The sequence below is a fragment of the Kribbella sp. CA-294648 genome (genome assembly GCF_050943845.1).
In the GTDB taxonomy this organism is placed as follows: Bacteria; Actinomycetota; Actinomycetes; order Propionibacteriales; family Kribbellaceae; genus Kribbella.
This window is the reverse complement of the sequence record NZ_CP191981.1, coordinates 3,164,038-3,221,708: the sequence shown is the minus strand read 5'-3', so window position 1 is coordinate 3,221,708 and position 57,671 is coordinate 3,164,038. Positions and strand designations below refer to the sequence as shown.

The following is a 57,671-nucleotide window of genomic DNA, read 5'->3' as shown; positions in this document are numbered from 1 at the left end:
CGAGTTCAGCGGCAGGGCCTGGTTCTTGTTCTCGAGCAGGACGATTTGCTTGCGTGCAGCCTCGCGGGCGAGCTCACGATGGGCCGGGCTGTCGATGCTGTCCGGGCCGATCTTCTCGTACGGGTTGCGCCCGGCCGGGTCGAACTCGCCCAGCCGGAAGCGGATCGACAGCAGATGCCCGACTGCCTTGTCGATGTCCGCCTCGGCGAGCAGGCCCTTCGTCAGCGCCTCCTTCACGGCGGCGACGGTCGGCCCGCCGTTCTTGTCGTTCTCGGTGAAGCTGTCCAGCCCCGCCTTGATCGCCGCGGCCGCGGCCTCGGCCGGCGTCGCGTAGTACTGCTGAGAACCGCTGAGGTTGCCGGCACCGGAGGCGTCGCCGACGATCATGAGCTCCTCGGTGGACCAGGAGCGCACGTTCTCGTTGAGCTCGGGCGCGACGTGGGTGGGCCTGCCGTTCAGCAGGTTGTACGACGCCATGACGCCAGTGGCAGCCTTCGCGGTGAGGGCCGGCTGAAACGCCTTGTACTCGTACTCGTGCAGCACGCGCGGCCGCACACTCGCCGATACCCGACTGCGGTCAGCCTCGACGTTGTAGGCAGCGAAGTGCTTCAGCGTCGGAGCGGTCTTGAGGTAGCGCGGGTCGTCGCCCTGAAGCCCATGCCCGTACGCCGTCGCGATCTCGCTCGTCAGCAGCGGGTCCTCGGCGTACCCCTCCTCGTTGCGCCCCCACCGCGGGTCGCGCAACTGGTTGACCACGGGCGCCCACATGTTCAGCCCGTTCTTCGCCGGGTCGAGCTTGTAGAAGCCTCGCGCCTCGTCACCCACGGCCGAACCGACCCGCTTGATCAGGTTCGGGTCCCAGGTGCTGCCGAGCCCGACGGCCTGCGGGAAGACGGTCGCCTTACCGAGCCACGCGACGCCGTGCAGCGCCTCCGTACCGGTCTTGAAGGAGGCGATGCCCAGTCGCGGGATCGCGGGCTGGTACTGGTGCAGCAGCGAGATCTTCTCGTCCAGCGTCAACCGGCTGGTCAGGTCGTTCACCCGGGTTTTCAGCGGCAGATCAGGATTCCGGAACTCCGGAAGGGCCTCGGCCCGGGCAGGCTGCCCCACGAGAAACACAGGCACGAGCAGGAGAGCCACCAGGGCACTCCCGACTCGATGGCGATAGGTCATGGCGGTTCCCCTCGGCGATGAATCGAAGCGCTTCGACTATCGGGTGAAGAACCGCCCCCGTCAAGACCCCAGCGTCTTGGATCTGCCACTGATTGTGACCCGGCAGACGGGGCTGGTAGCGATGCGTGGCGAGCGCTTGACAGGCGTTACAGCCAGTGAGGCAATGGCATCGAGCTTGGGGGATTCGTTTCGGCTGTGGGGGGAGACCACATGTCTGATCTATCCAAACGCGCCCGTTTTTCGATGGCGGCCGGCATCTTGTCGGCGGGGGCGCTGGGAATCGGGTTGCTGCTCGGGGGCGGACCGGCAGCGATGGCCGTCGACCGGCCGGGGAACAACGGCACCATCAAGATCGAAGGGGAGCCGCTGAGTGAACAGCCGAACAACGAGCCGCACGTGGACTGCGTGTTCAACGTCGAGTTCCGCGGCTACGGCGAGGGCGACTTCAACGCCACCGTCTCCTTCGCGCTGCAGGCGCCCACACTGACCGGCAACCTGACCGTAATCGGGAACACCAACCCGTTCATCGGCGCCGACCCACCGGGCGGCGCGCCGGACCTGGACGCCAGCGAGCAGTACACGCTGCAGTTCAGCGGCGGCCCACACCCGATCCAGGGCTACCACGTCAAGGTGACGATCCACGCTCCCGACTCCCTCGGTAACGACACCAAGTACAAGGTCTTCTGGGTCAAACCCTGCGAGGGCCCAACCACACCCCCAACCGAAACCCCGACGGTAACGCCTTCTGGCTACTGAACGAGCTGACCCCAACCGAGGCCCGGCACCGGTACGCCGGGCCTCCCGGTCCGCCGCAGCCCAGGAACGAGCACCCAGTTCGGCCATCCTCCCGACCACCCCTCCATCCAGCACGACGACCACCGCCGCCCCACCCTCAGCGTGCGGCCGCCTCGACATCGGCTCGGGCGCCTCTGGTCTCGTCGTCTGGCTCCGCCTTCTTCTTCCCGGCAGCAGGCAAGATCACCAGCAGCACGACTGCTCCGAGGAGTGCGGTGACCGCGATCCAGCCGGCGCCGACGTGCATCGCGTGGACGAACGCTTCGTCAGCAGCCTGAGCAAGAACTGGTCGGTCGATGGCGGTGGCGACGTGGCGGGCTTGTTCGGCGGAGACTCGCGCCTGATCCTGCACCGGACCGGGCACACCCGCGAGGGAAGGTTCGATCGCACGACGGTAGGCGATCGACATGATCGTGCCACCTACCGCGATTCCGATCACGCTGCCGGTTTGTCGCACCGTGTTGGTGACAGCCGATCCGGCACCGGCCTGTTCCAACGGCAGGTCGCTGATCAGTGCGGCCGTGACGGGGCCGATCACTATGCCGATCGAAAGACCCTGGATCAGCAGCAGGATCTCGATCCAGACGAGCGGAGTCTGCAGGCCGAGGAACCCGTACCCGCCCATGGCCAGCGCAGCCACGGTGAGCGCCGGCACGGCGACAGGCCGCAGCGACATGCGACGTACCAGGCGCGATCCGAGCGGCGCCCCCGCAAGCGCACCGACTGCGGTCGGGATATTGGCCAACCCCGCCTTGGTCGGCGAAAACCCGAGCGCGCCCTGCAGGTAGAACGCGTTGTAGAACGTGATGGCAGCCACCGCAAAGAACAGTAACCCGAGCGCCGCATTGCCACCACCGAATGCGCGTTGCGCAAGCAGCCGCGGATCAAAACTGGGCACCGTGACCCGCAGTTCAACCAGGACGAAAACGCCGAGCAGCACTAGCCCGACAACGATCGACCCCCAGACATCGGCACGACTCCACGCAGCCACCTGCCCGGCTCGGATCAGCCCGTAGGCCAACGCCACCAGCCCACCGATCGACAGCAACATTCCAGCGGGATCAAGTGGCCGCCGCGTGGAACTCCTGAAATTCGGAACCAGCACCACAAGCCCAACCAACGCCAGCGCCACGACCGGAACATTGATCAGAAAAACCGACCCCCACCAGAAATGATCAAGCAAAAACCCCGCCAACACCGGCCCCGCCGCCATGCCAACACCCGCCGACGTCGAGAAAACACCAACCGCGGCAGCCCGCGCGGGCCCGGTGAAGGTCCACATCAGAATGGCCAACATCGCAGGCGTGAGCAGCGCACTACCCACCCCCATCGCAGCCCGAGCCGCAATGAGCTGCCCCGCGCCACCCGCGTACGCCGCCCACAGGGACGCCCCACCAAATACCACCAACCCACCAGCAAACACAGTCCGATGCCCAACCCGATCCCCCACCGCCCCCGCACTGAACATCAAGGTAGCGAAGGCCAACGTGTACGCCCCAGTCGCCCATTGCAGCTCCCCAGGACTAGCCCCCAACCCACGAACCGGGTCAGCAAGCGTCGTCAACGCAGTACTCAGAACAGTGTTATCTACCCAAATCAACACCGAACACAACATAAGAACCCAAAGAACCAACCGCCGTCGAACCTTCGACAACGCCACAGGCACACTCATTGAACACCCTCGACTCGATCGGCACGAACCTGACCGACCGGACCATATAAGCAATCCCCACGACGCTGTCAAACCTCATCGAACTATTGCGGCAAAACGCCATATATGCCCTATGCCGGATTTGCAGACCGAACAATTTCGTGCCCCGGAGGATTTGCGAACCAACGAATTCCATGACTTCCGAAGATTTGCCACCAAGCAGATTCCATGCCCACCACCGCGCCCTGCACCCCGCCGCGCTCTCGCAATCGCGCCCCGACGTAGGCAGACAGCTCGTCGACGTGCTCCTCGTTGTAGGCCCACAAGATATGACCGCCGCAGCGGGGTCTGCAGCCACAGAGGCCGCTGGAAGGCCAGGCCGAGGGATCACGAGAGCACAGCCCCCGCATCGTGGACAGACCACAAGCATCCGACCCGCGAACCGAGCCGACCAGACCCCTAAGTCATAGTGACGAGGATCTTGGTGACGGGTGGCTGCCCACGCTTCATCGACGCGGGTCGGTGATGAGTAGTGGCGAGCTGGCCGAGAGCTGAGTGATTACATCGGCTGTGGTCGTGGCCTTCATGAGAGCTAGCTCGTCGGCAGTGATGCCGACCACCGTCAGGAACCCTACGGCGCCGTGCGGGGTATCGATCGGTGCCAGTTGCGGATCGTCGGCGAATGCAAGGGCCGTCAGGCGAGTGTCTGGTGTTCCAGTGATAGGTCCGCCGGGGTCCATTCGGTGGCCCGGGGCGAACGGTTGTCCAGTGCTGAAGACATAGGCGCCAAGCTGCCTGAGCAAACGGAGGGCCCACTCTGGTGGCTGATCATCATCTGCCGGCACCCTCAGCGTCAGTTCGAACCCCCAACCGCTAGTCAGCAGGTCGTCGCTGTCTTTCGCGAAGAGCTCGGTAAGCCCGAAAGTGATGAGTAGCCAGTGGCTGTCGACGACGTAGGCGCTGAGCCCGTAAATCCCGTCCTGGCCAGGCAGCGTCTCGGTACCCCAGTGCAATGGCTCCTGCGTGGGCACAACCTTGGCGACCGCGGCCTCGATAGCATCCCAGCCTGGGGCTTCCCTATCGCCATCGTCCATATTCCAGGTCCCATCCATGTGCCGAAGAAGTCTTGCCCTGGGCAAGGTCAAGGTGGCCGATCGAGGCATTCTCACCCAGCACGATACGAGCGAGCGAGTCCGCACGTCCTGTGCCGCCGGAAACTGGTCAAGGGCATCAACGAGACCTGAAGGGTGCCGTTGCGGGTGACCAACCGGGGCGACCACTACTTATTTCACCTCGTGTGGAACCTATGCAGCGCCCCTCCGGACGACGGCACACTTGAGACACCGTCGCCGACACCCGCGCTGTCCTACCCACCCGCCTGCGACCCGTATGACACGTACCGGTACGCCGAGGCCCAGGCCGCTGGCGATCCCCCACCTAACACTCCCCCGCAGCCGACTCAGCGGCTTGGCTGCGGTCGGTAGAAGGCGGCGTGAGCGTGGGCACCCGCGCAACGGAGGAGCGGTCGTTGAGGACGGGTGGGTGGGAGCGGGCGGAGCTGGGAGCGACGGGCGGAGGCCGCGTGGGCGTCGTACGAGGTGCTGGTGGGGCGGGTGGGACTCGAACCCACGACCCAGGGATTATGAGTCCCTTGCTCTAACCGGCTGAGCTACCGCCCCGAGCGGCGGTGCCGCGTGGTGATGGTATCGGATTCCAGGGGTGCGTCAGGGGGATGACGGAGGGTTTTGCTTCCGTGATGCGGGATGATGGGGGTCAGGTCCGATGAAGGGATGTTCGATGGGCTGGTTCATTTTTCTGGTGCTGATCGTGGGTGCCGTGGCGGCTTACAAGTTCCGGGTGCCGTTGATCGCGAAGCTGACCGGGCAGCCGCAGCACCGGATTCAGCGGGCGATCGACAAGCGGAAAGAGGACAAGCGGCGCTGAAACCAGCTCCGCACGCAGGAGTATGTGCCCGCGCTGAAGGTTGCCGCGTGCGCTGTGGGTGGCCGCAAAGGCGAGAAGGCCGATTCCTGGTGGAATCGGCCTTCTGTGGTTGCTCCCGCGACTGGACTCGAACCAGTAACCTGCCGGTTAACAGCCGGCTGCTCTGCCAATTGAGCTACGCGGGATCGAAGTCCCTCGGTGTCTCCGAACCCCGAAGACCTGAGTAGGTTAGCAGGCCCCGGACCAACTGCAAAAACGGGATTTGGGATCGCTTCCAGGTCAGATTCCGAACTCGTCGCGGACCGCTGCCAGGGCTGCTTCGGCGCGGTCGACGAGGCCGGGTTCGGTGGGCTCCAATCCCTTGTCCAGAACGAAGTTCCAGCTCACCGGGGCGTCCGGTTCGGACGGGTTGCGGCGGCCGACGACGCGGACGCCCTTCTTGCCGGACAGAGGGACGTGGCACTGGACGAGGACGCTGGCGTCGATGCGTTCGCGCAGCAGCTGGCCGAAGCGGCCCGGGTCGTCGACCTTGAGTTCGGTGGCGCGCAGCGGCGTACCGAAGGGTGTGGTCTCGTAGACGCGCAGGATCGACTCCTCGGAGTCCCAGCCGGCTCGCTCGATCTTCTCCCAGCCGACCCGGCGCACCGCGCCCTCGGTCGCCGTCGGGAGGTAGAGCGCCGCACGGCTGCCCGCGACCCAGTTGCCGTCGAGGAGCTGGACCGCGGCCAGGATGGGTTCCTTGCCGCCCGCGGAGTGGCGGGAGGCGATGGCGACCGCCTCGGTGAGTTCGCGCGGCCACGACGTACGGCGAAGTTTCAGCACAGGGCCATGATCTCAGCCCGCTCCAACCGTCAGGCCGCATAGTCCCGCAATCCGATCGCGCAACGGCGCCGGAGCTCGCGGAGAGCCTGGTCCTCGAGGGTGCGCACTTGGTCTGGATCGAGGCCGAGTACTGCGGCGGCCTCGTCGACCGAGGCGGCGGCAGGGCCGATCAGGCCGAAGCGGAGTTTGAGCACGGCTCGCTGCAGGTCCTCGAGGAACTCCAGCTGGTAGTGGAGGTCACGTCGTAGGGCGGCTCGCAGGACGATCTCGTCGTCGTCGATGTATTGGTCGGTCTCCTCCAGGTCGAGGGCCTCGGGGCGGATCTTCCAGGCGCGGGCGCGCTCGACCCGGGCGACGGTGAGGCAGGCGGCTGCGGCGACCTCGGCGGTGGTCGGCTCCCGGCCGAGGCGTTGGGTGAGGTCACGTTGCACGGCGGCCACCCGGCCGGCGTCGGTGTAGGCCTGGGCGGGCATCCGGACGAGGCGAGAGCGGTCGGAGATGGCGCGGCCGATCGCCTGGCGGATCCACCAGATCGCGTACGTCGAGAAGCGGTGGCCGAGCTGGTGATCGAACCGCTCGACTGCACGCATCAACCCGAGATTGCCCTCCTGAATGAGGTCGAGCAGCGAAATCCCCTTGCCGGTGTACCGCTTGGCAAGCGAGACCACGAGACGCAGGTTGCCTTCGATCATGCGGCGGCGGGCCTGCTCCCCCAGCACGACGATGGCTTCCAGGTCGGCGATCAGTTCCGCTGATCTGGAAACATCGGCAGTGGTGAGGCGGTCGGCGGCTAGTAGGCCGGCTTCTATCCAAGTGGCTTGGGTGGTTACCTCCTCGGTGGTGAGGAGTTCGTGGCGGCCGATGTCGCGGAGGTAGGCGATCAGGGCGTGGACGTCGGCCGGGTCGCAGTCCAGGTCTGGCATGGCAGTCTCCCTCTGTTACTAGGGATGATGCCGCGATCACGGTTGGTGACCGGCCGGTAATCAGCGCGCTGTGGATAAGCAGGCTCAGATTGCGCCGCTGATCGCCTGTTCGCGCAGTTCTGCCCGGTAGCGTTCCAGCGCGATCAGTTCGCCGAACATCCGGTTGTAGTCGTCGGCCCGGTCGATCGGGTTGGTCCGCTGGAGCTTCGACTTGAGGTCCGCGATCCGGCGCAGGCAGGTGAGTTCCTGGAGCCGGGCCAGGTGCGCCCGCGCGTAGATCTCGTCGGGTTCGCGATCCAGCCGCACCGGATCGACGGCCAGCGCGCTCACCACGGCCGCGGCGGGATCGATCCCCATTGCCTCCCGTACGGCGACAACCCACGCCTCCCCGGGCGCCGCATTCGCCGGCCCACCCGTCTTCTCCATCGCACCCCGCACGGCCGCGAGCCACGGATGCGTGAAGTCCTGGTCGTCCAGCTCGTCAAACGCCGCACCCATCAGATGCGGGTACTGCATCGCGATCTTCAGAACATCCCACTCGATCACGAACCGCTGATCCCGCGGCGACGGCAGGTCGACCCGCGGCGGCGGAGCGGGAGCCTCACTCGTCGCCTGCACCGGACCACGGTCAGGAGCCGCAGGAGCCGGAGCGGGACGGGAAGCAGCCCGGTGTACTTCGGTCCGCACCTGGTCCACCTCCATCCCCAGATGCCCGGCCAGCTCGCGCGTGAAGGCATCCACCTTCGACCGGTCCCGGATGCTCACCACCAGCCGAGCCGCGTCCCGCAGCGCGTCGATCCGGGTATCCGCCCGATCCAGGTCGTACTTCGACAACACGTTGGACAGCACGAACCGGTACAGCGGAACCCGCCGGCCGATCAGCTCGCGCACCGCCGCATCGCCCTTCTGGAGACGCAGATCGCACGGGTCGAGCCCGTCCGGCTCCACCGCGACATAGGTCTGCGACGCGAACGCCTGGTCGCCCTCAAAAGCCTTCAACGCAGCCCGCTGACCGGCGCTGTCACCATCAAAGGTGAAGATCACCTCACCGCGGAACTGGTCGTGATCCAGCAGCAGTTGCCGCAGGACCCGCGCATGGTCGTCACCGAACGACGTGCCACAGGTGGCGACAGCAGTCTGTACTCCGGCCAGGTGGCAAGCCATCACGTCCGTGTAGCCCTCGACGACCACAGCCTGTTTACCCTTGGCGATCTCCCGCCGAGCCAGATCCACGCCGTACAGGACCTTGGACTTCTTGTAGATCGCGGTCTCGCCGGTGTTGAGGTACTTGGCCTCGATCTTGTCGTCGTCGAAAAGCCGACGCGCGCCGAAGCCGATCACGTCACCACCGGCGTCGCGGATCGGCCACATCAGCCGGCCACGGAAGCGGTCGTAGAGTCCGCGCTGTCCGTCCGAACACAGGCCGGCCGCGAGCATCTCGGTGTTGCTGAAACCACGGCCGCGCAGATGTGCCACCAGCGCCTCACCACCGCGCGGAGCGAACCCGACGCCGAAGTGCGCCGCAGCGTCGCGATCGAAGCCGCGCTTGTCCAGGAACTGCCGCCCGAGCATCGCCTCGGGCGCACCGAAGAGCTGCTCAGCATAGAACTCCGCCGCGACCTTGTGGGCCTCGACCAGCCGCGGTCGCTGGTTGCTCTGCGAACGCTGGATCGGCGCGCCGGACTCGTCGTACCGGAGCTGGATGCCGACCTTGGCGGCCAGCGTCTCGACGGCCTCGTGGAAGGTGATCTGATCGATCTTCTGGATGAAGTCGATGACGTCGCCGCCCTCTTGGCAGCCGAAGCAGTAGAAGAAACCGCGCGCCGGGGTGACGTTGAACGACGGCGACTTCTCGTCATGGAACGGGCACAGTCCCTTGAGCGAGCCGCCGCCGGCGTTCTTCAGCGTCACGTACGAGCCGACCACTTCGTCGATCCGAGCACGCTCGCGCACGAGCGCGATGTCCTCTTCCTTGATCCTGCCGGCCACGCGGTGAGTCTACGGCTAGATTTCGGAGAGCTCGACCGACGTGTCCGCGAGGCGTTCCGGGTCGACCGTCTTCTTCGAGCGGATCAGCTGCTTGACCGGGTCGATGACGTCCCAGCCGCTGTTCACCTGCATGCCGGCGAGCACGTGGTTGTCCTCGGCCAGCCAGAACGCCATGTACGCACCGGAGGCCGGGTCGCCCCGCAGCACGACCTGGTACGACGTACCGCGCGGCACGTCGCCCACGTACTCCATGGTGAGGTCGAACTGGTCGCTGAAGAAGTACGGCAACGCGTCCTGCGATACGTCCTGGCCGAGCATCGCCTTGGCGGCAGCCTTGCCGCTGTCCATCGCGTTCTGCCAGTGCTCGACGCGGATCGAGTGGCCGAGCACCGGGTGGTCCCAGCGCACCACGTCGCCGGCGGCGTACACGCCCGGTACGGAGGTCTGCAGGTCCGGGCCGGTGAGGATGCCCGACCCCTGGTCGCGGCCGGCCACCTCGATCCCGGCTGCCTCGGCAAGCTCGGTGTTGGGCTGTACGCCGACGCCCACGACCACCAGGTCCGCAGGCAGCACCTCGCCGCCCGTGAGCCGGACACCGGTGACCTTGTCGTCGCCCTCCAGAGCCTCGACGCCGGTGTCGAACCGCAACTCGACGCCATGGCTGCGGTGCAGTTCGGCGTACAGGTTGCCGATCTGCTCACCCAGTACGGCGGCCAGCGCGGTCGACTGCGGCTCGACGACGGTGACCTCGCAGCCACGCTGGCGCGCTGCCGAGGCTGACTCGAGGCCGATCCACCCGGCGCCGACGACGACCACTCGGGGCTTGGCGGCGTACGCATCGGTCAGCGCCTTCGACTCCGCCGCAGTACGGAGGTAGTGCACCCCGGCCAGGTCAGCACCCGGTACGTCGAGCTTGCGGACGCGGCTGCCAGTGGCGATGAGCAGCTTGTCGTACTCGACCTCGGAGCCGTCGGCCAGTGTGACCTTGCGCGCCGCAGTGTCGATCGCGGTGGCTTCGGTGCCCAGACGCAGCTCGATGTTCTTCTCGTCGTACCAAGCCTGGTCGTGGAGCTGGGACACCTCGGGCTCGTCCTTGCCGAGCAGCACGGCCTTGGACAGCGGCGGGCGTTCGTAGGGCAGCTCCGGCTCGTCGCCGATCAGCACGATCTGCCCGGTCCAGCCCTCCCTGCGCAAGAAGTCCGCGGTCCGGGCGCCGGCCAGGCTCGCTCCGATGATGACAATGCGTTCGGGCTCAGTCATGCACCGACAGTAATACTTGACGCATCACGGCGGCATAGTCCGCGTGGTACGCCCCGAGTCGCGCGGGACATAGGATGACCGGGCCGGAACCGGCGGGTGACTGGAGGCGGGATGCGGGTGCGGGCGGGGGCCGCTCTGGAGGAGCGGATCATCGAGCTGATCCACGAGCGCGGGCTGGCGCCTGGGGAGTCGATGCCGACCGAGCCGCAGCTGATGGAGGTGCTCGGCGCGAGCCGTAACAGCGTGCGGGAGGCAATCCGCGCCCTGCAGGCGTTGGGGATCGTGGACATCCGGCACGGGTACGGGACCTTTGTCGGGCAGGCGTCGCTGAACGGGCTGACCACGTCGCTGGCCTTCCGGGTGCGGTCGAGCGCCGGGCACGGGATCCGCGCGATCCATGATCTGGTCGAGGTACGGGAGCTACTGGAGACCGGGCTGATCGGCGAGGTGGCGAAGGCGCGCACGAGCGAGGCGATGCTGTCGGCACTGGACGCCCTGGTGACGGCGATGGCGCACGATCCTGGCGCGGACCGGGCCTTCCACGCGCTGCTGTACGAGAACTGCGGCAACGAGTTGGTGCTGCAGTTGATCGGGCTGTTCTGGGACACGTACCACGAGGTCGAGCACCTGCTCGGCGAGCCGGCCGACCGGACGGGCGACCTGGTCACCAACCACCGCCGCATCGTCGACGCGCTCCGCGCCCACGACGCCGACGCGGCCCGCGACGCGATGCGCCTGCACTTCCGCGACGTCCGCGACCGGATCAGCGCCGCTGAGCGGTGAGCCTGGTGTGCCAGCTCAACGCCGAGGGATCCGTCAGCGACGCGACCTGATCGATGATGACGCGCAACCTCGCGTCGTCATCGGCCGCCTCCTGGAAGTCGGCCACGAAGGCGGCGTCCAGATCTCTGGGCGCTGTGGACCACAGGGCCTCAACCAACTCCGTCAGCAGTTCGCGCTGTACTGCGCGCCGCGCCTGCCGTTCTGGTGAATTGAGAACGTGGAACATGCCGATGCCCTTCAGCAAGGCGATCTCGACGCGGATCATGTCCGGCACCACCAGCTCCGCCTCGTAGCGAACCAGTCGCGACCGCCCGAAGCGCGCGTGGGTCGCCTGCTCCGCCGCCGTGACCAGCCGGCCGATGAGCTGACTGGTCAGATCCTTCAGCCCACCAAGCGCCCGGCGGCTGTCGTCGAAGCGCGCACTCGGCCAGTACGGCAGCCGGGTCAGCCGCTCCCAGCTCTCGTCCAGCTCGCTGTCTGTTGCCGTCGGCAAGTAGATGCGCCGGACCGTCTCCCAGTACGGCGCCCGGTCGGCGCTCACCTGCTCGAGATCGAGGTGATGCGCCACGATCCCGTCCTCCACATCGTGCACGGAGTACGCGACGTCGTCGGCGAAGTCCATCACCTGCGCCTCGAGACAGCGCCGGTCCCCCGCCTCGACGCCCTGACGCAACCAGTCGAAGACCGGCGCGTCGTCGTCGTACACACCGAACTTCCGCTCCCCCGGCCGCCTCAGCCATGGGTACTTCGTCGCCGCGTCGAGCGTCGCGCGACTCAGGTTCAGCCCGACGCTTCGCCCGGCCGAGTCGAAGGTCTTGGACTCCAGCCTGGTCAGCAATCGCAGCGTCTGCGCGTTCCCCTCGAACCCGCCGATCTTCTCCGCGAGCTGATCCAGCGCCCGCTCACCGTTGTGCCCGTACGGCGGATGGCCCAGGTCATGCGCAAGGCAGGCCGCGTCGACGATGTCCGGATCGCAGCCGAGCGTGCTGGCCAGCTCGCGGCCGATCTGCGCGACCTCCAGACTGTGCGTCAGTCGATTGCGGACGAAGTCATCGCTCCCGGCGGTCGCCACCTGCGTCTTGGCTGCCAGCCGCCGAAGCGCCGCACTGTGCAGCACGCGCGCACGATCCCGCGCGAACGCAGTTCGCCCGGGCCGCTTGACCGGCTCAGGAACCCACCGCTCCGCATCATGCTCGTCATACCACTCATGCTGCTTCCTCATCACCCCTCACACTAACCATCACCACCGACAGTTTCGCCTTCTTCCAGGGGGCCGCCGGCGATGCAGTAGCGGAGCCAGGTGAGGCCGGGGTGGAAGGTTTCGGCGTTGGCCAGGGAGAGGTCTAGCGGGGTGGTGAAGAAGTCGTGCCAGTAGGGGCCGTGGCCGACGACGACGGGGTGGATCAAGAGGGCTAGCTCGTCGATCAGTTCCTGGTCGAGGAGGGCTCCGATCAAGGTGCCGCCGCTGTCGACGCGGACGACCTTCGCGCCTTGGCGGCCCAGGAGGGTCAGCGTCTCGGCCAGGTCGATGCGGTCGTAGCCGGTGACGAGTTCCTTGGTGGTGCTGTCGGGGGCGCGAGCGGGTGTCTGGTCGCAGTACAGGGCGAGGACGTCGGACCAGTAGCCGAGCTCGCGCAGGGCGTCGAGGTTGTGGACGCGGTGCCGGCTGTCGACGACGGCGAGGAGTGGGCCGTCCGGGCGCGGGCCGGGTTTGGGGGCCGTCCGGACGGCGCTGTCCTGAGCCAGGATCGTGTCGGCGCCGACCAGGGTGACGTCCTCCTGCCAGAGCGTCGCCATGGCGTAGAAGCGCGCTTGATCGGCCTCGAACCCGGTCGTCGCGCCGTCGATCGAGACTGCCAGCTGAGCCACCACATGAGGCCTCATGACTCTGAAGCTAGCGGGCTGCACCGACAGAAAAGTTTCCAGAGGAGTCTTTGCAGAGGCTCCTCTGTAAGTTACAGTTGGCCGCATGACGACACCACGGCGCAGGATCGATGCCCGGAGTCTGCGCGGTCTCGCGCATCCGCTCCGGATGGCGATCCTCGAAGCACTCGAACTCGACGGACCGCTCACCTCGACCGGGCTGTCGGCGCGGCTGGGCGAGAGCACGGGCACGATCAGCTGGCATCTGCGGCTGCTCGCCGAGCACGGGTACATCGAGGAAGAGCAGGAGCGCGGCACGAAACGCGAGCGCTGGTGGCGGGTCCCGCAGGTCCGGACGGAGCTCAACCCGGCCGACTTCCGCGACGACCCCGAGACCAGCGGCGCGCTGAAGGTCTACCTGACGGATCTGGTCGAGCGCTACTACGACCGGGTACGCCGGTACGTCGCCGAGGACTGGTCAGGCGAATGGCAACACGCCGCCTCCCTGTCGGACTGGCGCGACCTCAAGCTGACCCCGGAGCAGTTACTGGCGCTCAACGAAGAACTGCAGGCGACCATCGAGCGCTACACCGAGAGTGCCCTCGCCGAAACCGGAGCGGGAGCGGGAGCCGATGCTGCGAGCGACGGCAAGGACAGCCGGGCGATGCCGGTGATCGTGCAGTTGCAGTCGTTCCCACGGCGGCAGGGATGAGCGGGCCGGCGAGGAGTCTGTTGATCCGGCATCGAGACTTCCGGTCGCTCTGGGTCGGCGAGGTGGTCAGCCGGTTCGGGACGGCCGTGTCGAGTGTGGCGCTTCCGTTGATCGCCGTATCGGTGCTCCAGGCAACGACTTTCCAGGTCGGTCTGCTGAGTGCCGCCGCCTGGCTCCCCTGGCTGCTGATCGGCCTGCCGGTCGGCGCCTGGGTCGACCGCTGGCCTCGACGGCCGATCATGCAGCTCGCCTGCGCGGTCTCGCTGGTTCTCTTCGCGAGCATCCCGCTCGCCGCGCACGCCGGCGTGCTGACCATCGAGTTGCTGCTGGCCGTCGCAGTACTGACCGGTGCAGCCGCCGTCTTCTTCCAGACCGCCTACACCGCCTACCTCCCGAACCTGCTCCAACCAGAGGATCAGGCAGAAGGCAACGCCAAGCTCCACGGCAGCGCCTCAGCCGCGCAGATCGCCGGCGTCGGCTGTGGCGGCCTGCTCATTCAGCTGACCGGCGCCGTCAACACAACCCTCGTCGACGCCGCCACCTTCCTGGTCGCCCTGCTCTGCATCACGGCGATCCGCCACCGCGAGCCTCGCCGGCCAAGAGCCAAGACCGCCCTGGCCGCCGAGGTCATCTCCGGTCTCAAGCTGGTCACCAGCGACGTCTGGCTCCGCACGCTGACGATCTTCGGCGGCGTCTCCAACATCGCCCTGATGGGCTACCAGTCGATCATCGTGGTCTTCCTGGTCCGCGAGGTCGGCGTCTCCCCCGCCCTGGTCGGCGCGTTGATCGCCATCGCCAGCAGCGGCGGCGTGGTCGGCGCCTTCCTGGGCCGCCGGGTAGCCGATGCAGTCGGTACTGCGCGCGCAACCCTGCTCTTCGAGCTCGCACTCCCGACTCTCGCGCTGCTGATCCCGTTGACCAGCGACGGCCCAGGACTCGCGCTCTACACGGTCGGCGCGTTCTGCATCGGTGTCGGCGTGGTCGGCGGCAACACGATCAAAGCCACCTTCCAGCAGTCCTACTGCCCACCAGAACTCCGCGGCCGGCTGGCAGCCAGCTCAGCCTTCCTCAATTACGGCACGATCCCGCTCGGGGCCCTGCTCGGCGGCACGCTGGGCGAAGTACTGGGACTCCGTACTGCGCTGTGGATCACCACGGCCGGCGTACCGCTGGCAGGTCTCGTGCTGTTCTTCTCCCCGATCAGGCGGCACCGGGATCTCCCGAGCCAGCCCAAGGGGTCAGATGTCGCGGAACGTCTCGATCTGGGCGCCCAGTGAGTTGAGCCGGGCCGCCAGCTCCTCGTAGCCCCGGTTGATGACGTAGACCGAGCGCAGTACCGAGGTGCCCTTGGCCGCCATCATCGCGATCAGCGTGACGACCGCCGGGCGCAGGGCCGGCGGACACATGATCTCAGCGCCGGAGAAGTGCGTCGGGCCCTCGACCATCACCCGGTGCGGGTCGAGCAGCTTGACCCGGCCGCCGAGCTTGTTCAGGTCGGTCAGGTAGATCGCGCGGTTCTCGTAGACCCAGTCGTGGATCAACGTCTGTCCGGTCGCCGTCGCCGCGATCACGGCGAAGAACGGCAGGTTGTCGATGTTCAGGCCCGGGAACGGCATCGGGTGGACCTTGTCGATCGGCGCGTGCAGCGTGGACGGCCGGGTGGTCAGGTCGACCAGCCGGGTCCGGCCGTTCTCGGCCAGGTACTCGTCGCTGCGGCTGTAGTCGAGGCCCATCTCCTCCAGCAGGGCCAGCTCGATCTCGAGGAACTCGATCGGCGCCCGCCGGATGGTGATCTCCGAGCTCGTCACGATCGCCGCGGTGAGCAGGCTCATCGCCTCGATCGGGTCCTCGGACGGCGCGTAGTCGACGTCCACGTCGATCTCGGCGCGGCCGTGCACGGTCAGCGTGGTCGAGCCGACCCCGTCGATCCGGACGCCGAGCAGCTCGAGGTAGAAGCAGAGATCCTGCACCATGTAGTTGGACGAGGCGTTGCGGATCACCGTGACGCCGTCGTACCGGGCGGCGGCCATGATCGCGTTCTCGGTCACCGTGTCGCCGCGCTCGGTCAAGACGATCGGCTTGACCGGCCCGACCGCGCGGTTGACCATCGCGTGGTACTCGCCGGCGGTCGCCTTGATGTCCAGGCCGAACGGGCGCAGCGCCGACATGTGCGGCTCGACCGTCCGGGTGCCGAGGTCGCAGCCACCGGCGTACGGGAGCTGGAAGGTGTCCTCGCGGTGCAGCAGTGGGCCGAGGAACATGATGATGCTGCGGGTCCGGCGAGCCGCCTCGGCATCCATCGACGCCAGGTCGAGGTTGGCCGGCGGCACGATCTCCAGGTCACCGGCGTCGTTCAGCCAGGTGGTCTTCACGCCGATCGAGTTCAGTACTTCGAGCAGCCGGTTGACCTCCTCGATCCGGGCCACCTTGCGCAACGTGGTCCGGCCCTTGTTCAGCAGGCTGGCGCACAGCAGCGCGACGCCGGCGTTCTTGCTGGACTTCACATCGATGGATCCGGACAGCTGGCGTCCGCCCACCACCCGAAGGTGGACCGGACCGCCGCCGAGAGAGACAATTTCGGAGTCGAGTGCTTCGCCGATCCGGGCGAGCATCTCGAGAGTGAGGTTCTGATGGCCCTTTTCGATCCGGTTCACCGCACTTTGACTGGTGCCCAGCACGTCGGCGAGCTGGGTCTGCGTCCAGCCGCGATGTTTGCGGGCGTCCCGGATGAGATTGCCGATCCGGCTCAGGTAGTCGTCAGTCATGCGCCGGACCTTATCTCACATGTGAGATACCGCTGCACCGACCCGCCGCTTCCAGCGTAGCCAACGTCACGACGCACCGCCCGCCAACCCCCGGTGCATCCCTCGCGTCATAGTGTTAGCCATTCCGACCGCCCGGAGAGGAACCACCGATGCCCGACGACGTCACTGTGAGCGGGGTGACCGAGTTCGAGGCGGAGTCCTGGCCGCTGGAGGCGGCTGCCGAGGGCCTGCACCAGGTCATCGACGGTTTCCAGAACGGCGACACCCGTCCGCTGGTGATCGGCGACGGCGACCAGCCCGTCCTGGTGGTGCTGGCGATCGCCGACCTGGCCGACTTCCGCGCCCGGATCGCCGACCTGCTGGGCAACCCGGTGGATGCCGGCTGGTTGCGCTACTACTTGCGCTCCAACTTCGACATGAGCTCGGAGACCCTGGTCGAGCAGCTCGGCGTGGACACCGACCACGGTCTGTCCTCGCTGGCCAGCCAGGTGAACGTCGAACAGGCCGCGAAGCTGCTGCCGGACCACGTACGCCGTACCGAGGCCGGCGGCAACCCGCTGATGCTCATCGGCGACGGCATGCTGGCGACGGCGGCGCTGATCGCGTTCCCCGCCTTCTCCGTGCTGCTCGCGATGGAGAACGCGGGCAAGACCGACGACGACTCCTGCGCGCACGACGAGGAGGAGAAGCCGACCACGCCGCTGGAGGTGCTGGCCGAGCGACTCGGGCCCATCTCCACGCAGCTGGTCGCGCAGATCAACGCCGGGCGCGAGCCGGGGCTGCCGAAGTACGACCTGCATTTCGAGGACGACCTGGTCGAGCACCTGCGCGATCTGGAGAAGCGGGCCCAGGCGGCTCCGGGCGGCGGCGCGTACGACGAGCTGCGCGACCTGCTGCACTCCTTCGACCAGATGCGCAGTGGTGAACTGGCCGAGGAAGAGGAAGAGTTCGAGGAATCCGAGGCGCCGTACATCGAGGTGACCGACCTGCCGGCCGCGTTCCACGAGGTCCGGGACGCGTTCCGCTCCGGCGCCGACGATCCGTACCTGGTCGGCATCGACGGGAATCCGCTGGCCGGGCTGATCTCCTACGACCTGTACGAGATGCTGCAGAAGGTGTCGGTCGAGATGGACGGCACCGACGAGGCGCCGGTGCTGCCCCTGCCCGCGCCGCGCTGGGAGAACGGACCGGAGCTGCTGCCGTTCGACGCCGCGGTCGAGGTCTGCCCCGCCGTCATCGAGGACCTGTCCAACGGCGAGGCCTCGATGCTGTTCGTCGCCGACGACGAGACGGGCGAGCCCGAGATGGTGCTCGCACCGCTCGCCTGGTTGTGGGCCTACGTCGATTACCTCGAACTCGAGCCGACCGACGCCTGACCGATACTACGGTCCGAGGGCTCAGGCCGGCGGGAACAGTTGCTGCCACTCCTGCAGCGTGACGATCTCGTAGACGTCGGCCGCGGTGTACGGGTCCTTGGCGATGATGTCGCGCACCTCGGCCTCGTCGGCGACGTCGTAGATCAGCAGCGCACCGGTCTGATCGGTGAACGGTCCGGCGGTGTGCAGCTTGCCGGCGGCGTACAGCTCGGTGAGGTAGTCACGGTGGGCCGGGCGGACCTCCATCCGGCGGTCGGGGTCGGTGAACTTCAGCTGAAGCGCGAAAAGGGCCATGACCTCAACCCTATCCAGGGAGGTCACGGCCCGGTCGTACTGCGGACGTTTGGTGCGGGAAGGGAGTCACGAGCCGCCACAGCGGCTGGTTCAGGTCGGACCCGAAAGTCGACGAGTGATCCCCCTTCCCGCTCGGTTATTTTGACCAGCCGGAGCCCCGGATGCAAGAGGTTGGTTAAGGAGATTTGCGGCAGACAGTTTCCTTGCGTGACACTGCGTGATCACGACTCTCGCCACTCCGATGAGAGCGCGGACACGGTCGTACGGTCGGTCACGGAGCTCGGATGTCAAGGTCCTGCACGTCGTTGCAAATCTCATCCCCCGAACCAGACAGGGTGCCCGCGACGGCCGCAGGCACCCCGCCGGTCAGGTCTCAGGCCAGGGCGGCGCGGCCTGCTTCCAGGCGCGCGACCGGGATGCGGAAGGGCGAGCAGGAAACGTAGTCGAGGCCGACCTCGTGGAAGAAGTGGATGCTGTCGGGGTCGCCGCCGTGCTCGCCGCAGATGCCGAGCTTGAGGTCCGGCTTGGCGGCCCGGCCCTTCTCCACGCCGGTCCGGACCAGCGAACCGACGCCGTCGCGGTCGATCGACTCGAACGGCGAGACGGCGAAGATGCCCTTCTCCAGGTACCGGGAGAAGAACGCGCTCTCGACGTCGTCGCGGCTGAAGCCCCAAGTCGTCTGGGTCAGGTCGTTGGTGCCGAACGAGAAGAAGTCCGCCGCCTCCGCGATCTGGTCCGCGATCACCGCGGCGCGGGGCAGCTCGATCATCGTGCCGATCGGCGTCTTCCACTCCACTCCGTCAGCACCCCCGGCGCCGTCTGTGGCGCGGTCGACCTCGGCCAGGACCTGGTCGACCTCGTCGCGGACCAACTGGAGCTCCTGGACCGCGCCGACCAGCGGAATCATGATCTCCGGACGCGGATCCTTGCCCTCGGCCCGCAGTTCCGCGGCGGCCGAAGCGATCGCGCGCACCTGCATGGCGAAGAGTCCCGGTACTACGAGTCCAAGGCGGACGCCGCGCAGACCCAGCATCGGGTTCTGCTCGTGCAGCCGCTGGACCGCCGTGAGCAGCAGCTTGTCGCGGCCCGGCTCCTCACCACGCTCCTCAGCCAAGGCGACCTTGACGGCCAGATCCTCCATCGACGGCAGGAACTCGTGCAGCGGCGGGTCGATCAGCCGGATCGTCACGGGCAGACCGTCCATGGCCGACAACAGTTCCAGGAAGTCCCCACGCTGCAAGGGCTCCAGCTCAGCCAGCGCCGCTTCGCGCTCACCGTCGTCGTCGGCCAGGATCAACCGCTCGACGGCCTCGCGCCGCTCGCCCAGGAACATGTGCTCGGTCCGGCACAGACCGATGCCCTCGGCACCGAACCGGCGGGCCCGGGCCGCATCGTCCGCGGTATCCGCATTCGTCCGTACGCCGAGCCGCCGGATCTCGTCCGCGTGCCGGATCAGCCGGTCCACCGACGCGACCAGTTCGTCGCCGGCATCGGCGGCCAGCGACCCTTCGAAGTACTGGACGACGGGTGAGGGGACGACCGGTACCTCGCCGAGGAAGACCTCGCCGGTGGTGCCGTCGATCGAGATCACGTCACCCTCGGAGATGGTCGTACCGTTGACCTTGATCTTGCGTCCGGCGACATCGACGTCGAGCTCCTCGGCGCCACAGACACACGTCTTTCCCATGCCCCGGGCAACGACCGCCGCGTGCGAGGTCTTGCCGCCGCGGCTGGTCAGGATGCCCTGGGCAGCGATCATGCCGTGCAGGTCGTCGGGGTTGGTCTCCCGGCGAACCAGGATGACCTTCTCCCCCTTGTCGGCCGCCTCGACAGCGGCCGCGGAGGTGAACACGACCTTGCCCGAGGCCGCTCCCGGCGAAGCCCCGATCGCCTTGCTGACAAGGTCTTTCGCCGCGTCGCTGTCGAATCGCGGGAACATCAGCTGGGCCAGCTGCGCGCCCTTCACCCGGCGCAGCGCCTCATCGGTGTCGATCACGCCCTCGTCGATCAGGCTGGTCGCGATCCGGAACGCCGCGCCCGCGGTCCGCTTGCCGACTCGGGTCTGCAGCATCCAGAGCTTGCCGCGCTCGACGGTGAACTCGATGTCGCACAGATCGCGGTAGTGGCTCTCCAACTTGGCCATGATCGCCATCAGTTCGTCGTACGACGACTTGTCGATCTGCTCCAGATCGGCCAGCGGGACCGTGTTGCGGATGCCCGCGACCACGTCCTCGCCCTGGGCGTTCTGCAGGTAGTCGCCGTACACGCCGGACTGGCCGCTGGACGGGTCACGGGTGAACGCGACACCGGTGCCGGAGTCCATCCCGAGGTTGCCGAACACCATCGAGCAGATGTTCACCGCCGTGCCGAGATCGGTGGCGATCCGCTCCTGGCGGCGGTACAGGATCGCCCGCTCGGAGTTCCAGGAACCGAAGACGGCCTCGATCGCGAGATCCATCTGCTCACGCGGGTCCTGCGGGAACTCACGGCCGGTGTGCTCCTTGACCGCGGCCTTGAAGATCCGCACCAGCTCTTGCAGATCCTCGGCGTCCAGGTCCAGGTCGTTCTTGGTGCCCTTGGCCTGCTTCGCCGCTTCGATCGCGTCCTCGAAGACGTCGCCTTCCATCCCCAGCACGGTCTTGCCGAACATCTGGATCAGCCGGCGATAGGCGTCCCAGGCGAACCGCGCGTTGCCGGACTGGTGCGCCAGGCCGTTCACCGAGTCGTCGTTGAGGCCGACGTTGAGGACGGTCTCCATCATGCCGGGCATCGAGACCGCGGCACCGGACCGGACCGAGACCAGCAGCGGGTCGTCCGCCTGACCGAGCTTCTTGCCCATCTTCTGCTGCAGGGCGTCGACGTGGTGGTCGATCTCGTCCGCGAGCTCGGGCGGTACCGAACCGGTCGCCAGGAAGACCTTGCACGCTTCGGCGGTGATGGTGAAGCCGGGCGGTACCGGCAGGCCGAGGTTCGTCATCTCGGCGAGGTTGGCCCCCTTGCCACCGAGAAGTTCCTTCATGCTCTTGTTGCCTTCGGCGAAGTCGTAGACGAGTTTCGGCACAGTGACTCCCTGAGGTTTGGGCGGCTCGACTGGTCGCGGCGTTGTGACCGCTGGCCCGACGACTCCAGTGGCGGGGGCGTCTTTTCAGGGTAAGGCAGAAAAACAGTCCAGTTGAACACTGGTCTCACGTTCAGATCGTGACACTGCCCACACAAACCAGGCGGAAAGCCCTTGCCCCATTGACAACGCAGGACAAACGCCGGTTTCCCCGAGGAAACACAAAACCAGACGCTTACCCACCTTCGACCTAGGGCATGCGTCGGTTCGCAGGTGCACTCAGATCTACACCCGGGCCGCCAGTACCCAGCGGACACCTGGTCGACAGACAGGCCAGCCACGCGGCCGCGACCCATGCTTGAGGCTGCCTGCCACAGCCCCTCGGGCGGGCTGGCGACGGCCGCAGCATCGCACCAACATCCGAGTGGCGAGGCCAGCAGCTCGCTAGCCGTCAACCCGGCGAGGTCCGCGCAGACTGTCCCCGCAGACCAACGACTACTGACTGCAACCTCACTCCGCCGCCAGCGGTGCCACACCATCGAATTTTCCTTGTACATAAAGGAATCCAGCGCTGGCACGATTTGCGATCATCGCTCACTAAGAGTAGCATCGACTGTATGTGGCTCTCCTCGGGCTTCTGTGGGTTCGCCGGTGACTGAGGAGGGTTTCTTGTTGTGTGGTGGGGTTTCGCGGTGTGTTGGGGCGTGAAATGAGCGACGCGCACGTGTTCGCCCTTTAGGTTCGGGAGTTGCTGAGACAACCGAACGAAAGGGCGACGCACGTGCGCGTCACGACAGTATTTAACAGGGTTCTGGGGCTGGATGACACCTCGGTGGCCGGTGTCGTGTTTGCCGGCGGTGAGGCGGTTGTGACTGTGCGCCGCCTGGCCAAGGTGCATCGGTGCCCTTGTGGTTGCCGGGTTCCGGGGCGTTATGACCGGTCGGTTCGCCGGTGGCGTCATGTCGATGCCTGTGGTTTGAAGGTCTGGCTGGAGGCTGAGGTCGCGCGGATCTGGTGTCCTGATTGTGAGCGGGTCCGGACCGAGGATGTGCCGTGGGCGCGGCCAGGGGCGAGGCATTCACGGGCTTTCGAGGACACCGTGGCGTGGTTGGCGGCCCGGATGGACAAGACCAGCCTGGCGCAGCTGATGCGCTGCTCGTGGGAAGCAGTCGACCGGATCGTGGGCCGGGTCGTGGTCGAGCGTCTCGACGACAGCCGGCTGAACAATCTGGTCCGGATCGGCGTCGACGAGATCTCTTATCTACGGGGACATCGCTACCTGACCGTGGTCGTCGACCACGACTCCGGGCGCGTGGTGTGGGTCGGCAAAGGGCACGGCGTGGAGACGATTGCGGCGTTCTACCGGGAGCTGGGGTTCCTGCGCCGTAAGAAGCTGCGAGCGGTCACCATGGATGCCAGCGGAACCTACATTTCGGTGACCCGGGCGATGGCGCCGCAGGCGGTGATCTGTATTGATCCGTTCCACGTCATCAAGTGGGCCAATGAAGCGCTCGATTCAGCTTTCCGTAACAGCGCGATCCCCACCTTGAGAGCCGAGATGAAACAGGCCCGGAGCAACGCTGCCTGGCGCAAAGCACGGTTCGCGTTGCGAGCCGGACGGGAGAAGCTCCGGACCGAACACCTCAAGATTCTCAAGGTCATCCGGGCTGAGCGCACCGAACTCCACAAGGTCTACCTGCTCAAAGAAGAACTCCGCGACCTGTTCCAGATCATCGATCCCAGCCAGGCCTCGAGCTACCTCCACAGCTGGGTCCAACGAGCCACCGGCAGCGGCAGTGCTGCGTTCAGAACCCTGGCCCACAAAATCATCCGGCACGCCGACGGCATCATCGCTGCAGTCGAACTCGGCTTGTCGAACTCCCGCAGCGAAGGCGTCAACACCAAAATCCGGGTCATCCAGCGCCGCGGTTACGGACATCCGAAAGCACAATCACTGGCCACGATGATCTACCTGTGCTGCAGCGGAATCCAGCTTTCCTTACCCACACAAAGGTGAGGAGAGCCCTGTATGTTCGAATATGAACTCACCGACCTCGACGCCGCGCAGACGCTCGCCGCGTCGGCGCGGGAGCAGGCCCGGGAAAACGACGCCGCCATCCAGCGGCTCCTCCTGGCCGCCCACTACGCCGACCTGCACCCCAGCCCCGCGATGCTCCCCGGCGACCAACGCTCACCCGGCGGCGAACGCGAGATCCGCTACGGCGGCCCCGGCTGCCCAGGAGTCGCCGAGTTCGCGGTCGCCGAATTCGGCGTCGTACACGGCGTCTCCACCGAATCCGCAGCCAAGTTCATCGGCCAAGCCCTCGCCCTGCGCCACCGCCTACCCCTGATCTGGCAACGCATCAACGCCAGAGAAGTCACCGCCTGGAAAGCCCGCCAAATCGCCACCGCCTGCGTCGAACTCACCCTCGAAGCAGCCGCCACCGTCGACACCCGAGTCGCCCCCATCGTCGACACCGTCGGCCCCATCCAACTCCGCAACATCATCAAAGCCGCCATCTGGGACGCCGACCCCCACGCCGCCAAAGCCGCCGCCGAACAAAAGGCCCGCGAACACGGCGTCTGGGTCGGCCGCTCCGACGACCACGGCACCAGCACCGTCTACGTCAAAGCCCACACCGGCGACGTCATCCGCTTCAACGCCACCATCAACCAAATCGCCGACGCCCTCACCACCCTCGACGGCCCCCTCCCCCAAGACCTCCAACGAGCCAGAGCCTTCGGCGTACTCACCGACCCCGCCCTCACCCACCACCTCCTCCAAGTAGCCCAATACCTAGCCCCCACAGACGAAGCCCCGCCAACCGACCCAACAGCACACGAGCCACCCCCGCACGACCCTCACGCGGACAAACCACCCGCCGACAACCCGCCACTGCATGAGCCTCGGGCGCACGGACGTCCTGCCAACGCCCCGCCCACAGACGGCTTCTCAACAATCGACCCAATCGAATACGAGCCAGCGGCTGCCGAACCCACGGCAGACAACCCGCTGCTGCATGCGCCTCGGACGCACGGACGTCCTGCCGACGAGCCGCCCGCAGACGGCTTCTCGGCAGTCGACCCGCCCGCACACGAGCCAGCGGCTGCCGAACCCACGGCACACAAGCCGCCGCTGCATGCCCTTCGCGCGCACGAACTTCCTACCGGCGACCCGCCCGCAGGCTCACTCGCCGCCGCGTCCCCGGTGGATCCGGCCGAAGATCTTCTGCACCTGGAAGATGTACCCACCGACGGCGAACCGCGCCCTCACCTGTTCCTGAACGGCAAGCCGGACGCGGATGCTGACCGCGACACCGCACCAAACAGTTCACCGAACCATCTACCCGGCCCACCTCAACCAGCAGCCCCGCCCAGTGTCGCCGAGGAGATCGTGGCGCACCTGGACGCTTCAGCCCGCCACGGGCTCGCCGCGAAACTGTCCGCGATCAAAGAATTCTCCGACCGCAACAGCGGCACCAGACCCGGGCGCACCAAACTCTACGTCCACCTCACCGACGAGACCCTCCTCGCCGGCAGCGGCTGCCTGCGCGTCGAAGGGTTCGGGCCCGTCTACGCACGGCTCGCCGAACTCGTCGGGCACGACCGCATCACCATCCAGCCCGTCATCGACCTGCACGACCAGATCAACGTCAACGCCTACGAAATCCCCACCCGGCTCCGCGAACGCATCAAGCTCACCTACCCCGTCGAACAATTCCCCTACGGCCCCGGCGAAACCACCAACCACACCGACCTCGACCACGTCATCCCCTACAACCCCACCGGACCAAAAGGCCAAACCAGCACCACCAACCTCAGACCACTCCGCCGCCGCAGCCACCGCATCAAAACCTTCGCCGGCTGGAAATCCACGCCTACCAACAGCACCGGCCTGGAATGGACCACCCGCCACGGCTACAAATTCCACGTCGACCCCACCGGAACCCACCCCATCCCCACCAACGACCCATAACAGGTGCCGAATGCTCGACGCCAAAGGTCATCCCGGTCAAGACCGGTAGCCGGGCGCTGACGGATGCGATCAACGAGCGCTGCGCGACTTCGGATCAGCGGCGCGAGGGCAAGGGCGACCACATCAGCACCACTTTTCACCGTCGACATCTTCTGCGCCAGGGGCGCCGGCAGCGCACCTCTCAAGGTGTTACATGCTTTGCCGGCGGCACGCACAGTCGCTTTGCGCGAATTGATGATGAGCTGTCCGCGCGAGTTGAGTGCGCAACTCCGTGCCGCGACGCCCGCCTGCTATCTACCGCGACTCTCGCCAACGCGTCTGTCTTGCGCACCGTGATTCCGCGGGCCTGACATTCGCGCCTGTCCTGCTCGGCCGAGCCGCGCAGCCGCCGACGCCAACGCACCCAGGTCCGCTGGCCGCTTGCGGTGAGCTTTCGTTCTCACTCGGCTGCGGCGCGCACCCTTCCAGCCACAAGCACACCAGCGGCCAATCTCCTGTTCTTTACCTATCCCCTTCGCTAGAGTCGGCGACGGTACCTGAGATCGTCGCCGACAACGGCTCGTAGTAATCCTCCATCGCACCCAGCTGCAGCGCGGCACCTAGCCAGCTACAACCGCAGCGGCGACCAAGCTCTTGTTCTTTGCTCTTGCTCTTTAGAGTCGGCGGCGGGTTCTCAGGTAGTCGCCTACGACGGCTGCTCCGAGGCCGTCGGCGTCTGGAGCTAGCACTCGGCCGCCGCTGCGCCGGGCGAGGAGGTCTACGAAGGCGTTCAGGCGGGGGTCGTCGCCGAGGCGGAAGATTGACAGGGAGGCGCCTAGTTTGGCTAGGCGGTCTACCTCGGCGACTGTTTTGCGCAAGGTGGCCGGGCGGGGTGGGTAGTCGAACTCGGCTGTGCCGTCTGGTTCGAGGTGAGCTGTCGGCTCTCCGTCGGTGACCATCAGGACCACCGGCTGAGCATCGGGATGACGTCGCAGGTGACGGCCGGCCAGCAGTAGGGCGTGGTGCGCGTTGGTTCCCTGCTCCCAGGTGCCTTCCATGCCAATGAGTTGCGGCAGCTCGATCACTCCGGCGTACCGGCCGAAGGTGATCAGTTGGAGGGCGTCGTTGCGATAGCGGGTCGAGATGAGCTGGTGCAACGCGAGCGCCGTCCGCTTCATCGGGAGCCAGCGGCCCTCCTGCACCATCGACCACGAGGTGTCGACCAGCAACGCGACAGCGGCCCGGGCACGATGCTCGGTTTCGGCGATCTCCACGTCAGCCACGTCGAGCCGCACCGAACCATCCCGGCCGGCCCCGGCAGTCCGCAGTACTGCGTTGCGAACTGTCCGTGGCACGTCCCACGGCTGGGTGTCGCCGAACTGCCAGGCCCGGGTGGACCCACTCAGCTCACCGGCCGCACCCGCCGACGCCGCGTCACGCTCACCCGACTGACCACGAGCAGTTCGCAGTACGTCGGACAGCGCCGTCTGACCCAGTTGCCGCAACGCCTTCGGGGACAACTGCAACGTCCCGTCCGGCGCACGCTCCAGCAGACCCTGGTTGCGCAGTTCCCGCTCGAGTTCCGACAGCCGCCGCGCGTCGACCGTCGCCTCGTCACCGAGTTGCCGGGTCAGCGCGTCGAGATCGATGTCCTCCAGGCGCGCACCCGGATACGACTGGGCCAACTGCTCGGCCAGTGCATCCAGCTCGGCAAGATCGGACATCGCCCGAGCGCCCTCAGCCAGCCCGAGCGGATCGTCGCCACTCATCCGCTCAGCTCCGGACCAATCCTCACCCGGCCGCAGCGCCTGCAGCTGAGCATCGAGATTCGCCAACTGCTGCGACAGTTGAGGATTGCCGAACGCCTGCTGCGACAGCTGAGCTAACTCCGCCCGCTGCTCCGGCGTCATCGAGTTGAGCATCCGCTGCGCCGCCGCAGCCCGGGCAGCCAGTACGTCGATCAGCTCGTCGACCGTGCGCGGGTTCTCCGGGAAGAACTCGCCGTGCTTGGCCATGAACTCACCGAACAGCTGATCGATCTGCGGATGCCCCTGCGCATGGGCCGCGAGCAGCGCGTTGAGATCGGTCAGCATCTCGTTGATCCGCTCGACGTCCTCGGGCGTCGTGTTCTGTAGTGCCTCCTTCATGCCTTCGAACCGCGACCCGAGCAACTCGCGACCGAGCAGTTCCCGGATCTCCTCGTACTTCTGCCTGGCCTCACTTGACTGCCAGTCGTAGTTGGCCAGCTCCCGTACTGCGGCCGCAGTACCGGACGGCAGCGCGTCGAGCTGCATCTCGCGGAAACGAGCGTCATCGGAGGGGTTGGGGAACAGATCCCGCCGCTCGGCCTCCAGCGCTTCATCCAGCAACCGCTGCACGTCGCGCAAGGTGCCGTCGAGGTTGTGCCGGCGCTGGATCTCCCGGCGCCGCTCCCACAACCTCCGCGTCAGGTCGTCGAGGCCTTGGGTGTTGCGAGTCCCGCGCCGCAACAACTCCTCCAGCGCGGACCTCGGTGACGAACCGGCCATCACATCCCGGCCCAGTTCATCCAGCGCGTCCCGCAGATCCACCGGCGGGGCGAGCGGATCCGGACCCTCGTGCCAGGGTCCGTACGACCAGCCTTCGGGTAGGACCGACATGTCAGGCCCCGTAGACGGTCGTGTCGTCGTCGGCGTCCTTGGCCAGTCGTTTCGACAAATAGAGCGCTTCGAGGGCGAGCTCAACCGCGGCCGCGATCCGGCCGGGCGAATCGTCGGGATCGACTCCCGCTCGGGCCGCCACGTCGTGCAGCACGGGCAACTCCGGAAGAGCGGCCAGTACGTCGCGACCGGGGATCCGCTCGCCTGTTGTCACCAGGTGGCCTTGAGCAACTGCATCGGCCAGCGGGGTGAGGTCGAGCCCGGCGAACCGCTCGCGGGCGGTGTCCGCGATGGACCGGCGCAGCAGGTATTCGAGCAGCTCCGTTTCGCGCCCTTCCTCACCTGGCTCGAACTCCAGCTTGCCCCGCAGTACGGCGGGAACGGCTTCGAGGTCGACCGGGCGGGCGACGGCCGGCTCCTCGCCGGTGATCGCCGAGCGGCGCAGCGCGGCTGCCGCGACCGTCTCGGCGGCGGCGACCGCGAACCGGGCCGAGACGCCGGAGCGCTGGTCGATCGCCGTCGACTCGCGCAGGTGCCGGACGAAGCGCGCGAGCACCTCCAGCAACGGCTCCCCCACCTCGGCGGTGAGGTGGCTTTCCTGCCGTACGACGTCCACCTCGGCGTCGATGTCGAGTGGATAGTGGGTCCGGACCTCGGCCCCGAAACGGTCCTTCAGCGGGGTGATGATCCGGCCGCGATTGGTGTAGTCCTCCGGGTTGGCCGTTGCCACCAGCAACACGTCGAGCGGCAGCCGCAGCGTGTACCCGCGGACCTGGATGTCGCGCTCCTCCATCACGTTGAGCAACGCGACCTGGATCCGCTCGGCCAGGTCGGGCAGCTCGTTGATCGCGACGATGCCGCGATGCGCGCGCGGTACCAAGCCGAAGTGGATCGTGTCGGGATCACCGAGGCTGCGCCCCTCGGCGACCTTGACCGGATCGACGTCACCGATCAGGTCACCCACCGAGGTGTCCGGCGTCGCGAGCTTCTCGGCGTACCGGAGGCTGCGGTGCAGCCAGGCGACCGGCAGGTCGTCGCCGAGCTCGGCCGCGCGCCGCTTGGAGGCGGGCGTGATCGGCTCGAGCGGGTGCTCCGGCAGCTCGGCGCCCTCGATCACCGGGGTCCACTCGTCGAGCAGGCCGATCAGGGTGCGCAGCAGCCGGGTCTTGCCTTGTCCTCGCTCACCGAGGAGTACTACGTCGTGCCCGGCGAGCAGGGCACGCTCGAGCTGGGGAATCACCGTGCGGGAGAAGCCGACGATGCCGGGCCAGGGATCGCGACCGGCACGCAGCTCGGTCAGCAGGTTCTCGCGGATCTCGGCCTTGATCGTGCGGGGGACGTATCCGGCGGCGCGAAGCTCACCGGCCTTACGGGGAAGATCAGTGGGTGCACTAGTCACCCTGACGACGTTAGCTCGCAACTCCAGCGGACGCCCGCGCCATCTCAAGAAGCCCTGCTCAGCCCGTCCGGCGTGGAGTGACCCGGCCGGAAGTGAACAGGTACGCCGGGGTGAACGTCAGCGGGACCCAAGGCTGGCCCGGTGCGCTGCGAGTGACGAAGTGGTTGCCGTCGTCCGGAGCGGTGGGATACAGCTCGTATTCGACCACTGGATCCTCCGCGACAGCCAACCGGTCGCCGGTGACCCGGTAGGTCATCACGAGGCGGCTGCCGCGGCGCTCGACTTCCAGCCGGACGCCTGCGCGTTCGTAGACGCCGACGTGATCGTCCCCGGCGGCGCCCCCCTCGATCGGCTCGGGCCGCGGCGGCGCGGCCACTCCCACGTAGTCGGTGAAGACCTCGGAGACGAGTTGTTCGAACAAGGCCGGCGCGTTCACCGAATTGGTCAGCAGACAGACGGCCAGCCGCGCCTCCGGGTCGATCCGGAGGAACGCGAGCTGCCCGACCGTCTCACCGTCATGTCCGAACAGTTTGCGACCCGACCAGTCGTAGAGCCGCCACGCCGTACCGATCGCCTCGACCCCCTCGGCTCCACCGGGAAACGGCACCTGTGGCGCACGCATTTCGGCGTACTGGTCGAGGTGGAGGCGGGCGAAGGTCAGCAGGTCGCCGGCGCTCTGGGTGATCAGGCCGGCGGGGCCGATGCTGCGCGGGAGATTCCAGGTCTTCACCGGTACGCCGTCCGCCGTGTGGCCGAGGGCGGACCGGTGCAGGATCGCCTCCTCCGGCAGCGTCATGGTGTGTTCGAGGCCGAGACGTTCGCTCAATCGAACCCGTAGCGCGTCGTCCCAGCTTCGCTTGTCGAGCACCTCGATGAGGCGGCCGAGCACGACGAAGCCGGCGTTGCAGTAGGAGTACGCCGTACCTGGGTCGAACAGCTGGTCCACCTTGCCCAGCAGGCCGACGTACCGTTCCAGGCAGTCGTCACCGCGACCAGTATCGGTGAAGACGTCGCCGTCGAGGCCGCTCTGGTGCGTCAGCAGGTGCCGGACGGTGATTCGCGCGTCGATCGGCGCCTCGGGCAACAAGCCGACGACGGTGTCGTCCAGGCTTAGCTTGCCCTCGGCAACTAGTTGCGTGATCAGTGTCGCGGTCCAGATCTTGGTGATCGATCCGACCTGGAAGACCGAATCGGCTGTCACCTCCAGGCCGGTGGCGCGATTCAGTACGCCGTACGGCGCGACCAGTTGCTCACCGTCAGCCCAGATCCCGAGCACTGCGCCGGGGACTCCGCTGCGGCCGGCCAGCTCTTCCAGGCGGGAACTCCAGTCGGGCATACCGCCCAACCTACTTCCTCCTCATCACCTCTTCTTGGTGATCTCCTCGAGCGCGGCGCGGACCGCCTCGGCCGCGGCCGGTTCGTCCAGGCCGAGCTCGCGCAGGACCTCGGTCGCGATGCTGGCCGAGTCGCGGTAGAAGGCGCGCAGCAGGTGTTCGGTGCCGATGTAGTTGTGGCCGAGAACCATCGCCTCGGCGACCGCGCCCTGCAGGACATGCGCGGCACGTCGCGTGTACGGCGGATTCTCGGCCGCCAGCGCCGCCTCGACGTCTTTCGGCCTACCGGCGGCTTTGGCCGGGCTCCTCGTCGCGACGGCCTCGTGGACCGCCTGTTCGGTGATGCCGTTCGCGGCGAGCACGCGGGTGGCGATCGAGTCGGGCTGGGTGAAGAGCGCGAGCAGGAGGTGCTCGGTGCCGATGAACGGGTGGTTCAGGTTGCGCGCGACCTCCTTCGCGCTGTCGAGCACGGCCCTGGTCCGCGGGGTGTAGCGCTCGAGAGCGGGCTGCATGGTCCACGAGTCGGCGAATCGCTTGTGCGCGGCCTGCTTGCTCACGCCGAGCACTGCGCTGATCTCGACCCACGACCTGCCCGCGCCCCGAGCCCGGTCGACGAAATAGCCGAGCGCGGCGTCGCTGGTGCTGGTCAGTTCGTTGATGGTGCTCGCGGCGGTGCCGAGCTGGTCGAGGACGTCGTCGCTGCCGGCGTCCTCGCGGATGGTGTCGATGAGTTGCTGAAGATCGGGTCCGGGAGTCATGTCGTCAACCCTAGGTTGACGATTGCGAATCGTCAACCCTGGGTTGACTTCTTGATGTGGCGGTTAGGGTTCAGGGGTGCAAGAGATTGGTGATGTGATCGCGCCGGGATTGCGGGTCCTGTTCTGCGGGATCAATCCGGGCCTGGTGTCGGCGGCGACCGGACACCACTTCGCCCGGCCGGGCAACAGATTCTGGCCGGCACTGCACCTTGCGGGCTTCACGCCAAGGTTGTTCCGGCCGGACGAGCAAGCGGAGTTGCTGGAGCTCGGGCTGGGGATCACCAACGTTGCCCCGCGACCATCGGCGCGAGCCGACGAGTTGACCAAAGCCGAACTGATCGCCGGCGGCGAGAAGCTGGTCGAGAAGGTGCTCGAATACCAGCCCCAGTGGCTCGCCGTAGTCGGCGTCACGGCGTACCGCGACGCCTTCGGCGACCGAAAGGCCGCCATGGGCGAGCAATCCAGACGAATCAGTGACACCCGAGTCTGGATCCTCCCCAACCCCAGCGGCCTCAACGCCCACTACACCCTCCCCAAACTCGCCGCCGCCTACGCCGAGCTGGCGAAGGTCAGCTAGCTCACGCGAGGGCTTTGCGGAGGGTGTCGATGGCGAGGTTGATGGCGGCCTCGGCGGCGTGGGTTTCGCGGAGGGCGTCGACCATGACGAAGTCGTGGATGATGCCGCCGAAGCGGACTGCGGTGACCGCGACGCCGGCGGCGCGGAGCTTGTCGGCGTACGCCTCGCCCTCGTCGCGCAGTACGTCGGCCTCGCCGGTGATCACGAGCGCGGTCGGCAGTCCGCGGAGCTGCTCCAGGGTGGCGCGCAGCGGTGAGGCGGTGATCTGGTTCCGCTCGGCCTCATCGGTCGTGTACTGGTCCCAGAACCACTTCATCCCCTCGCGCTGCAGGAAGTAGCCCTCGGCGAACTCGTGGTACGACGCCGTGTCGAACGACGCGTCGGTGACCGGGTAGAACAGCACCTGCTGGTTGAAGACGACATCGCCGCGCTCCTTCGCCAGCAGCGTCACCGCGGCCGCCATGTTGCCACCGACGGAGTCACCCGCGATCGCCAGCCGGCTCGCGTCCAGGTCGTGATCCTTGCCGGATGCAACGATCCAGCGGGCAGCCGCGTAGTTCTGCTCCAGCGCGATCGGGTACCGCGCCTCGGGCGACAGGTCGTACTCCGGGAAGACCACCGCCGCGCCGGCCCCGACGGCCAGTTCGCGGACCAGCCGGTCGTGGGTGTGCGCGTTGCCGAAGACCCAGCCGGCGCCGTGGATGTAGAGCACCACCGGCAGCGGGCCGGTACTGCCGGCCGGGCGGACGATCCGGACCCTGACGTCGCCATTAGGGATGGTCACCCACTCCTCTTCGACCGCGAGCTTCGGGTAGTCGGTGGTCTGCACCTCGTCGACCGCCTTGCGGCCGTCGTCCGGGGCGAGCTGGAACAGGAACGGCGGCACGCTGGTGGCGTCGGCGAAAGCTTGGGCGGCGGGCTCGAGGACGGTCATCGCAGTACTCCTCTGGAGAGATCCAAGGCGGAGAACGAGCGTTCTCCGTCGTTATCCAGTACTGTAGGAGAACGATGGTTCTCAGCGCAAATCCGGAGGCGGAACGGATGACGATCGACACAGCGACCGCGCAGCAGCAGGTGCTCGACGCCGCGGACGCGCTGTTCTACGAGCGCGGCGTGCAGGCGGTCGGGATGGACGCCATCCGGTCCGCGTCCGGCGTCTCGCTGAAGCGGCTCTACCAGCTCTTCCCGTCCAAGGACCACCTGATCGAGGCGTACCTGGACAAGCGCGACCAGCAGTGGAAGACGATGCTGGCCGAGCACGTGGACGCCGCCACCGACCCGCGCGAGCGCATCCTTGCCGTCTTCGACTTCCTGCACTCCTGGTTCATGGAAAAGAGCTTCCGCGGCTGCGCCTTCATCAACTCCTTCGGCGAGCTCGGGACGGTCTCGCCCCGCGTCGCCGAGCTGGCCAGGAAGCACAAGGCAGGCTTTCGCGACGCCCTCACCGACCTGGCCGCGGCGGCGGGTGCCCCCGATCCACAGCGCCTGTCGGACTACCTGATCCTGCTCAGCGAGGGCGCGATCACCACGTCGGCGTTCTCCGAATCCCCCGAGCCGGCCGCCCGCGCCCGGGAAGCCGCGCAACTCCTGATGGACGCGAATCTGCCCTCCTGACTCCCCGGTTGGGCAGGATGTGGGGATGCGAGCGACCGCACTGCTGAAAGCCCTCGACCGGCTCCCGTACGGCGAACGCGTCCGCCTGGTCGCGCAGGAGGCCACCCGCCTGCGCGGCACCCCAGAGCTGACGGCTCTGATCTCCGAACTCGACCGAGGCGATCTGTTCGCGAGAACCATCGGCCTCCAGTTCGCGCAGATCGCCGGCGAGGTCGACCACGTCACCAAGCTCCTCAGCGACCCGCTGCTCCAACGCCGCGCGCTCGCCGTCGCCGGACGCGGCGTACCGGTCCCTGACGATGCACTGCGTTCCCTGTACTCCGATGCGCCGGCCGCCTTGCGGGCCCGCATCCTGAGCGTCATCCGGCGCACTCGACGCGAGGGGCTCGCCGCCCGGCTGATCGACGACCAACGCAGTCAATGGGGTGACCACGCCGCCGCCGGTCTGCTCAGCAGTGCGGACCGGGCGACCGTCGTACGGCTGCTGCCTGAGCTGGCCTACACCCTGTCTTCGGGTGAGTGGGGACGGCTGGCAGCGCGTCATCCCGAGGTTTTGCTCGACTACGCGTTCGCGACGCTGCCCAGCGACGCCAACCGGCAGGAATGGTGGAACACCGTCGGCCACGGCGCCACGAAGGTGATCGCTGAGCATCCCGGGCGGGTTCTCGAGCTGATCCGTGCCGCCCTCCCCCAGCACGAACTGCCCTGGGCTGTCGTCGAGGTGATCGGCCAGCTGGCTGAGCTCGATCCGGCCGGCTTGCTCGCGATCCTGCTTGCTCCCGATCGCGCCTCGACCGTCCATCGCGCCCTCACCCCGGCCCTGCGGCGGAGGCTGCATCGATTCTCCGACGACGACCTGATCGCTCTCGGACGCGCCCTCTGGCCGAACGTCGAAGGCTTGCTCGCCGATCTCCCGCCCTCGCGACGGTCAGCGATCTTCGCGGCCGTCACGGGGAGCGTCGAACTCGGCCAGACGATCCTGTCCGAAGACCTGCTCGCCGTCCTCCCCCACGCCGTTCGCGAGGAGCACGCCCGGCGGATGCTCGAGCTGCCGAAGGTGCGTGAGGAGCTGCACACCCGCTGGCGGCTCACCGCCTACCTCCCGTACGCCGAAGCCTTCGCAGTACTCGAGCCGGAGGTCAGTCGTGCCGATGCGGACGACCGCGCGGCCGTCTACCGCGCCGTCATCGAAAGCGCGGGCCACTCTCGCCAGGCGGATTCGATCGAGCATGCGCTGTCGTGGGCGACAAGGGTCCGCAACGACCAGGATCCGGTCCGGGCGGCGGTTCTCGGCGCGGCCGCCGACTTGCCGCCGTCTCTGCTGACCGATGCCCACGTCGGTGCGCTCCAGATCCTGCTGATCGACACCCTCGAAGCCCGGGACGCCTCCTGGCAGTCGCGAGGATCGCTGAACCAGCTGGCTGAGAAGGCCGTCCAACAAGGGGCACTGGGCAACCAATTGGTCTTGCTCGAGTGGGGTCTCCAGGCCCACGCGAGGCTGTCCGAGAACACCGGCACGGTCAGCCTGTACGGGTTGATCAACGGCCTGCCCCGCGGTCGCGAGGTCGCCGTCTACGAGGCGCTGCGCCCGTACGTCGACGCCGGCGCCAAGCGGCGTGAGTTCGCGCTCGCCTTCGCCATTGCTCATGCGTTCGGCCGCCGTGGCTGGGCCAACGAGCACCTGCACGGCGTACTGGAGAAGGCGGTCTGGTCGAACCAGGAGTACACGGTCGACCAAGCCGCTCGGCTCTGGCTCCAACCGCCCGCGACGCGCGCCGAACGAACCGGCCAGATCATCCAGCGCGAGGTCGGAATGGCCCGCTGGGACTCGGTGTGGCTCGCGGTGACCGAGATCCGCACCGACCTCCTTGACCGGGTGCTCGCCAAACCGAGCCGCGTCCGCCGCTTCTCCCGCAACTACGCCGCCTGGCACGTCTCCAACCTCGCCCTCCGCCGCTGGCTCCCCCGCCAGCACAGCCGGTACGCCGTACTGGTGGCTGCGGCCGCCAACGATGCCGAGATGCCCGAGTGGGCTCGGGCAGCGGCCGTCTCGATGCTGGGCCGTATCCCCGGCGTCGGCCGGGCTGCTGTCGAGCCGTTCCTCACCAGCGACCAGGTGCTCTTGCAGGAGGCGGCTCTTGGCGCACTGGCATGGACCGAGCAGCCGGAGCTCGCATTGCCGGTCCTATTGAGCCATGCGGGCGACGACCGGGCGCGGGTGGCTCTCTATGCGGCCAGCCGGGGCTGCACGGTTCGTCAGGCCGAGCCTGCTGGCCGAGACGTTCCGGCCGGTACTCGTGGGCGAGCGGATGAAGGTGACGTCCCGCAAGGAGGCGGCGCGGCTGCTCGGCGTACTGCGGGCGCCGGGGGCGAGCGCAGTACTGGCAGAGGCTTGGGCGGATGCGCATCGGGATGTGCGGGCTGCTATCGCCAGTACCGCGTCGCAGCATCTGCTGCATGAGCCGGCTAGTTGGGCGTTGCTGCAGGAGGCTGTGCACGATTCGGCCACTACTGCGACGGTGCTGGTGCAGCGGGCGCCGGCGACGATGGCTGCGGAGTACAGGTCTCGCTATGCCGACCTGCTGATCGCTGTGACCAACAGGCCCGAGCCGGAGGTTGTGCGGCTCGCGCTGCTGTCTCTGTCGAGGTGGGCGCGCTACAACCCGGCCGCTACTCCGGTGTGCGCGGGGTTCATCACTGACCTCTCGATCCGCAACACGACGTGGAGCGACGCCACCACTGCGCTTGTCGCCATTGCCGCTACCGGCGAGGGCCTTGACGAGCTGGTGTCGGTTGTCAGGCTCCTGGTCCGGCTGGAGAGCAACCCTGAGGTCCCCAACGCGACAGCGGACCGGGACCACCCCGCGCGGCAGCGGCTGACGGCTGTGGTGACACGGCTGACGGCTGCTCTCAGCGCACGGGAGGCACAGGCTCGGCAGGCGCTTCCGCTTGTCGCCGATGAGCTGACCGCACCGGAGTACCTGGGGCTTCGCGTTCGGCTGCTGATCTACGCACTGCAGTGGAAGGCGCCTCTAGATGAACTGACCGCAGTAGCCGACCTACTCGCCGACCGACCGCTGGCGGTCTCGGCAGCCGTGGGGCAACTCAGCATGCGCTTGACGAACGCCCAGGCGCAGTGGACCTCAGCGGACGTCCTCCCACCAGCCACCCAGCTCGCTGCCACCGGTCGCGCTGTCGACGGCCTGTTCGCCCTCACCCTGACAGCAGCCGCAACCACCCGCACCGGCTGGTCCCCTGCCTGGCGCGCCCTACTGACAGACCTCCGCAACCACCCATCGCCGGATGTCATCCACGCAGCGCTCGACTTGGTGACAGCCTCGGAGAGCTAGTCGTGGCCCGCGCCGACCGGCGTGCGTCGGAGTCGGGCTGGACAGATCGGCACCACTCGTACTCGTGTCTCGAACGGCTGATCGACCTCGCCCCGTGTCCTTCCTCTCAAGTTAACAAGCGGAAGGCGCGCCGAGCCGGGTGTTATCCACAGGTGGTTGCCTCTGTCAGCGCCTAGTCTCCTGTTATGGCGAGCAAGCCGGATGAGGTGCGTGACGGAGTACCGCTGACCAATCTCGATCAGCCGTTGTTTGATGGGGCTGAGGCGACAAAGCGGGACCTGGTGGATTATCTCGACGCGGTCCGTGAGGTGATGCTGCCGGAGTTGCGGGAGCGGCCGTTGTCGGTGATCAGGGTGCGGCCTGGGCAAGAGCCGTTTATGCAGAAGAACGTTCCGAAGTACACGCCGGAGTGGATTCGGACGGTGCCGGTGTGGGCTGAGGCCTCCAAGCGGGAGATCTCGTACGCCGTGTGCGACGACCGGAAGACCCTGCTGTGGTTCGGGAACCAGCGTGCGGTCGAGTACCACCCGACGTTGATGCGGCTGGATCGGCAGGATCGGGTCACCCACCTCGTGCTCGACCTCGACCCGCCCGAGGGGGAGACCTTCGAGCTGGCGGTGAAGGCCGCGTTGCTGGTGCGTCAGGCGCTGACCGACTCAGGCTTGGACGGCGCGGTGAAGACGAGTGGTGCCAAGGGTGTTCACGTCTACGTGCCGATCGATGACCAGGCGACGATCGAGGAGGCCGCCGCCGCGACCCGGGCGATCGCCGCGCGGGCCGAGCGGATCGATCCGGCGCTGGCGACGACCGCGTACGTGAAGGAAGAACGGCACGGCAAGGTGTTCGTCGACTCCACTCGAGCCGGTGGCGCGACCGTCGTCGCGGCGTACAGTCCGCGGATCCGCCCGGGCACGACGGTTTCCTTCCCCGTCGGCTGGGACGACCTGGAGCAGGTCAGCCCGCGCGACTTCACCGTCCGTACGACGCCTGGCCTGCTGACCACCTCCTGGGCCGACCAGCTCCCGGCTCCGCAGACCCTTCCCGCAGACCTGATCGAGGAGGGCCACACCATCCCGGTCGCCCGAGTGGTCGCGATGCACGAAGGCAAACGCCGCAAGGCAGCAGCCCGCAAAGCCGCCGCCGACGAGTAGGCGCCCGCGACGGGTCGCCGAGGTTTGGCCGGCCGACTGTTCCCCGGCACTGGCCAGCTCTATGCCGAGCTGGTCAGCCGCCGGAGATTCCTATTTCGGCTTCGGCCATGTCGGTGTTCAGTCCGTCGGCGTCGTCCAGCCAGCCGTGTGGGAGGACTACGTGGTCTCGGGGGCTGCCCTGGCGGCCTCGGGGGGAGCCCAGTTCCTGGAGTGGGAAGGGGGCGGTGGGGTCTAGTTGGGTGAGGAGTTCGTCCAGGCGTTGGAGGGAGTCGACCATGCCCAGGGCGGCTCGGAGTTCGCCGCCTGCTGGGAAGCCCTTCAGGTACCACGGGACGTGTTTGCGGAAGTCGCGCAGGCCGCGCTGCTCGCCCATCAGGCCGGCCAGCAGTTCGCCGTGGCGGCGCATCACGGTCGCGACCTCGCCGAGGGTTGGTAGGTTGAGCGCCTCGCCGCCGGCGAAGGCGACCGCTAGATCGCGGAACAGCCACGGCCGGCCTAGGCAGCCGCGCCCGACGATGACACCGGCGCACCCAGTTTCAGCGACCATCCGGAGGGCGTCGGACGCCTCCCAGATGTCGCCGTTGCCGAGCACCGGGATGTTCACGTGCTCGACCAGCTCGGCGATCTTGGTCCAGTCCGCCTGACCGGAGTACGCCTGCGCCGCGGTCCGGCCGTGCAGCCCGATCGCGGCCGCGCCAGACTCCTCGGCGATCTTGCCCGCGTCGAGGTAGGTCTGGTGCGCGCTGTCGATCCCGATCCGGGTCTTCATCGTGACCGGGATCCCGTACGGCGTCGCCGCCCGGACCGCCGCCTGCAGGATCGCGCCGAGCAGATTGCGCTTCCACGGCAGCGCCGCGCCACCGCCCTTGCGGGTCACCTTCGGCACCGGGCACCCGAAGTTGAGGTCGACGTGCGCCACGCCGTACTCCGAGCAGAGCAGCTCCACCGCGCGGCCGACGTACACGGGATCGACCCCGTACAGCTGCACCGAGCGGACCGTCTCGCGCTCGTCGAACGTGAGCATGTCGAGGCTCTTCTGGTCACCCTCGACAATGCCGCGCGAGGTGATCATCTCGCAGACGTAGAGCCCCGCGCCCTGCTCCGCGCACAACCGCCGGTACGCCGCGTTGGTGATGCCCGCCATCGGTGCGAGCACCACTGGCGTGTCGATCGTGAGATCCCCGAGCTTCAACACGTGATCAGGCCTTCGAAACCTGGATCTGGCCGTTGCCGGAGACCTGCGCACGGTACGGCTCGACGGCATTCGCGGTCGTCGTCACGTCGCACCCGATCGGCTGACCGGCGGGAGCGACGATGGCGACGTCCTCCATCGTGCAGGTCACCTTCGCCGCGCCGGGCACGGTCCGCAGGACGGCGTCGACCACCTTCGGCCGCACGATCGCGACCTTCTCCGAGGTGAACTTGTACGACGCGGTGTACTGCTTGGCGTCGACCGTCAGGGTGCCCTCGTACGGCTGGCCGGCGTACTTCACCGTGCACTTCAGCGTGTGTTTGCCGGCCGTCTCGACCTTGTCGATCCCCGGGCAGTTCACCGTCGTGGTCGCCGCGCGGCCGGCGGTGACCTGCGCCTGCTTGGCGATCGCGAAGCGGATCCGCTGGGCCAGCGGCGCGTCGGACGCCGGCTCACCCTTCACCGAAGGCGTCGGCCACGGCTTCGTCGGCTTCGGCAGCGGAGTCAGCGACGGCGTCGAAGGAGTGGGGATCGGGGCCGACGACGGCCCCGAAGGCGCGGTCGGGCCGGCCGTCGTGGGATTGCTCGCCGGCGGGTTGTTACCGGCTTCCGGCGGGCTGTCGGAACAGCCCGCGACCAGGAACACCACCACAGCACTCACTCCGAAAACCGTCAGGCCGAACTTGGTGCGGCCCGGCGTCAGCAAACCCCGCAGCATCGTCAGCAACCCACCAGCCGCTGGGCGAGATAGCCGGTCACCTCGGTCAGCGCAACCCGCTCCTGCTTCATCGAGTCCCGCTCGCGGATCGTCACGGCCTGGTCGTCGAGGGTGTCGAAGTCGACGGTGATGCAGTACGGCGTACCGATCTCGTCCTGCCGGCGGTAGCGCCGGCCGATCGCGCCGGCGTCGTCGAAGTCGACGTTCCAGTTCTTCCGCAGCTCGCCGGCCAGGTCCTTCGCCTTCGGGGACAGGTCGGCGTTGCGGGACAGCGGCAGCACGGCCGCCTTGACCGGCGCGAGTCGCGGGTCGAAGCGCAGTACGGTCCGCTTGTCGACGCCACCCTTCGCGTTCGGCGCCTCGTCCTCGGTGTAGGCGTCGAGCAGGAAGGCGAGCACGTTGCGGGTCAGCCCGGCGGCCGGCTCGATCACGTACGGCGTCCAGCGCTCGCCCTTCTCCTGGTCGAAGTAGGACAGGTCGACCCCGGAGTGCTTGGAGTGCGTGGACAGGTCGAAGTCGGTCCGGTTCGCGATCCCCTCGAGCTCGTCGAACTCCTTGCCGCCGAAGTGGAACTTGTACTCGATGTCGACGGTGCGCTTCGAGTAGTGGCTCAGCTTCTCCTTCGGGTGCTCGTAGAAGCGCATGTTGTCCGGGTTCAGCCCGAGGTCGAGGTACCAGTCCCAGCGCGCCTTCAGCCAGTACTCGTGCCACTCCTCGTCACTGCCGGGCGCGACGAAGAACTCCATCTCCATCTGCTCGAACTCACGGGTCCGGAAGATGAAGTTGCCGGGGGTGATCTCGTTGCGGAAACTCTTGCCCACCTGGGCGATGCCGAACGGCGGCTTCTTGCGGGCGGTGCCCATCACGTTCGCGAAGTTGATGAAGATGCCCTGCGCGGTCTCCGGGCGCAGGTAGTGCAGCCCTTCCTCGGACTCGACCGGGCCGAGGTAGGTCTTCAGCAGGCCGTTGAACATCCGCGGCTCGGTGAAGGTGCCCTTGTTCCCGCAGTTCGGGCAGGCGATCTCGTCCAGCTTGACCTCGTCGGCGTCCTTGTTCTTCCGCCGGGCGAAGTCCTCCCGCAGGTGGTCGTCGCGGTACCGCTTGTGGCAGGACTGGCACTCGGTCAGCGGGTCGACGAACTCCTGCAGGTGGCCCGACGCCTCCCAGACCTTGGTCGGCAGGATCACCGAGGAGTCCAGCCCGACGATGTCGTCGCGGCCGGTCACCATCGAGCGCCACCACTGGGTCCGCACGTTGTTCTTCAGCTCGACACCGAGCGGTCCGTAGTCCCAGGCCGACTTGGTCCCACCGTAGATCTCGCCGCACGGGTACACGAAGCCTCTCCGCTTACTGAGGCTGACGACGGCATCGACGGTATCCACGGGCACGTTTCGACTCCAGAGTGGTGGTACGGGAAGGGTCCAGGCTATCGGTTCAGCGGTGCGGTGAGAATTCACTCAAGTCGTCATAGGCGCTCGGTTCGTCGATCGCCTCGGACAGCAACGGGACGGCCGCCAGCTTCACCTCGTACGGCGAGAGCGCGCGGCGGTAGCTGCCGATGTTCACCCACTCCATGCTGAGCGCCAGCAGCTCAGGATCATCCGCGTTCCGCCCGGTCCGGGCCGCCACGAAACCCTTCTGCCGGGACAGCACCTCGACCGCAGCCTCCAGCCGCTCGACGAACGCCGGCTGCCCAGCCTGCCCCACCCGGAACCTGATCACCACGAACACCCACCACACCCTACGGCGTCACCCCCGGCGACCACCTGCTGACCCGTTGGTCACGCCTGGAAGAATGGGGGGATGAGCAGCGCATCGAGCAGTCAGCCGGTCAGTCCGCTTCGGGCGCGGATCACCAAGGCGAGCTACCCGGTCGTGGCCAGGTTGCACGGGATGCCGAAGCTGACGTTGCCGGCAATCACGCTGGTGCTCGCGTTGGTCGGGGTGTTCGCTCCGCTCGCGGTCGGCGTCCCCGCGCTGATCCTGCTCGCGCTGCTGCTCGGCTGGCTCGGGTTCCTGTCCTGGCCGGTGGTCAGCACCGGGGCTCGCGGGATGCGGGTCTTCTCGGTCCTGGTCATCCTTTTGTTCGCGGTCTCCCGCATCGCCAACGGCTGACGCCGCAGAACCGCTGCCTGCGTCCACTTCGCTCCTCCGGGCGTCACCGCCGGCATACGCCCCGATACGACTGCTCTACAGACCGCGAAGTATTACCCTCAATTACCGCGAGTTTTTGCTGACCTGGTGACAGGTCAGATATCGGCATGGAAACTGTCGGTGACCGATCCCGGTGCTTCCGGCGCACTTCGTGACCGGCTGTATCCGGGATCAGCGAACACGATTCGCCAGGGGGGCGGAGCCGGTGATCCGAGTTGTCATCGGGCACCGCGGGAAGCTGGTGCGAGGCGCGCTGGCCGTGGTGCTCAGCAGAGAATCTGATCTGAACGTGGTGGCGGAGTTCGAGAACGCAGAGGAGGTCTTGCAGGGGTCCAACGCTGGGCCGGAGGTGCTGGTGCTGGATCCTCTCCTTCCGGGAGAGATGGGAATTGCCGAGTTGTGCGACCAGCTCGGTGGACATGCGGTGCTGATGCTGATCGAACGCGACGACGGCGGCTCGATCTCACTGGCCCTTTCGGTGGTCAAGCACTCGTCGAAGGTCGGGGTGATCGGTACCGACGTATCGCCCGACGACCTGGTCGACGCCGTCCGGGAGGTGGCCGAGGGCAGGCCGGTCTTCGATCCCAGCCTGGCGCTGGCGGCGTTGCGGGCGCCGGACAACCCGCTGACGGACCGCGAGTGCGAAGTACTCCGCCTGATCAACACCGGCGCGACCGCACAGGAGGTGGCCCGCGCCCTCAACCTCAGCGCCGGAACGATCCGGAACTACCTGTCCCGGATCCTCAGCAAGACCGGCGCGCGGAGCAGGATCGAGGCGATCCGGAAGGCTCAGGACGCGGGCTGGATCTGATCGCTGCTCACCTCGAGGCGAGCCGGGGGCGCCCAGTGGCCGACCAGTTCGGCGTACAGGGTGCTCTCGGTGAGCAGGGTCTGGTGGCTGCCGAGCATGGCGTGGCTGCCGTCGAGCACGAGGACTCGCCTGGCCCGTAGGGCGGAACTGACCCGGTGCGCGATGACGATCAGGGTGCCGGGGCGTGCCGCGAACGCTTCTTCGGCGACGCGTTCGGCCTCCGGGTCGAGGTAGCAGGTGGCCTCGTCGAGCACGGCCAGCGGCGCGGGTGACAGGTACGCCCGGGCCAGCGCGAGCAGCTGTCGCTCGCCTGCGGACAGCTGCGAAGGCCTGATCATCGCGGCCGGACCACCAACTCGGCGTACCAACTGGGATGCGCCGACCGCTTCGATCGCCTGGTCGAGCTCGGCGGCTGTTGCGTGCCGGTGCAGATAGGTCAGGTTCTCCCGGACTGTCCCGGTGAAGACGTACGCCTCCTGCGGGATCACCACACGGACACCGACCCGCAAGGCGGAGGGTGGGACTCCCCCAAGGAGCACCTCGCCCTTGGTGGGTTGCAGGAGGCCGCAGATGAGTCCGGCCAGCGTCGACTTGCCGATGCCGCTGGGGCCGACCACCGCGAGGTGATCGCCTTCCGGAACAACGAGGTCCAGGTTCCGCAGTACGGGCTCGGCGTGTGGGCCGTAGGCGAAGGAGACCTGCCGCAGCCGCACCTCGTGCCCGGTCGGCAGCCGTCCACCAGGCTCGTACGCCGGTACGTCGCTGGTGTCCAGGATCCGGCCCAGCGTCACGACGTACCGCAGACCGCTGTCGCCCAGCGCGGACATCACCGTATTGAGCGCCGGCTGCAATCCCAGCAGCACATAGGTCATGCCGCCGAGCAGCGTTCCGGTGCTGACGCCCCGGCTGAGCAGCCAGGGCGCCGCGGCGAGCAGGATCACCAGCGGGAGCCAGCCGCCGATCGCGAAACAGAGCTTCCGCAAGACGGCAACCTTCGCGAGCGATCGCTCAGCCGCCGCCTGCGCCTCGATCGGTCCCCCGACCAGTCCGGCGGCGAACTCTTCACCCCCGCTCGCGGTCAGATCCCGTACTCCGGCAAAGGCCATCCCCGCCGAGGTCGCCAACTCCTCATCGGCCCGCAACGACGCGCGGACGCGGGCAGCCGCCAGTCCCAGCACACCAAGCGAAGCAAGAAACCCCAGCAGGAATGGCGGTACCACGAGCGCGGCGACCAGCGGCGACAGCGACAGCAACCCGGTCACCACGCCGATCACCGTCACGACGAAGCTCCGCACCACCAGCACCAAGCCGGCAAACGTGTCCCGGACGATCTCCACCTGACGGTTCAGGCGAGCCAACGCGCCATCGGCCTGGGCGTTCCGCAGCGCACCGGCCACCACCTTGCGGACGAGTTCATCACGGAGCGGTTCGACGAGATCGCCGAGCAGTCGATAGACAAAGCGAGCGCCCAACGCACCGAACAACGCGGCTGCCACCAGACCGCCGAGCCACGCCAGCCCCCGCTCCGTTCGCCCGGCGAGGAACGCATCCGTGGCATGAGCGACAGCCAACCCATAGCAAGCCGTCGGCAGGATCTCAGGCACCGACCAAGCCGCCAGCAGCAGAGCAGGCCGCCGCCGTACTGCGGCCAGCCCCACCCGCAACTCCCGCTTCACCCGAACACCTCCCGGTACTCCGGCCGGCGCCACAAGTCGTGGTGTGAGCCGACTGCCCGGACTCGCCCCTTCTCCAGCCACACCACCAAGTCGGCCCGAGCCGCCGTCGCCACGCGATGCGTGACGATCAACCGGGTACGCCGCCGCCGGTCGCCCATCAGCGTCTCGCTGATCTGCAGCTCGGTTGCGGTGTCGAGGCTGCTGGTCGCGTCGTCGAGGATCAGCAGCCGCTTCGCGGTCCATGCCCTGGCCAGCCCGAGCCGCTGGGCCTCGCCACCGGACATCGGCGCCTTCGAGAGCGGGGTCCCGTAGCCATCGGGCATCCGGCTGACGAAGTCGTGCGCATGGGTGGCGCGGGCCGACGCGAGCAGCCGGACCGGCTGGAGCGGACCGACGGAGATGGCATCGCCCACTGTCGAGCCGACCAGCGCTGGTCGCTCGAACGCACACTTGACCGCAGTACGCAGCGCGGTCTTGCTCAGCGCATGCAGCGGTACTCCGTCGAGCAGGACCAGTCCCTTGTCGGGATCTAGCAGGCGCCCGGCCACAGCGGCGAGCACGGACTTGCCTGCACCGCTGGGACCAACTACTGCGACTGCTGCGCCGCCGGGGAGGTCCAGGTGGATGTCGTCGAGCAGGATGTCCTTGCCGGCGAGCACGGTGACTCCGTCGAAGACCAAGCGGCCAGGGCCTTCCGGCAACGGCAGCGTGCCGTACCCGACCGGTTGGAGAGCAGTCACCTCTGCTGCCCGGGTGATGCCGGCACGCGCTCTGGCCAGTTCACCCAGGACTCCAGTGAGACTGCCGAGCCCGGCCCCGATCACGGCGTACTGGACAGCGGCGAAGTACTCGCCTGCCGTGATCCGGCCGTTGACCAGTTGGACGCCACCGACGGCTAGGACGGAGATCAGGACCAGTGGACCGATCACTGCAGCCTGTGCGCCGGAGCGGGCCAGCATCTGCCAGGTCTGGAGGCCTTGTTCGTGCAACTGCGGCAGCAGCCGGAGGATCCGGCGCTCCTCCCGCTCGGCCGTACCCGCGGCGACGATGGTCCGGATGCCGGCCAGGGCCTCAGTAAGCGCGGCAGCGATGCGGCCCTGGGTCTGCTGGTAGGCCAGGCTGATCTCGGCGGTGCGGCGCGTGAATGCCCACAGCACTACGACAACGGCCGCTATCCCGGCGAGGAAGGCTGCGGCAAGCCAGGGGTCTATGAGGAACAGCAGAACCAGGCTGCCGATCGGGGGGATGGCTGCAGCGACCGCTGTCACCGCAGCGGGGCCGGCCTGAGCTGCGTCGGTGGCGTTGCCGGAGACTCGGCTGACCAGGTCGCCGGTGTCGAAACCGCGGGTAGCGGACGGACCTGAGGTCAGCACTCGGCCGACCAGGCGGTGCCGTAGCCAGGCGGTGGTTCCGGCGACGCAGGCTGTGCCGGCGAGTACTTCGACGAGGTCGCAGGCGATACCGAGGGCGATCAGTCCGCAGGCGACCAGGACCCATCGACTGCTGTCATCCTGAGCGACCACGGCGTCCACTGCCCGGCCGAGCACGGTCGGCAAAGCGAGCACGATCAGGCTGCCGAGCAGAGCAGCCGCCCCGATCAACGGAAGCCATCCACGCCCCTGCCGGAGCACCCCCCGAAAGGTCGTCACGGGACACCACCTCGGAGTTCCAGGCCGGTGTGGGTGGCCAGGAAGGCGAGCATGTCTGCCGCTAGGGCCACGCCTCGGCTGGTTCCGGCTGGTAGGTGGCCTACTCCGGATTCGGTTCTGAGCAGGATCGGTCGGGTGCCGGTGGTGGCGTGCTGCAGGGCGGCGCACATCTTGCGAGCATGCAGCGGATCGACGCGGGTGTCACCGTCGAAGGTCGTGAACAGCACCGCCGGATAGTCCGCCTCAACCACTCGGTGGTACGGCGAGTACGCGAGCAGCGCGGCCAGTTGAGCCGGATCGTCTGCCGACCCGTACTCCTGCACCCACGAGGGCCCGAGCCCGGCCAGTTGGTAGCGGACCATGTCGAGCACCGGCGCCGAGCAGACCGCTGCCGCGAACAACTCCGGCCGTTGCGTGAGGGCCGCGCCGACCAGCAGACCGCCGTTGGACTCACCACAGATCCCCAGCCGGTCAGTCGTCGTCCAGCCGTCCGCGATCAACGTCTCGGCCGCGGCGAGGAAGTCGTCGATGACGTTCTGCTTCGCACCCAGTACTCCGGCCCGATGCCACTCCTCGCCCTGCTCTCCCCCGCCCCGCAGGTTCGCCGTCACGAAGACGCCGCCGGCCTCCACCCAGGCCAGCGCGAAGGACGAGTAGGTGGGCGTGAGGGACAACCCGAATCCGCCGTACCCGTAGAGAATCGTGGGTCGCGGTTCGCCGGCCCCCGGGCGGGCGAGCACGACCAGGCGGATCGGAGTACCGTCGCGCGATCGGCCGGCCAGCTGATGGGATTCAACGTCTCGGACTGCAGAAGCCTTGCTCCAAGGGGTGGCGCGGCCGGTGCGGGCGTCGTACCGGTGGACGGTCGGTGGGGTGACGCTGTCGGTGTAGCTGAACCAGGCCTCGTGTCCGCCGTCCGGTCGGGTGCAGAGGTCGCCGATCGTGCCCGCACCCGGCAGCGGCACCTCGTGCAGAAGCCCGCCGGTCTCGAGATCGTGGGCGGTGAGCGAACTCAAGGCGTGCCTGGTCCGCCCGACGAGGAGCATCCCGTCGAGCACCGCGAGTTGGCTGAGTGGCGCGCCCGGCTCCTCCGCGACGAGCTCTCTCCAGTGCTCATGACCGGGTTGTCGCGGATCGCCGACGCAGACCCGGCCCGACGGTGCACCGAGAGTTGTTGCCACATACATCCGTCCGTCCGGCCCGACCGCCAGCGCCGTCCGCGCATCAACCCCAAGCTGGGCCACCACCGGATCGAACCCGGAACTCAGGTCGACAAGCCACACATCATTGCCCTGCGCAACCACAGCGGAGATCGTCAACCAGTTGCCATCAGCACTGATCTCCAGCCCGTACGACGCTTCGCCCGGCAGCACCAACTCATCTTCAGCCGTGCCGATCCTATGCAGGTAAAGCTTTCGCGCCCGGACGAGGTAGAAGGCCTTGCCGTCCGGGAGCCACGCCACTGGCGAGTAGCGGCAGCGATCGATCGGCCCGGCGACCACCTCACCGGTGTCGACGTCGAGAACAAAGAGGAAGGACTGCTCGTCGCCACCGCGAGAGATCTGGTAAGCCAGCAAGCGTCCGTCCGGCGAGGGCTGCCATCGGTCGAGCGTGGTCAGACCGGAGGGATCGAGCGCCATCGGATCGACGAGCACGCGGTCCCCGACGTACAGAACCGGATGCTCCTGGCCGGGACGCCTCCGCGTGAAGAACTGCCGGTCGCCGCGCCAGGCCGGCGTACTGGTTGTCTCTACCTCGCTGAGGGCGGCCACCCTGGTCCGGAAGTGTGCACGGCTTGGTAGATCGCGAGCCTGGAGAGACCAGAGTTCGTCCTGGGCCGCCTGCCACGCCCGCGTCCGCGGATCGGTGGCGTCCTCCAGCCAGCGGTAAGGATCAGCCACCCGGTGGCCGTGCAGGTACTCCGCGCCGGGCAGCCGCTCGGCGCCGGGATAGCTCAGCCGCACGAGACCTCCTCTCCACAGGGCAGGGGCCATCCCGGACGGGAGGCGATGTCCCGTCCGGGATGACTATGCGCCTAGTGACACAACACCAGGCTGATGTTGCTCGGGGACTGGGAGCCGCAGCCGAGAACCGTCAGCGTGCTGCCGCCACCACCCCCTCCGCCGCCGCCACCAGTGGGGGCGTCGAGACCTTGCAGGTCGAGAAGTGCCATTTTCTACACCTCCTTCCAGGAATCGTTGGGAACGGACCGCCGGGCGGGTCCGAAAAATGGGAGGACTGTCGGCTGCTCCTGTGCAGCGGCGCCGAGAGCCAGCAGGACACCGGCCGTACCGGTGGCCAGGTCCATCGAGAGACGAAGCAACTGGTTGCCGGGGAAGGCCAAACCGCCCCCGTACGGGAGGGCGTGCCAGCCGAATCCGGCGATCAACTGGTCGCGGACGCCCGGTTCGAGCTGGGTCGCGGCCAGCAGCAGTCCGGCGCGCCCCATGAAGAGGCCGGGTTGGACGAAGTACCCGCAATGGGTGACCTTCCGCAGCGCGTCAAGGGCCGGTGCGAGCTCGTCGTCCGGGCGATGCGACAGGTAGCGGTCCAGCACCAGAGCGATCCCGGCCGAGCCCTCTTCGAGATACGGCAAGGTGCGCCAGCCCTGGTTGACCTGCAGCATGCCGTGGTCGTCCGTCGTACAGCGGCGCAGGTCCTGCTGCAGAGCGATCCGAGCCAGGTCGAGCAGCCCCTCGTCCCCCCACTGCTCATAGGCGTGCAGGAACAGCAGCGCCGGGCCCGAGGAACCGTGCATCAGCCCGGCTCGCGGGCGTCCTTCGCCGCTGAGTTCGGGGACGTCGTCGGGTCCACCGAGGCGGTCGGCCACCTGGTCGACGATCCCGGTCGCGGCCGTGCGGTCATCGAAGCCGAGCAGGTTGAGCCCGATGCCGGCCAGACCGGAGTACAGGCCGAGTTGCTGGACGCCGACTGGTTGCTGCTGGCAACGTTCGATCAGGTCGAGCGCATCCTCGTGGTAGCCGAGCCCGGCCAGGACGTAGGCGACACCGTGGAGTCCGTCGTAGAACCCGGGCTTGATGGCCGGCTCCTTGGCGCGCTTGAGCAACCAGTCCTCGTACTCCGGGAAGCGGCCCGCGCCGCTCCGGTCGAGCGCCCACAGCACGCCAGCCGCTCCATGGGCGAGGTTGACCCCACCACCCGGCTCGAACTGCGCGATGTCTCCGGGGAACAATCGGTCGTCTCGCTCCGGCGTCGCGCTGGCGACGACGGCCTTGGTGATCGCGTCGCGAGCGTCCGGCCACGGCACCTTGCCGGGCAAGGGCGGATCAGCCTGCGTCCTCGACCGTCCACCAAGGATGGTGCCGACCGCGGCATCGAGCTTCTCCCTCGGTACTCCGAACGTCTCGCTGACCTGGTCGGCCAACTGGCTCGCCTTCTCCGGGTGGATTCGCAGCAGCATGGTGGACTGCGGGGCGAACAGACCGATCGCGAGACAAGCGAGCGCGTAGCGATCAACGTCGGCGCCTTGCCGGTCCGGCGGAGCGGCGTAGCCGGGATGAGCCAGCGCCGACCGGGCCTGCTCGGTGACGAGAGTGGCCACCTCGAAGTCGATCAGTACCAGCCGATCGTCGGCGCCGATCAGGATGTTTCCGGGGTGCAGGTCGTTGAACACGACACCCCGCTCGTGCAGAGCAGCGACGGCCTGCTCGACCTTGGCCAGCATTCCGAACGCCCACTCGGCGTACTCCGCAAGCTCCGTTGCCGAGGGGTCCGGCTTGGTCAGCGGATAACGCCGGACGATCTTCCGCTGCAAAGGATCCGAGTCGACGAACTCCTGAACCAGGAAGTGATGATCACCCAGGACGAGATAGTCGTGCACCGCCGGTACGACGTCCAGGCCGGCCAGCCGTTGCAGGATGTCGCGTTCCTGGCCGATGCGGGCGACCGCGTCGCGGCCGAGGACATCCAGCCCGGCCAGCGGGCGGCCCTCCTTGAGCACCACCTTGACGCCGGTGTCGCGGTGATGGCCGAGGTACACGCCACCGCCGTTGGAGAACTGGATGACGCTCTCGATGGTGTAGGCGAGCTCGTTCGTGGTCACCGCGTTGCGGGCCGCGAGGTGTGGCTCCAGGAACGAGGGCAGCGTCACCCAGGGCGGGATCGAGAACGTGGGTCCTCGCACGTCCGGCACCAGTTGGCCTTCCGCGTCGGCGAGGGCGTAGACGCGTTCGCCGGTCTCCGACAGGCAGTACCTGGTGACGAAGGCGCCGTACCGGACGAACAGCGGGCCGGCCCCGTAGCGCAGGTCGCTGAGGATGTACGGACCCCGGATGCCTTCGAGGATGCCGTCGAGCTCCTTCAGCACGAGTTCGAGCTGGGTCTCGTCGGCCGGATAGATCGTCACCAGCTTGCCGCTCGATCCGCGGAAGGCCGCCTTGGCGTTGAACATCACCAGCACGGGCTTGCTGCGCAGGAACTTGAAGGGCAGGCCGCGCGGCACGCAGTAGTTCCAGACGGCCGCGAGTGCCTTCTCGGCATCCTCGAGACCGGCGGAGACGTGGATCTTCCAGCCCTGCTGGGGAAGCTCGGCGCCTCGTGGCGCGTAGTTCATCCAGACGTCGCCGGGGACATGCTCCCAGCCGGCCGGCACCGGCCGGCTACAGGCTGGGAAGTCAGGCTCTTCCCCGGCGCCGCGGTTGGACGGGGTGTCGTAGAACAGTCCGTCAGCCAAGCAGTAAAGCTCGTACTGCTCCACTCCGGCCTCCCCATGTAATTGATGCTCCTGTCACATGGTGTGGCCGTTCGCTCTCGATGCGTAGTGCCTGGCGTCACGACGCAGACGTGAGGAATGTTGACGCTACCGCTGCGTATGTACCTCTGTTCGACGGAGCGTGACGAGCTGGGCCGCACGGCCTTCCCGATCGACGCGGCCAGCTTCTTCACGGCCGGCTCCTGGCCCGCCGTACCGATGCCCTGGGCAACGATGATCGACTGCGTCAGGTGCTCCTTCAGGTGCTTGACGAAGAGGTTGTCGAAGGCAGCACCGGATACCTTGCCTAACGCAACAATCTCGGCCTCGCTGCTGGTGGTGGCGGGGAGGCGGCGACAGCGGAACCGCAGGCCGTCACCACCAGCAGCAGGGTGGAAGGCACCAGACCTTTCACTATGGGCGACCGTCCGCCCCACACTTGATGATCGTCGTCATCGGTATACCCGGACGTAGTCGACCAGCATGCGGGCCGGGAAGGGCGTGCTGGCGTTCGGAGGGCCGGGCCAGTCGCCGCCGACGGCGAGGTTGAGGATGAGGTAGAAGGGGTGGTCGAAGATCCACGGCCCGCGGGTCGCCTCGACCTGGGCCTTGTCAAGGGTGAAGACCGTGCGGCCGTCGAGCGTGTAGACGATGCCCTTGCTGTCCCAGGCGGCCGCCCAGGTGTGGAAGTCGTCGGAGAAGTCGGCGCCGTTCGGCAGCGTGTACGAGCCGCCGATCCCACCGCCACCGTTGTACGCCGGCGCGTGCACGGTCGAGTAGGCCGTCTTCACGTCCTTGCCGAGCACCTCGAGGATGTCGATCTCCCCGTTGTACGGCCAGGGCCGGCCGGTGAGGAAGTCCGCGCCCATCATCCAGAAGGCCGGCCACAGTCCGGCGCCCTTCGGGATCTTCACCCGCGCCTCGATCTTGCCGTAGGTCGTGGTGAACTTGCCGCCGGTGTTCATCCGGTGCGAGGTGTACTGACACGTACCGCTGCCGGTCAGCGGGTCGGTCGGGCAGGACGAGCCCGGCGTGGCCTCCTTGCGGGCCTCCATCACCAGGTTGCCGTTGCCGTCCATCGACGCGTTGTTGTTGTTCGTGTAGTACTCGAGCTCGTTGTTCGGCCCGGTACCGGGATCGATCGTCCACTTCGCCGCGTCCGGCTTACTGCCGGCCGAGCCGTTGAACTCGTCGGACCAGATCAGCTGCGGCGGATTCGCCGGGTCACTCGGTGGAGTGGGCGGGGTGTTCGGCGCTCCACCGGTGCCGTAGACCTGGAACTCCCACAGCGAGTACCCGTACGGCGTATTGCGCTGCGTGCCGTACATCCGGACGTACCGGCCGGTGCCGCTGACGGTGAGCGTCTCCTTGAATCCGGGCCCGCTGGTGGTGCTGTAGATCGGTGTCCAGTTGACGTTGTCGCTGGAAACCTGCAGCTGGTACGACTTCGCCGAGGCCGGGTCCCATTGCAGCACCACCTTGTCGATCTGGGCGTTGGCGCCGAGGTCGACCGAGATCCAGCCGGGGTCGACCCAGCCGCTGTCCGTCGTGGTGGCCCAGCGGCTGGCCGGGTCGAGGTCGAAGGCGCGAGCCGGAGTGCACTCCCAGCAGTTGCTGTCGTGCTGCTGCGACGAGGCTGCCCCGGTCTTGCCGTACGAGAGCAGCTTGCTGCCGGGGCCGGGATCGCTGGACGTCGTACCGAAGACTTTGAACTCCCACAGGGAGTAGCCCCATTGGGTCGCGCGCTGAGTGCCGAGCATGCGGACGTACCGGCCCGAGCCCGAGACGGGCAGCGTCTGGTCGCCGCCCGTACTGGTGGTGGTCGTGTAGATGGAAGTCCAGTTCGTGCCATCGGCGGAGACCTGCAACTGGAAGGCCTTGGCGGACGCTGCCTCCCAGCTCAGCACGACCTGGTTGACGGTGGCGGTCCGGCCGAGGTCGACCTGGATCCATTGCGGATCGCTGAAGCCGCTGGACCACCGGGTTCCGGGGTCGCCGTCGACCGCGGCGGACGCCGGGAAGGCGACATTCTCGGCGGACGACGCGGTGACGGGCTTGCCCTGGGACAACAGGGTGTCGGCGGCGTCGGCGGGCGGGCTGACCAGAAGCGCGAGCACGAAGCTGGTCGCGACGGCGAGCAGGGCGGCGATCTTGAGGCGGGGCAGCACGGGAGAAAGGGATGGCATGGCATCTCCTGGGGCGGGCGGGCGGGAGGTGGGGGAACGTTCCCTGAGTCTGAGACAAGCTTGCTCAGGGAACGGTGTCAAGGCCTCGCGGCGGTTCCGGAACAGCGGGAGCATGCCTTGACAAGGCCGCACGCCTGCCGGGATCCTCAGGCGTGGGGAACGTTCCCCTCGTGAAAGGGGTCTGGGTGCGACGACCGACGCTGCACGCTGTCGCGGCCCGGGCCGGGGTGTCGAAGTCGAGCGTCTCCCGGGTGATCAACGGTGAGCCGACGGTCGCGCCGGAGATCCGCCAGATCGTGATGGCCGCGGTCACCGAATTGGGCTACGTGCCGAACGGCGCGGCCCGCAACCTGGTCACCCAGAAGACGAACACGATCGCCATCATCGTCTCCGATCCTCCGGCCGGCCTGGTCTCCGACGACCCGATGTTCGCGATGGTCGTCCGGGCCGCGTCGCGGGAACTCGAGGCAGCGGGCAAACAGGTGTCGCTGGTCCTGGCCGGCTCCGACGAGAGTCGTCTGCGCGTCGAGCAGTACCTCGCGGCCGGTCACGTCGACGGCGCGATGCTCGTCTCGATGGACGGCTCGGACCCACTGCCCGCAGTACTGGCCAGGACCGGGCTGCCGATCGTCTCGCACGGGCGGCTCGCGACTCCCGGCCTGATGCCGTACGTCGACAACGACAACGTCGGTGGCGCGGCAAAAGCCGTGCAGCACCTCCTCGATCAGGGTCGGCAGCGGATCGCCACCATCTCCGGGCCCCTCGACATGCAAGCGGCGCAGGAGCGGCTCACGGCCTACCGGCAGACCTTGAAGGACACGGGCCGTCGGTCGATCGTTGCCCTGGGCGACTTCACCCGGATCTCCGGCGCCGAGGCGATGAGTCAACTGCTGGAAGACGATCCGCAGCTCGACGCGGTGTTCGCAGCCAACGATCTGATGGCGATCGGCGCCCTGCGCACCTTGCGCGAGGCGGGTCGCCGGGTGCCTGATGACGTAGCGGTGGTCGGCTTCGACGACATCGAGGCCGCGCTCTACACCGCTCCCCCGCTCACCACCGTCCGCAGCCCGATGGGCGAGCAGGCGGCCCGCACCGTCCGACTGCTGCTCGACCTGCTCGCCGACGGCAGCGCGGACTCCGTCATCCTGCCGACCGAGCTCGTCATCCGCGAGTCAGCCTGAGGCCTTCAGCAACAGGTCTCGTACTGCGGTGGCCTCCACCTTCCCCGCCGGCGCCAGCTGCGGATCGGTGCTGAGGAAGACCGGGGCATCCTCCGGGTTCGACGGCAGGCGGCCATGGGAACCGCGGACGACCGACGGGTCCAGCGGGACGACCCGCATCGCGTACCGCAAGCCGGCCTTCTTCCGCAGCAGGTACGACGCCGCCCGCGGCTTCACCCAACGGTCGGACGGATCGAAGAAGAGCTCGGCCGGGTCGTAGCCGGGTTTGCGGTGGATCTCCACTGCCCTGGCGAAGTCCGGCGCGCGCGCATCATCGAGCCAGTAGTAGTAGGTGAACCACGAATCCGGCTCCGCCACCGCGACCAGCTCACCGGCCCGCGGGTGATCGAGTCCGTACTGTCGCTTGCCTGCGGCATCGAGTACCTCGGCGACGCCCCGCAGCGATCCGAGCAACTTGCCGACGGCATCGGTGTCGGCGGAATCCCGCACGTAGACGTGGGCCAGCTGGTGATCCGCGACGGCAAACGCCTTGGAGGTCCACGGATCGAGGTATTCCATCCCGTCCTGGGTGTACACCTCCAGCAGCCCCGCACTCCGCAGCGCCCGGTTGATGTCCACCGGCCGGCAGACATCGGTGATCCCGTACTCCGACAGCACGATCACCGTCGCGCCGCGCGCCTCGGCATCGTCCAGCAACGGCGCGAGCACGGCGTCCAGCTCGATCGCGGCGCGGGTCGCCTCGACCGACGAAGCGCCGTACCGCTGCAGGTCGTAGTCGAGGTGCGGAACGTAGCTGAGCAGCAGATCAGGGTTGTCCTGGGCAAGGATCTGACGCGACGCGGCAACGATCCACTGGCTCGACCTGATCGATGCCGTCGGCCCCCAGTAGTGGAAGAGCGGGAAGGCGCCGAGCTCGCCGGTCAGCCGGTCGTGCAGCTCGACCGGCCTGGTGTAGCAGTCCGGCGCCTTGCGGCCGTCGGCGTAGTAGATCGGTCGGGGCGTGACGAGCAGGTCGGTGTCCGCGCCCATCGCGTACCACCAGCACACGTTCGCGACCTTGTACGCCGGATTCCCGCGCCGGGCAACGTCCCAGACCTTCTCGCCCTGGACGAGTTGGTTGTGCTGACGCCACAGGTAGACCTCACCGAGGTCGCGGAAGTACCAGCCGTTGCCGACGACACCGTGTTCGGACGGCATCTTGCCGGTCAGGAAGGTGGCCTGGGCCGAGCAGGTGACGGCGGGCAGAACCGTCCCGAGCTCGCGACTCAGCGGGAGTTGCCGCAACCGCGGCATCCGGCGCAGGAGGCGCGGAGTCAGCCCGACGACGTCGATGACGACGACCTGCTTGCTCATCTGATCTCCTCCAGGCCGAGGCCGACGAGGCGGTCGCGGAGCCAGCCGAGTTCTCCGGCGATGCCCTGGGCGAGTTCCTGCCGCGTCGTGGGTGCGTTGGGGAGAACCGACCAGGTGTAGGTCTCGGACTCCAGGTGATGGGTCAGCGGATGAGTACCCCCGACGAGGTGCCGCAGACTGTCTTCGAGCACGTCCGTAGTACTGGTCAGCGGTGGTCGCGGCGCGGCGTGGACGGGGACGTGGAAATGGACTCGCCAGCAGGCGTGACCGGACAACTGGTCCACCAGGTCGAGGTCGTCGATCCCGCCGCCGCCGTACTCGCGGGTCTGGTGCAGGAACTTCGGTTCGGCGAACTCGTCGAGCAGTTCGCGCGCGACCGGGTCGCCGGGATGCGGGACGTGCAGGGCTGCCGAGACCTGGCTCTTGACCACCTCGACGCCGGCCCGCGACAAGGTGGCGAACGCCGCGGCGGGTTCCTCGAACTGCACCGCGAGATGGCAGGTGTCCAGGCAGAGGCCGACCAGCGACCGAGCGGCGTACGGGCCGAGCCAATGGGCGGCTTGCGGGATCATCTCGAGGACACAGCCGGGTTCGGGCTCGATCGCGACCCGGATCCGCCGACCGGTGGCTTCCGCGGTCCGGGCCAGGTGGAGTTCGAGGCGGTTGACCGCGTCGCGGGCCGCGGCGTCCCGGCTGCGGTCCCACGGCGTTCGCCAGGCCAGCGGCAGTGTCGAGATCGACCCGTACGACGCGTCCTCGGGCAACAGTTCGGCCAGTACGTCGACCAGGTCGAGGGTGTAGCGCAGCCGCGCGGGCTCGGTCCAGTCGGGTGAGTAGACCTTCTTGCCCACGACACGATCGTGGAAACCGGAGTACGGGAAGCCGTTGAGGGTGACGACTTCGAGGTGGTTGCGGTCGAGGGCAGCGCGAAGGCGGTTGAGCGCGACGCGCGAGTTGGCGAGCCGGTCCGCGAGGGTGCTGGCCAGCCACAGGCCGACGCCGAGGACGGGAACGCCGAGCTCCTCGCGGACCAGGGCGGAGCACCCGTCGAGTTGGGCGATGACTCCTTCGAGATCCTCGGCCGGGTGGACGTTCGTGCAGTAGGCGAGATGGACGATCGAGCCGTCCGGGTGGCGGAACCTCATGACCTGGCACCGCGCAGGATCGAATTGCCCTCGAAGCTGTCCGCGGGCGCCGCGTCGCCGAGATCGAGGCGTTGCGACTGCCCGTAGAAGGCGACCGGGTTGCGCCAGAGCACCTGGTCGACCGCTTCGTCGGAGAAGCCGGCCGCGAGCATCGCCTGACCGGTCGCGTAGGTTCGCAGCGGGTCGGACTTGCCCCAGTCGGCGGCGGAGTTCACCAGCATCCGCTCGGTCCCGAACTGCTGCAGGATCGCGACCATCCGGTCGGGGTCCATCTTGGTGTCGGGGTAGATGGAGAAGCCCATCCAGCACCCCGAGTCGGCGACGCGCTGGACCGTCACCTCGTTCAGGTGATCGACCACGACGCGGTGCGGATCGAGACCGGACTCCCGGACGACGTCGAGCGTTCGGGTGGTACCGGCTGCCTTGTCGCGGTGCGGGGTGTGGACCAGGACAGGCAGCTCGAACTCCTTGGCCAACTCGAGTTGCGCGGCGAACACCTCGTCCTCCGCCGGGGTCATCGAGTCGTAGCCGACCTCGCCGACCGCGACCACACCGTCCTTGGCCAGGTACCGCGGCAGCACCCCGACCACGTCCCGGCAGCGCGGGTCGTTCGCCTCCTTCGGGTTGAGCGCGATCGTGCAGTGATGTTTGATCCCGTACTGCGCGGCGCGGAACGGCTCCCAGCCGATCAGCGCGTCGAAGTAGTCGAC

Annotated in this window: 45 protein-coding genes and 2 tRNA genes (2 of these 47 only partly in view); 15 read left to right on the top strand and 32 right to left on the bottom strand. The window is 67.7% G+C overall.

All coding sequences use genetic code 11. The features are described 5' to 3' along the window. Window positions 1-1,173, bottom strand: partial view of a glycoside hydrolase family 3 C-terminal domain-containing protein gene (locus tag ACQPYM_RS15500; RefSeq protein WP_433021172.1) — the beginning only. The gene continues 1,779 nt to the left of window position 1, outside the view; 1,173 of the gene's 2,952 nt are visible here — the first part of the coding sequence; its start codon is at window positions 1,171-1,173; its stop codon lies off the left edge, out of view. A 210-nt stretch (window positions 1,174-1,383) separates the two neighbouring features. On the opposite strand from ACQPYM_RS15500, the gene ACQPYM_RS15495 reads away from it, so the two are divergent. Then, window positions 1,384-1,929 (top strand): hypothetical protein, encoded by a 546-nt coding sequence (locus ACQPYM_RS15495; protein ID WP_433021170.1) that lies wholly within the window; start codon window positions 1,384-1,386, stop codon window positions 1,927-1,929. 136 nt (window positions 1,930-2,065) lie between these two features. Here ACQPYM_RS15495 and ACQPYM_RS15490 read toward each other — a convergent pair whose 3' ends face one another. The 3 genes from ACQPYM_RS15490 to ACQPYM_RS15480 all read right to left on the bottom strand — a co-directional run bounded on the left by ACQPYM_RS15490 (window position 2,066) and on the right by ACQPYM_RS15480 (window position 5,298). Continuing rightward, entirely contained in the window at window positions 2,066-3,583 is a 1,518-nt protein-coding gene (locus tag ACQPYM_RS15490) for an MFS transporter (protein WP_433023288.1), read from the bottom strand. Between the two features lie 542 nt (window positions 3,584-4,125). Then, window positions 4,126-4,713, bottom strand: coding sequence for a suppressor of fused domain protein (locus ACQPYM_RS15485; RefSeq protein ID WP_433021168.1), 588 nt, complete (start codon window positions 4,711-4,713; stop codon window positions 4,126-4,128). 508 nt (window positions 4,714-5,221) lie between these two features. Beyond that, window positions 5,222-5,298, bottom strand: a tRNA-Ile gene (locus tag ACQPYM_RS15480). 118 nt (window positions 5,299-5,416) lie between these two features. On the opposite strand from ACQPYM_RS15480, the gene ACQPYM_RS15475 reads away from it, so the two are divergent. Beyond that, window positions 5,417-5,563, top strand: coding sequence for a hypothetical protein (locus tag ACQPYM_RS15475; RefSeq protein WP_433021166.1), 147 nt, complete (start codon window positions 5,417-5,419; stop codon window positions 5,561-5,563). Window positions 5,564-5,675: 112 nt separating this feature from the next. Here the strand turns inward: ACQPYM_RS15475 and ACQPYM_RS15470 are convergent. The 5 genes from ACQPYM_RS15470 to ACQPYM_RS15450 form a co-directional block, all read right to left on the bottom strand. Next, window positions 5,676-5,748, bottom strand: a tRNA-Asn gene (locus tag ACQPYM_RS15470). Between the two features lie 94 nt (window positions 5,749-5,842). Continuing rightward, the gene (locus ACQPYM_RS15465) at window positions 5,843-6,385 is read right to left on the bottom strand and encodes a hypothetical protein (protein WP_433021164.1); all 543 of its coding nucleotides are present in this window, start codon (window positions 6,383-6,385) and stop codon (window positions 5,843-5,845) included. A gap of 29 nt (window positions 6,386-6,414) precedes the next feature. After that, window positions 6,415-7,308, bottom strand: coding sequence for a sigma-70 family RNA polymerase sigma factor (locus ACQPYM_RS15460; protein WP_433021162.1), 894 nt, complete (start codon window positions 7,306-7,308; stop codon window positions 6,415-6,417). An 84-nt stretch (window positions 7,309-7,392) separates the two neighbouring features. After that, window positions 7,393-9,297 carry a DNA primase gene (dnaG, locus tag ACQPYM_RS15455; protein ID WP_433021160.1) on the bottom strand — a complete coding sequence of 635 codons (1,905 nt, stop codon included), beginning with the start codon at window positions 9,295-9,297 and terminating at the stop codon, window positions 7,393-7,395. Between the two features lie 15 nt (window positions 9,298-9,312). Then, window positions 9,313-10,557: an NAD(P)/FAD-dependent oxidoreductase gene (locus ACQPYM_RS15450; protein WP_433021158.1), complete on the bottom strand. Its 1,245-nt coding sequence runs from the start codon at window positions 10,555-10,557 to the stop codon at window positions 9,313-9,315. Window positions 10,558-10,668: 111 nt separating this feature from the next. Between ACQPYM_RS15450 and ACQPYM_RS15445 the strand changes: the two genes are divergently transcribed. Further along, entirely contained in the window at window positions 10,669-11,340 is a 672-nt protein-coding gene (locus ACQPYM_RS15445) for a FadR/GntR family transcriptional regulator (protein WP_433021156.1), read from the top strand. Here ACQPYM_RS15445 and ACQPYM_RS15440 read toward each other — a convergent pair. Further along, window positions 11,321-12,562, bottom strand: coding sequence for a deoxyguanosinetriphosphate triphosphohydrolase (locus ACQPYM_RS15440; RefSeq protein WP_433021154.1), 1,242 nt, complete (start codon window positions 12,560-12,562; stop codon window positions 11,321-11,323). The two genes, ACQPYM_RS15445 and ACQPYM_RS15440, sit on opposite strands and share 20 nt — an antisense overlap. Window positions 12,563-12,573: 11 nt before the next feature. Further along, window positions 12,574-13,224: a RibD family protein gene (locus tag ACQPYM_RS15435; protein WP_433021152.1), complete on the bottom strand. Its 651-nt coding sequence runs from the start codon at window positions 13,222-13,224 to the stop codon at window positions 12,574-12,576. An 85-nt stretch (window positions 13,225-13,309) separates the two neighbouring features. On the opposite strand from ACQPYM_RS15435, the gene ACQPYM_RS15430 reads away from it, so the two are divergent. Continuing rightward, a complete protein-coding gene (locus ACQPYM_RS15430) occupies window positions 13,310-13,915 on the top strand; it encodes an ArsR/SmtB family transcription factor (RefSeq protein ID WP_433021150.1) in 606 nt (201 codons plus the stop codon). Window positions 13,916-13,935: 20 nt separating this feature from the next. After that, the gene (locus ACQPYM_RS15425; protein WP_433021148.1) at window positions 13,936-15,192 is read left to right on the top strand and encodes an MFS transporter; all 1,257 of its coding nucleotides are present in this window, start codon (window positions 13,936-13,938) and stop codon (window positions 15,190-15,192) included. Here ACQPYM_RS15425 and ACQPYM_RS15420 read toward each other — a convergent pair. Beyond that, window positions 15,154-16,680, bottom strand: a complete 1,527-nt coding sequence (locus ACQPYM_RS15420) for a helix-turn-helix domain-containing protein (protein WP_433021146.1) — start codon at window positions 16,678-16,680, stop codon at window positions 15,154-15,156. The two genes, ACQPYM_RS15425 and ACQPYM_RS15420, sit on opposite strands and share 39 nt — an antisense overlap. 149 nt (window positions 16,681-16,829) lie before the next feature. Between ACQPYM_RS15420 and ACQPYM_RS15415 the strand changes: the two genes are divergently transcribed. Then, entirely contained in the window at window positions 16,830-18,056 is a 1,227-nt protein-coding gene (locus tag ACQPYM_RS15415; protein ID WP_433021144.1) for a hypothetical protein, read from the top strand. A 21-nt stretch (window positions 18,057-18,077) separates the two neighbouring features. Here ACQPYM_RS15415 and ACQPYM_RS15410 read toward each other — a convergent pair whose 3' ends face one another. Together ACQPYM_RS15410 and ppdK are read right to left on the bottom strand one after the other, a co-directional pair. Further along, the gene (locus ACQPYM_RS15410) at window positions 18,078-18,350 is read right to left on the bottom strand and encodes a YciI family protein (protein WP_433021142.1); all 273 of its coding nucleotides are present in this window, start codon (window positions 18,348-18,350) and stop codon (window positions 18,078-18,080) included. Between the two features lie 373 nt (window positions 18,351-18,723). Beyond that, window positions 18,724-21,369, bottom strand: a complete 2,646-nt coding sequence (ppdK, locus tag ACQPYM_RS15405) for a pyruvate, phosphate dikinase (RefSeq protein WP_433023286.1) — start codon at window positions 21,367-21,369, stop codon at window positions 18,724-18,726. A gap of 820 nt (window positions 21,370-22,189) precedes the next feature. Between ppdK and ACQPYM_RS15400 the strand changes: the two genes are divergently transcribed. Together ACQPYM_RS15400 and ACQPYM_RS15395 are read left to right on the top strand one after the other, a co-directional pair. Further along, on the top strand, window positions 22,190-23,425 hold the full coding sequence (locus ACQPYM_RS15400) for an ISL3 family transposase (RefSeq protein WP_433004723.1): 1,236 nt from the start codon (window positions 22,190-22,192) through the stop codon (window positions 23,423-23,425). Window positions 23,426-23,437: 12 nt separating this feature from the next. Further along, window positions 23,438-25,384: a hypothetical protein gene (locus ACQPYM_RS15395; protein WP_433021140.1), complete on the top strand. Its 1,947-nt coding sequence runs from the start codon at window positions 23,438-23,440 to the stop codon at window positions 25,382-25,384. A gap of 653 nt (window positions 25,385-26,037) precedes the next feature. Here ACQPYM_RS15395 and ACQPYM_RS15390 read toward each other — a convergent pair. The 4 genes from ACQPYM_RS15390 to ACQPYM_RS15375 are packed head-to-tail and all read right to left on the bottom strand — an operon-like array spanning window position 26,038 to window position 31,493. Next, window positions 26,038-28,002 carry a vWA domain-containing protein gene (locus tag ACQPYM_RS15390; RefSeq protein WP_433021139.1) on the bottom strand — a complete coding sequence of 655 codons (1,965 nt, stop codon included), beginning with the start codon at window positions 28,000-28,002 and terminating at the stop codon, window positions 26,038-26,040. A 1-nt stretch (window position 28,003) separates the two neighbouring features. After that, the gene (locus ACQPYM_RS15385; protein ID WP_433021138.1) at window positions 28,004-29,401 is read right to left on the bottom strand and encodes an ATP-binding protein; all 1,398 of its coding nucleotides are present in this window, start codon (window positions 29,399-29,401) and stop codon (window positions 28,004-28,006) included. Window positions 29,402-29,459: 58 nt separating this feature from the next. Beyond that, entirely contained in the window at window positions 29,460-30,737 is a 1,278-nt protein-coding gene (locus tag ACQPYM_RS15380) for a serine hydrolase domain-containing protein (protein WP_433021136.1), read from the bottom strand. A gap of 24 nt (window positions 30,738-30,761) precedes the next feature. Then, the gene (locus tag ACQPYM_RS15375; RefSeq protein WP_433021134.1) at window positions 30,762-31,493 is read right to left on the bottom strand and encodes a Clp protease N-terminal domain-containing protein; all 732 of its coding nucleotides are present in this window, start codon (window positions 31,491-31,493) and stop codon (window positions 30,762-30,764) included. A gap of 76 nt (window positions 31,494-31,569) precedes the next feature. On the opposite strand from ACQPYM_RS15375, the gene mug reads away from it, so the two are divergent. Next, a complete protein-coding gene (gene mug, locus ACQPYM_RS15370; protein WP_433021132.1) occupies window positions 31,570-32,070 on the top strand; it encodes a G/U mismatch-specific DNA glycosylase in 501 nt (166 codons plus the stop codon). Window position 32,071: 1 nt separating this feature from the next. On the opposite strand, the gene ACQPYM_RS15365 is transcribed toward mug, so the two are convergent. Then, window positions 32,072-33,004: an alpha/beta hydrolase gene (locus ACQPYM_RS15365; RefSeq protein ID WP_433021130.1), complete on the bottom strand. Its 933-nt coding sequence runs from the start codon at window positions 33,002-33,004 to the stop codon at window positions 32,072-32,074. Window positions 33,005-33,111: 107 nt separating this feature from the next. Here ACQPYM_RS15365 and ACQPYM_RS15360 point away from each other — a divergent pair, with 107 nt between their 5' ends. The 3 genes from ACQPYM_RS15360 (at window position 33,112) to ligD (ending at window position 38,185) form a co-directional block, all read left to right on the top strand. Continuing rightward, on the top strand, window positions 33,112-33,684 hold the full coding sequence (locus ACQPYM_RS15360) for a TetR/AcrR family transcriptional regulator (RefSeq protein WP_433021128.1): 573 nt from the start codon (window positions 33,112-33,114) through the stop codon (window positions 33,682-33,684). Window positions 33,685-33,709: 25 nt separating this feature from the next. Next, window positions 33,710-36,145: a hypothetical protein gene (locus tag ACQPYM_RS15355; RefSeq protein ID WP_433021126.1), complete on the top strand. Its 2,436-nt coding sequence runs from the start codon at window positions 33,710-33,712 to the stop codon at window positions 36,143-36,145. Between the two features lie 1,074 nt (window positions 36,146-37,219). Continuing rightward, window positions 37,220-38,185 carry a non-homologous end-joining DNA ligase gene (ligD, locus tag ACQPYM_RS15350; protein WP_433021124.1) on the top strand — a complete coding sequence of 322 codons (966 nt, stop codon included), beginning with the start codon at window positions 37,220-37,222 and terminating at the stop codon, window positions 38,183-38,185. 73 nt (window positions 38,186-38,258) lie between these two features. Here ligD and dusB read toward each other — a convergent pair whose 3' ends face one another. From dusB to ACQPYM_RS15330, 4 genes are read right to left on the bottom strand one after another with little or no spacing between them, the layout of a single operon-like run. After that, window positions 38,259-39,380, bottom strand: coding sequence for a tRNA dihydrouridine synthase DusB (dusB, locus tag ACQPYM_RS15345; protein WP_433021122.1), 1,122 nt, complete (start codon window positions 39,378-39,380; stop codon window positions 38,259-38,261). Between the two features lie 4 nt (window positions 39,381-39,384). Beyond that, window positions 39,385-40,095 carry a hypothetical protein gene (locus ACQPYM_RS15340; protein ID WP_433021120.1) on the bottom strand — a complete coding sequence of 237 codons (711 nt, stop codon included), beginning with the start codon at window positions 40,093-40,095 and terminating at the stop codon, window positions 39,385-39,387. Window positions 40,096-40,097: 2 nt separating this feature from the next. Further along, entirely contained in the window at window positions 40,098-41,483 is a 1,386-nt protein-coding gene (locus ACQPYM_RS15335) for a glycine--tRNA ligase (RefSeq protein ID WP_360282325.1), read from the bottom strand. Window positions 41,484-41,529: 46 nt separating this feature from the next. Further along, entirely contained in the window at window positions 41,530-41,826 is a 297-nt protein-coding gene (locus ACQPYM_RS15330) for an antibiotic biosynthesis monooxygenase family protein (RefSeq protein WP_433021118.1), read from the bottom strand. A 72-nt stretch (window positions 41,827-41,898) separates the two neighbouring features. On the opposite strand from ACQPYM_RS15330, the gene ACQPYM_RS15325 reads away from it, so the two are divergent. Both ACQPYM_RS15325 and ACQPYM_RS15320 read left to right on the top strand, forming a co-directional pair. After that, a complete protein-coding gene (locus ACQPYM_RS15325) occupies window positions 41,899-42,210 on the top strand; it encodes a DUF6703 family protein (RefSeq protein WP_433021117.1) in 312 nt (103 codons plus the stop codon). Between the two features lie 244 nt (window positions 42,211-42,454). Further along, window positions 42,455-43,060: a response regulator transcription factor gene (locus ACQPYM_RS15320; RefSeq protein WP_433021115.1), complete on the top strand. Its 606-nt coding sequence runs from the start codon at window positions 42,455-42,457 to the stop codon at window positions 43,058-43,060. Here ACQPYM_RS15320 and ACQPYM_RS15315 read toward each other — a convergent pair. From ACQPYM_RS15315 to ACQPYM_RS15290, 6 genes are all read right to left on the bottom strand, one after another. Next, a complete protein-coding gene (locus ACQPYM_RS15315; RefSeq protein ID WP_433021113.1) occupies window positions 43,039-44,736 on the bottom strand; it encodes an ATP-binding cassette domain-containing protein in 1,698 nt (565 codons plus the stop codon). The genes ACQPYM_RS15320 and ACQPYM_RS15315 overlap by 22 nt on opposite strands. Further along, window positions 44,733-46,385: an ABC transporter ATP-binding protein gene (locus ACQPYM_RS15310; protein WP_433021111.1), complete on the bottom strand. Its 1,653-nt coding sequence runs from the start codon at window positions 46,383-46,385 to the stop codon at window positions 44,733-44,735. The genes ACQPYM_RS15315 and ACQPYM_RS15310 overlap by 4 nt, the downstream gene beginning before the upstream one ends. Beyond that, window positions 46,382-48,349: a prolyl oligopeptidase family serine peptidase gene (locus ACQPYM_RS15305; protein ID WP_433021109.1), complete on the bottom strand. Its 1,968-nt coding sequence runs from the start codon at window positions 48,347-48,349 to the stop codon at window positions 46,382-46,384. Before ACQPYM_RS15305 ends, ACQPYM_RS15310 begins: the two co-directional genes overlap by 4 nt. 71 nt (window positions 48,350-48,420) lie before the next feature. Beyond that, window positions 48,421-48,558, bottom strand: coding sequence for a SapB/AmfS family lanthipeptide (locus ACQPYM_RS15300; protein WP_433021107.1), 138 nt, complete (start codon window positions 48,556-48,558; stop codon window positions 48,421-48,423). A 3-nt stretch (window positions 48,559-48,561) separates the two neighbouring features. After that, the gene (gene lanKC / locus ACQPYM_RS15295) at window positions 48,562-51,102 is read right to left on the bottom strand and encodes a class III lanthionine synthetase LanKC (protein ID WP_433021105.1); all 2,541 of its coding nucleotides are present in this window, start codon (window positions 51,100-51,102) and stop codon (window positions 48,562-48,564) included. A gap of 446 nt (window positions 51,103-51,548) precedes the next feature. Then, entirely contained in the window at window positions 51,549-53,282 is a 1,734-nt protein-coding gene (locus ACQPYM_RS15290) for a discoidin domain-containing protein (RefSeq protein WP_433021103.1), read from the bottom strand. A 185-nt stretch (window positions 53,283-53,467) separates the two neighbouring features. Here ACQPYM_RS15290 and ACQPYM_RS15285 point away from each other — a divergent pair, with 185 nt between their 5' ends. Then, window positions 53,468-54,463, top strand: coding sequence for a LacI family DNA-binding transcriptional regulator (locus ACQPYM_RS15285; protein WP_433021101.1), 996 nt, complete (start codon window positions 53,468-53,470; stop codon window positions 54,461-54,463). Here ACQPYM_RS15285 and ACQPYM_RS15280 read toward each other — a convergent pair. The 3 genes in view from ACQPYM_RS15280 to ACQPYM_RS15270 are tightly spaced (each overlapping or abutting the next) and all read right to left on the bottom strand, a layout consistent with a single transcriptional unit that may run on beyond the window. Further along, on the bottom strand, window positions 54,455-55,816 hold the full coding sequence (locus ACQPYM_RS15280; protein WP_433021099.1) for an alkaline phosphatase family protein: 1,362 nt from the start codon (window positions 55,814-55,816) through the stop codon (window positions 54,455-54,457). The genes ACQPYM_RS15285 and ACQPYM_RS15280 overlap by 9 nt on opposite strands. After that, on the bottom strand, window positions 55,813-56,961 hold the full coding sequence (eboE, locus tag ACQPYM_RS15275; RefSeq protein ID WP_433021097.1) for a metabolite traffic protein EboE: 1,149 nt from the start codon (window positions 56,959-56,961) through the stop codon (window positions 55,813-55,815). The genes ACQPYM_RS15280 and eboE overlap by 4 nt, the downstream gene beginning before the upstream one ends. Next, window positions 56,958-57,671 carry the 3' portion of a TatD family hydrolase gene (locus tag ACQPYM_RS15270; protein ID WP_433021095.1) on the bottom strand. It continues 138 nt past the right edge of the window, so the window shows 714 of its 852 coding nt (coding positions 139-852); the start codon falls outside the window, past its right edge; the stop codon is at window positions 56,958-56,960. Before ACQPYM_RS15270 ends, eboE begins: the two co-directional genes overlap by 4 nt.

Excerpts from the sequence above, each read along its gene's own strand:
- ACQPYM_RS15495 (WP_433021170.1), top strand. The coding sequence starts at position 1,384 with ATGTCTGATCTATCCAAACGCGCCCGTTTTTCGATGGCGGCCGGCATC.
- ACQPYM_RS15490 (WP_433023288.1), bottom strand. The coding sequence starts at position 3,583 with ATGTTGTGTTCGGTGTTGATTTGGGTAGATAACACTGTTCTGAGTACT.
- ACQPYM_RS15485 (WP_433021168.1), bottom strand. The coding sequence starts at position 4,713 with ATGGACGATGGCGATAGGGAAGCCCCAGGCTGGGATGCTATCGAGGCC.
- ACQPYM_RS15475 (WP_433021166.1), top strand. The coding sequence starts at position 5,417 with ATGGGCTGGTTCATTTTTCTGGTGCTGATCGTGGGTGCCGTGGCGGCT.
- ACQPYM_RS15460 (WP_433021162.1), bottom strand. The coding sequence starts at position 7,308 with ATGCCAGACCTGGACTGCGACCCGGCCGACGTCCACGCCCTGATCGCC.
- ACQPYM_RS15450 (WP_433021158.1), bottom strand. The coding sequence starts at position 10,557 with ATGACTGAGCCCGAACGCATTGTCATCATCGGAGCGAGCCTGGCCGGC.
- ACQPYM_RS15445 (WP_433021156.1), top strand. The coding sequence starts at position 10,669 with ATGCGGGTGCGGGCGGGGGCCGCTCTGGAGGAGCGGATCATCGAGCTG.
- ACQPYM_RS15440 (WP_433021154.1), bottom strand. The coding sequence starts at position 12,562 with ATGAGGAAGCAGCATGAGTGGTATGACGAGCATGATGCGGAGCGGTGG.
- ACQPYM_RS15435 (WP_433021152.1), bottom strand. The coding sequence starts at position 13,224 with ATGAGGCCTCATGTGGTGGCTCAGCTGGCAGTCTCGATCGACGGCGCG.
- ACQPYM_RS15430 (WP_433021150.1), top strand. The coding sequence starts at position 13,310 with ATGACGACACCACGGCGCAGGATCGATGCCCGGAGTCTGCGCGGTCTC.
- ACQPYM_RS15420 (WP_433021146.1), bottom strand. The coding sequence starts at position 16,680 with ATGACTGACGACTACCTGAGCCGGATCGGCAATCTCATCCGGGACGCC.
- ACQPYM_RS15415 (WP_433021144.1), top strand. The coding sequence starts at position 16,830 with ATGCCCGACGACGTCACTGTGAGCGGGGTGACCGAGTTCGAGGCGGAG.
- ACQPYM_RS15410 (WP_433021142.1), bottom strand. The coding sequence starts at position 18,350 with ATGGCCCTTTTCGCGCTTCAGCTGAAGTTCACCGACCCCGACCGCCGG.
- ppdK (WP_433023286.1), bottom strand. The coding sequence starts at position 21,369 with ATGAAGGAACTTCTCGGTGGCAAGGGGGCCAACCTCGCCGAGATGACG.
- ACQPYM_RS15395 (WP_433021140.1), top strand. The coding sequence starts at position 23,438 with ATGTTCGAATATGAACTCACCGACCTCGACGCCGCGCAGACGCTCGCC.
- ACQPYM_RS15390 (WP_433021139.1), bottom strand. The coding sequence starts at position 28,002 with ATGTCGGTCCTACCCGAAGGCTGGTCGTACGGACCCTGGCACGAGGGT.
- ACQPYM_RS15380 (WP_433021136.1), bottom strand. The coding sequence starts at position 30,737 with ATGCCCGACTGGAGTTCCCGCCTGGAAGAGCTGGCCGGCCGCAGCGGA.
- ACQPYM_RS15375 (WP_433021134.1), bottom strand. The coding sequence starts at position 31,493 with ATGACTCCCGGACCCGATCTTCAGCAACTCATCGACACCATCCGCGAG.
- ACQPYM_RS15365 (WP_433021130.1), bottom strand. The coding sequence starts at position 33,004 with ATGACCGTCCTCGAGCCCGCCGCCCAAGCTTTCGCCGACGCCACCAGC.
- ACQPYM_RS15360 (WP_433021128.1), top strand. The coding sequence starts at position 33,112 with ATGACGATCGACACAGCGACCGCGCAGCAGCAGGTGCTCGACGCCGCG.
- ACQPYM_RS15355 (WP_433021126.1), top strand. The coding sequence starts at position 33,710 with ATGCGAGCGACCGCACTGCTGAAAGCCCTCGACCGGCTCCCGTACGGC.
- ligD (WP_433021124.1), top strand. The coding sequence starts at position 37,220 with ATGGCGAGCAAGCCGGATGAGGTGCGTGACGGAGTACCGCTGACCAAT.
- ACQPYM_RS15340 (WP_433021120.1), bottom strand. The coding sequence starts at position 40,095 with ATGCTGCGGGGTTTGCTGACGCCGGGCCGCACCAAGTTCGGCCTGACG.
- ACQPYM_RS15325 (WP_433021117.1), top strand. The coding sequence starts at position 41,899 with ATGAGCAGCGCATCGAGCAGTCAGCCGGTCAGTCCGCTTCGGGCGCGG.
- ACQPYM_RS15300 (WP_433021107.1), bottom strand. The coding sequence starts at position 48,558 with ATGGCACTTCTCGACCTGCAAGGTCTCGACGCCCCCACTGGTGGCGGC.
- ACQPYM_RS15290 (WP_433021103.1), bottom strand. The coding sequence starts at position 53,282 with ATGCCATCCCTTTCTCCCGTGCTGCCCCGCCTCAAGATCGCCGCCCTG.
- ACQPYM_RS15280 (WP_433021099.1), bottom strand. The coding sequence starts at position 55,816 with ATGAGCAAGCAGGTCGTCGTCATCGACGTCGTCGGGCTGACTCCGCGC.
- eboE (WP_433021097.1), bottom strand. The coding sequence starts at position 56,961 with ATGAGGTTCCGCCACCCGGACGGCTCGATCGTCCATCTCGCCTACTGC.